Source organism: Pontibacter sp. 13R65, assembly GCF_047525655.1.
In the GTDB taxonomy this organism is placed as follows: domain Bacteria; phylum Bacteroidota; class Bacteroidia; order Cytophagales; family Hymenobacteraceae; genus Pontibacter.
Window position 1 is genome coordinate 57,672 of the sequence record NZ_JBLIQL010000010.1, and the last position, 57,671, is coordinate 115,342.

General features: G+C 45.9%; 43 protein-coding genes (1 of these 43 only partly in view). 9 read left to right on the plus strand and 34 right to left on the minus strand.

Annotation, left to right across the window (positions count from 1 at the left end; all coding sequences use genetic code 11):
- On the minus strand, positions 1 to 1,333 hold the 5' portion of the coding sequence (locus ACMA1I_RS13395) for an ABC transporter ATP-binding protein (protein ID WP_337068880.1). 497 nt of this gene lie to the left of the window's left edge; 1,333 of the gene's 1,830 nt are visible here — the first part of the coding sequence; its start codon is at positions 1,331 to 1,333; its stop codon lies off the left edge, out of view.
- 278 nt (positions 1,334 to 1,611) lie between these two features.
- On the opposite strand from ACMA1I_RS13395, the gene ACMA1I_RS13400 reads away from it, so the two are divergent.
- Positions 1,612 to 2,220, plus strand: coding sequence for an HAD family phosphatase (locus ACMA1I_RS13400; RefSeq protein WP_337068881.1), 609 nt, complete (start codon positions 1,612 to 1,614; stop codon positions 2,218 to 2,220).
- 135 nt (positions 2,221 to 2,355) lie between these two features.
- Here the strand turns inward: ACMA1I_RS13400 and ACMA1I_RS13405 are convergent, their stop codons facing one another.
- From ACMA1I_RS13405 to ACMA1I_RS13430, 6 genes are all read right to left on the minus strand, one after another.
- Entirely contained in the window at positions 2,356 to 2,979 is a 624-nt protein-coding gene (locus ACMA1I_RS13405; protein WP_337068882.1) for a lipoprotein signal peptidase, read from the minus strand.
- 97 nt (positions 2,980 to 3,076) lie between these two features.
- On the minus strand, positions 3,077 to 6,433 hold the full coding sequence (ileS, locus tag ACMA1I_RS13410) for an isoleucine--tRNA ligase (protein WP_337068883.1): 3,357 nt from the start codon (positions 6,431 to 6,433) through the stop codon (positions 3,077 to 3,079).
- Complete coding sequence (locus ACMA1I_RS13415; protein ID WP_337068884.1) at positions 6,420 to 8,921, minus strand: efflux RND transporter permease subunit; 2,502 nt, start codon at positions 8,919 to 8,921, stop codon at positions 6,420 to 6,422. The genes ileS and ACMA1I_RS13415 overlap by 14 nt, the downstream gene beginning before the upstream one ends.
- A gap of 404 nt (positions 8,922 to 9,325) precedes the next feature.
- Entirely contained in the window at positions 9,326 to 9,481 is a 156-nt protein-coding gene (locus ACMA1I_RS13420; protein ID WP_337068885.1) for a hypothetical protein, read from the minus strand.
- A 536-nt stretch (positions 9,482 to 10,017) separates the two neighbouring features.
- Positions 10,018 to 12,030 (minus strand): cation:proton antiporter, encoded by a 2,013-nt coding sequence (locus tag ACMA1I_RS13425; RefSeq protein ID WP_337068886.1) that lies wholly within the window; start codon positions 12,028 to 12,030, stop codon positions 10,018 to 10,020.
- Between the two features lie 347 nt (positions 12,031 to 12,377).
- Entirely contained in the window at positions 12,378 to 12,938 is a 561-nt protein-coding gene (locus ACMA1I_RS13430; RefSeq protein ID WP_337068887.1) for a hypothetical protein, read from the minus strand.
- A gap of 38 nt (positions 12,939 to 12,976) precedes the next feature.
- Between ACMA1I_RS13430 and ACMA1I_RS13435 the strand changes: the two genes are divergently transcribed.
- On the plus strand, positions 12,977 to 14,122 hold the full coding sequence (locus tag ACMA1I_RS13435; protein WP_337068888.1) for a cation:proton antiporter: 1,146 nt from the start codon (positions 12,977 to 12,979) through the stop codon (positions 14,120 to 14,122).
- Here the strand turns inward: ACMA1I_RS13435 and ACMA1I_RS13440 are convergent.
- Together ACMA1I_RS13440 and ACMA1I_RS13445 are read right to left on the minus strand one after the other, a co-directional pair.
- The gene (locus ACMA1I_RS13440; protein WP_337068889.1) at positions 14,073 to 14,444 is read right to left on the minus strand and encodes a cation:proton antiporter; all 372 of its coding nucleotides are present in this window, start codon (positions 14,442 to 14,444) and stop codon (positions 14,073 to 14,075) included. The two genes, ACMA1I_RS13435 and ACMA1I_RS13440, sit on opposite strands and share 50 nt — an antisense overlap.
- 156 nt (positions 14,445 to 14,600) lie before the next feature.
- On the minus strand, positions 14,601 to 16,106 hold the full coding sequence (locus tag ACMA1I_RS13445) for a glycine--tRNA ligase (protein WP_337068890.1): 1,506 nt from the start codon (positions 16,104 to 16,106) through the stop codon (positions 14,601 to 14,603).
- A 327-nt stretch (positions 16,107 to 16,433) separates the two neighbouring features.
- Between ACMA1I_RS13445 and ACMA1I_RS13450 the strand changes: the two genes are divergently transcribed.
- Together ACMA1I_RS13450 and ACMA1I_RS13455 are read left to right on the plus strand one after the other, a co-directional pair.
- Positions 16,434 to 17,573: a hypothetical protein gene (locus tag ACMA1I_RS13450; protein ID WP_337068891.1), complete on the plus strand. Its 1,140-nt coding sequence runs from the start codon at positions 16,434 to 16,436 to the stop codon at positions 17,571 to 17,573.
- Positions 17,574 to 17,907: 334 nt separating this feature from the next.
- Entirely contained in the window at positions 17,908 to 19,461 is a 1,554-nt protein-coding gene (locus ACMA1I_RS13455; RefSeq protein ID WP_337068892.1) for an IS1182 family transposase, read from the plus strand.
- Between the two features lie 360 nt (positions 19,462 to 19,821).
- On the opposite strand, the gene ACMA1I_RS13460 is transcribed toward ACMA1I_RS13455, so the two are convergent.
- From ACMA1I_RS13460 to ACMA1I_RS13510, 11 genes are all read right to left on the minus strand, one after another.
- Positions 19,822 to 20,280 (minus strand): hypothetical protein, encoded by a 459-nt coding sequence (locus ACMA1I_RS13460; RefSeq protein WP_337068893.1) that lies wholly within the window; start codon positions 20,278 to 20,280, stop codon positions 19,822 to 19,824.
- Between the two features lie 194 nt (positions 20,281 to 20,474).
- Positions 20,475 to 22,556, minus strand: a complete 2,082-nt coding sequence (locus ACMA1I_RS13465; protein ID WP_337068894.1) for a cation:proton antiporter — start codon at positions 22,554 to 22,556, stop codon at positions 20,475 to 20,477.
- Positions 22,557 to 24,596: 2,040 nt separating this feature from the next.
- Positions 24,597 to 26,210: an Ig-like domain-containing domain gene (locus tag ACMA1I_RS13470; protein WP_337068895.1), complete on the minus strand. Its 1,614-nt coding sequence runs from the start codon at positions 26,208 to 26,210 to the stop codon at positions 24,597 to 24,599.
- A gap of 87 nt (positions 26,211 to 26,297) precedes the next feature.
- Positions 26,298 to 27,185, minus strand: coding sequence for a class I SAM-dependent methyltransferase (locus tag ACMA1I_RS13475; RefSeq protein ID WP_337068896.1), 888 nt, complete (start codon positions 27,183 to 27,185; stop codon positions 26,298 to 26,300).
- Between the two features lie 4 nt (positions 27,186 to 27,189).
- Positions 27,190 to 29,052: a tRNA uridine-5-carboxymethylaminomethyl(34) synthesis enzyme MnmG gene (gene mnmG, locus ACMA1I_RS13480; protein WP_337068897.1), complete on the minus strand. Its 1,863-nt coding sequence runs from the start codon at positions 29,050 to 29,052 to the stop codon at positions 27,190 to 27,192.
- A gap of 66 nt (positions 29,053 to 29,118) precedes the next feature.
- Complete coding sequence (gene ybeY / locus ACMA1I_RS13485; RefSeq protein WP_337068898.1) at positions 29,119 to 29,547, minus strand: rRNA maturation RNase YbeY; 429 nt, start codon at positions 29,545 to 29,547, stop codon at positions 29,119 to 29,121.
- Positions 29,531 to 29,956 (minus strand): ATP-binding protein, encoded by a 426-nt coding sequence (locus tag ACMA1I_RS13490; protein ID WP_337068899.1) that lies wholly within the window; start codon positions 29,954 to 29,956, stop codon positions 29,531 to 29,533. The genes ybeY and ACMA1I_RS13490 overlap by 17 nt, the downstream gene beginning before the upstream one ends.
- 24 nt (positions 29,957 to 29,980) lie before the next feature.
- Positions 29,981 to 33,187 carry a DUF4175 family protein gene (locus tag ACMA1I_RS13495; RefSeq protein ID WP_337068900.1) on the minus strand — a complete coding sequence of 1,069 codons (3,207 nt, stop codon included), beginning with the start codon at positions 33,185 to 33,187 and terminating at the stop codon, positions 29,981 to 29,983.
- A gap of 247 nt (positions 33,188 to 33,434) precedes the next feature.
- The gene (locus tag ACMA1I_RS13500; protein WP_337068901.1) at positions 33,435 to 34,199 is read right to left on the minus strand and encodes an exodeoxyribonuclease III; all 765 of its coding nucleotides are present in this window, start codon (positions 34,197 to 34,199) and stop codon (positions 33,435 to 33,437) included.
- A gap of 293 nt (positions 34,200 to 34,492) precedes the next feature.
- Positions 34,493 to 34,843 (minus strand): hypothetical protein, encoded by a 351-nt coding sequence (locus tag ACMA1I_RS13505; protein ID WP_337068902.1) that lies wholly within the window; start codon positions 34,841 to 34,843, stop codon positions 34,493 to 34,495.
- Positions 34,844 to 34,912: 69 nt separating this feature from the next.
- Positions 34,913 to 35,257 (minus strand): carboxymuconolactone decarboxylase family protein, encoded by a 345-nt coding sequence (locus ACMA1I_RS13510; protein WP_337068903.1) that lies wholly within the window; start codon positions 35,255 to 35,257, stop codon positions 34,913 to 34,915.
- Between the two features lie 244 nt (positions 35,258 to 35,501).
- Here ACMA1I_RS13510 and ACMA1I_RS13515 point away from each other — a divergent pair, with 244 nt between their 5' ends.
- Positions 35,502 to 36,188: a ComF family protein gene (locus ACMA1I_RS13515; protein WP_337068904.1), complete on the plus strand. Its 687-nt coding sequence runs from the start codon at positions 35,502 to 35,504 to the stop codon at positions 36,186 to 36,188.
- 124 nt (positions 36,189 to 36,312) lie between these two features.
- Here the strand turns inward: ACMA1I_RS13515 and ACMA1I_RS13520 are convergent, their stop codons facing one another.
- From ACMA1I_RS13520 to ACMA1I_RS13530, 3 genes are all read right to left on the minus strand, one after another.
- Complete coding sequence (locus tag ACMA1I_RS13520) at positions 36,313 to 36,789, minus strand: DUF4265 domain-containing protein (protein ID WP_337068905.1); 477 nt, start codon at positions 36,787 to 36,789, stop codon at positions 36,313 to 36,315.
- A 75-nt stretch (positions 36,790 to 36,864) separates the two neighbouring features.
- The gene (gene gldJ / locus ACMA1I_RS13525) at positions 36,865 to 38,124 is read right to left on the minus strand and encodes a gliding motility lipoprotein GldJ (RefSeq protein WP_337068906.1); all 1,260 of its coding nucleotides are present in this window, start codon (positions 38,122 to 38,124) and stop codon (positions 36,865 to 36,867) included.
- Between the two features lie 63 nt (positions 38,125 to 38,187).
- Positions 38,188 to 39,201, minus strand: coding sequence for a PorP/SprF family type IX secretion system membrane protein (locus tag ACMA1I_RS13530; protein WP_337068907.1), 1,014 nt, complete (start codon positions 39,199 to 39,201; stop codon positions 38,188 to 38,190).
- 259 nt (positions 39,202 to 39,460) lie between these two features.
- On the opposite strand from ACMA1I_RS13530, the gene ACMA1I_RS13535 reads away from it, so the two are divergent.
- Positions 39,461 to 42,457 carry an AsmA-like C-terminal region-containing protein gene (locus ACMA1I_RS13535; RefSeq protein ID WP_337068908.1) on the plus strand — a complete coding sequence of 999 codons (2,997 nt, stop codon included), beginning with the start codon at positions 39,461 to 39,463 and terminating at the stop codon, positions 42,455 to 42,457.
- Positions 42,458 to 42,786: 329 nt separating this feature from the next.
- Positions 42,787 to 43,575 (plus strand): DUF4382 domain-containing protein, encoded by a 789-nt coding sequence (locus tag ACMA1I_RS13540; protein ID WP_337068909.1) that lies wholly within the window; start codon positions 42,787 to 42,789, stop codon positions 43,573 to 43,575.
- Positions 43,576 to 43,685: 110 nt separating this feature from the next.
- On the opposite strand, the gene ACMA1I_RS13545 is transcribed toward ACMA1I_RS13540, so the two are convergent.
- The 10 genes from ACMA1I_RS13545 to ACMA1I_RS13590 all read right to left on the minus strand — a co-directional run bounded on the left by ACMA1I_RS13545 (position 43,686) and on the right by ACMA1I_RS13590 (position 51,280).
- The gene (locus tag ACMA1I_RS13545) at positions 43,686 to 44,162 is read right to left on the minus strand and encodes a DinB family protein (protein WP_337068910.1); all 477 of its coding nucleotides are present in this window, start codon (positions 44,160 to 44,162) and stop codon (positions 43,686 to 43,688) included.
- 275 nt (positions 44,163 to 44,437) lie between these two features.
- Positions 44,438 to 45,004, minus strand: a complete 567-nt coding sequence (locus tag ACMA1I_RS13550; RefSeq protein WP_337068911.1) for a DUF1572 family protein — start codon at positions 45,002 to 45,004, stop codon at positions 44,438 to 44,440.
- 15 nt (positions 45,005 to 45,019) lie between these two features.
- Positions 45,020 to 45,400, minus strand: coding sequence for a diacylglycerol kinase family protein (locus ACMA1I_RS13555; protein WP_337068912.1), 381 nt, complete (start codon positions 45,398 to 45,400; stop codon positions 45,020 to 45,022).
- Positions 45,401 to 45,520: 120 nt separating this feature from the next.
- Positions 45,521 to 46,069: a peptide-methionine (S)-S-oxide reductase MsrA gene (msrA, locus tag ACMA1I_RS13560; RefSeq protein ID WP_337068913.1), complete on the minus strand. Its 549-nt coding sequence runs from the start codon at positions 46,067 to 46,069 to the stop codon at positions 45,521 to 45,523.
- A gap of 89 nt (positions 46,070 to 46,158) precedes the next feature.
- Complete coding sequence (locus tag ACMA1I_RS13565; RefSeq protein WP_337068914.1) at positions 46,159 to 46,473, minus strand: peptide-methionine (R)-S-oxide reductase; 315 nt, start codon at positions 46,471 to 46,473, stop codon at positions 46,159 to 46,161.
- A 23-nt stretch (positions 46,474 to 46,496) separates the two neighbouring features.
- Positions 46,497 to 46,895 (minus strand): methionine-R-sulfoxide reductase, encoded by a 399-nt coding sequence (locus ACMA1I_RS13570; RefSeq protein WP_337068915.1) that lies wholly within the window; start codon positions 46,893 to 46,895, stop codon positions 46,497 to 46,499.
- A gap of 768 nt (positions 46,896 to 47,663) precedes the next feature.
- Positions 47,664 to 48,155: a YdeI/OmpD-associated family protein gene (locus ACMA1I_RS13575; RefSeq protein ID WP_337068917.1), complete on the minus strand. Its 492-nt coding sequence runs from the start codon at positions 48,153 to 48,155 to the stop codon at positions 47,664 to 47,666.
- 148 nt (positions 48,156 to 48,303) lie between these two features.
- Entirely contained in the window at positions 48,304 to 48,786 is a 483-nt protein-coding gene (locus ACMA1I_RS13580; RefSeq protein ID WP_337068918.1) for a GNAT family N-acetyltransferase, read from the minus strand.
- A gap of 92 nt (positions 48,787 to 48,878) precedes the next feature.
- Positions 48,879 to 50,273, minus strand: coding sequence for a class II fumarate hydratase (gene fumC, locus ACMA1I_RS13585; protein WP_337068919.1), 1,395 nt, complete (start codon positions 50,271 to 50,273; stop codon positions 48,879 to 48,881).
- 287 nt (positions 50,274 to 50,560) lie between these two features.
- On the minus strand, positions 50,561 to 51,280 hold the full coding sequence (locus ACMA1I_RS13590; protein ID WP_337068920.1) for a hypothetical protein: 720 nt from the start codon (positions 51,278 to 51,280) through the stop codon (positions 50,561 to 50,563).
- Positions 51,281 to 51,782: 502 nt separating this feature from the next.
- On the opposite strand from ACMA1I_RS13590, the gene ACMA1I_RS13595 reads away from it, so the two are divergent.
- On the plus strand, positions 51,783 to 54,710 hold the full coding sequence (locus tag ACMA1I_RS13595) for a CHASE domain-containing protein (RefSeq protein WP_337068921.1): 2,928 nt from the start codon (positions 51,783 to 51,785) through the stop codon (positions 54,708 to 54,710).
- A gap of 80 nt (positions 54,711 to 54,790) precedes the next feature.
- On the opposite strand, the gene ACMA1I_RS13600 is transcribed toward ACMA1I_RS13595, so the two are convergent.
- Positions 54,791 to 55,978 (minus strand): outer membrane beta-barrel protein, encoded by a 1,188-nt coding sequence (locus ACMA1I_RS13600; protein WP_337068922.1) that lies wholly within the window; start codon positions 55,976 to 55,978, stop codon positions 54,791 to 54,793.
- A 313-nt stretch (positions 55,979 to 56,291) separates the two neighbouring features.
- Between ACMA1I_RS13600 and radA the strand changes: the two genes are divergently transcribed.
- Positions 56,292 to 57,671, plus strand: a complete 1,380-nt coding sequence (gene radA / locus ACMA1I_RS13605) for a DNA repair protein RadA (protein WP_337068923.1) — start codon at positions 56,292 to 56,294, stop codon at positions 57,669 to 57,671.

A 57,671-nucleotide genomic window follows, 5' to 3' on the forward strand; every position in this document is an offset into this window, starting at 1 on the left:
GCTCCATAATGGCATCGCCTACGGTATGCATCGGGTTCAGCGAAGCATAAGGGTCCTGAAAAATCATCTGGAAGTTACGACGACTCTTGCGCAACTCCTCCGGGCTAAGTTGCGCTATATCAACGCCATCAAACAGAATGCGACCTGCCGTTGGCTCCACCAGCCTCAGCAGTGCCCTACCTAAAGTTGTTTTGCCACAACCTGATTCTCCTACTAAACCAATTGTCTCGCCCGGGTTAATACTAAAGCTCACACCATCCACGGCTTTTACGTAATCGGTGGTGCGGGAGAAGAAGCCTTTTTTTATAGGGAAGTACACTTTCAGGTTCTCCACCTGCAAGAGTGGTGGCTTCTCCTGGTTCTCACGCTTTTGCTTAATGTCTGTTACAGTGCCTACATAATTGTTGACCACATCTGCTAATGACGGCTCCAGCACCTGCGGCTTTTTCTCCAGCAGGTTGCCTTGTTCATCTTCGTACATAAAGTCCGTCACTGTGGGCAATATACTCTGTGCTTTAGCCGATAATTTAGGCCGGCAGGCTAACAGGCCTTTGGTGTACGGGTGCTGTGGGTTCGTAAAAATATCGAGCACCTTGCCCTGCTCCACTAGTTTGCCTTTGTACATCACGAGTATTCGGTCGGCTATCTCGGCTACTACGCCTAAGTCATGGGTAATAAACAGCACGGCAGTGTTTTCCTTCACGCGCAGCTCGTCTATCAGTTCCAGCATTCGCGCCTGCACCGTAACATCCAGGGCCGTGGTAGGTTCATCCGCAATGAGTATGGCAGGTTCGCAGGCCATGGCCATGGCAATCATTACCCGCTGCTTCTGCCCGCCCGAAATCTCATGTGGATAAGCATCGAAAATTTTCTCCGGCCTTGGCAGCTTTGCCTTCTCAAAAAGCTGAATAGTACGAATTCTGGCCTCTTTTTCAGAGATATTAGTGTGAAGTAGCAGCACTTCGGCTACCTGCTTTCCACAGGTGTAAACCGGGTTCAGCGACGACATCGGCTCCTGAAAAATCATGGAGATTTCGTTGCCCCTTATCTCCTGCATCTTCTTTTCGGGCAACTTAAACAGATCGACCTGCCCAAATCGCTCCGACTGAAAAATAGCTTCCCCTCCTGCTATACGCCCAGGTGGCGTGTTAATCAGCCGCATTACCGAGAGCGACGTAACCGATTTCCCCGACCCCGACTCTCCTACTATGGCCACTGTCTCGCCCGGGTATACCTCAAACGACACCTTGTCTACCGCTTTGGTGGAGCCACGGTGTGTGGAGAAAACAGTTTCTAAAGCGCTGACTTTAAGAATAGGAATGAGTGTAGCCAAGAGTATCGGGATTTATGCTTTTGGTAAAAATAAGGTTTTTCGGGAGAACTGTGCCTCTCTTTCAGGAAAATTTACAGGAATACAGGTCATGCACCCTTGGCATGTTTTAAGTAAAAAAGCTTTTGGAAGGCCCTTTTCATTGGAATAATTTAGCTGTGGTTTAGAGGTCACTGCAACAGCTTATTTCAACTGGCTATATTACTCCTGCAACTAACGTACTTTTTGTTTGTAGCCACAACAGTCTTAACTTTATTGCATTCAATTAATTTACTAAACATATGACTACTACCACCATTATATTTGATCTCGGTGCTGTACTTATCGATTGGAATCCGCATTACCTGTACCGTAAGGTTTTTCAGGAAGAAGCTCAAATGCTGCACTTCCTGGAGAATGTCTGCACCTCCGATTGGAACGAGGAACAGGACGGCGGACGTACTTTACAGGAAGCAACAGACCTGCTGGTGGCACAGTACCCGGAGCATGAAGAGTACATCAGGGCCTTTTATGGCCGGTGGGAAGAAATGCTGGGCGGTGCCATAGAAGGTACGGTAAAGATTTTTGAAGAGCTGAAGGCGCAGAACAAATTTAAGTTTTATGCTCTCACCAACTGGTCGTCTGAAACATTTCCGATAGCCCAGGAACGTTTCGAGTTTCTCACCTGGTTTGATGGCATTGTGGTTTCAGGCGATGAGAAGGACCGCAAACCATTTCCTTCGTTTTACCAAACACTGCTCGACCGTTACCAGGTGAAGCCAGAAGAAGCCATTTTTATAGATGACAACCTGCGCAATATCCATGCTGCCGAAAAAATTGGCCTCGACTCTATTCATTTTCAGTCGCCGGAGCAACTGCGTGAGGAATTAAAAAAGAGAGGAGTTTTATAGATTTATTGTCTACATAGGAAACAAGACGCTGGCAGGAGCTGCGCACGCTGCAAGGTCTGTAAGATAAACTAAAAAGGAGCTGCTCCGCATGTGGAACAGCTCCTTTCTGTTAAATATTTTTAACTGCTACAGCTCCTACTGCTGCCCTTTCTCTACTATAATGGCATTGTGCTTTGGCTCTTCGTGCTCTGCGAAAAAGCGCTTCTGGTTAAATAAAATCAGTAAAACACCAACAAATATTGCAGAGTCGGCTACGTTAAAGATAGGCCACAACGACATGGGTCTGCCACCCATTATAGGTACCCAATGCGGAATGATGCCTTCCCATATATCTACATAAAACATATCAATTACCTGCCCATGAAACCAGGGAGTAGACGAGCCATAGGGTGCATTATCGAACCAGACGCCATAAAAGGTACTGTCGATGAGGTTACCGATGGCACCACCCAGAATAAGTGCGATGCACCAGACCAAGCCTTTCGGCGCTTTGTTATTAATGAGGTAGTACAGGTAATAGCCAATACCAAACATCGCCACCAGGCGGAATAATGTCAGGATGAGTTTGCCGTACTCGGAACCAAGTTCCACACCAAAGGCCATGCCCGGGTTGAGCGTGTAGTGCAGCTTCAGCCAATCCCCGATCAGCCTGATTTCGCCCGGCATGCCCATTTCCATGTTATAATGCACGATCAGTTTTACAGCCTGATCGACAATGATAACTAGTAAGCTGGCCAGGTAATATTTCCAGTATTTCATATAGAGCAGTTAAACAGCTAGTGCCAGATGTTGCATAGCTGTTAAAATTAGTAAAATAAAAGCAGCAGCGAGGTGTACACGCTGCTGCTTTTGCTATTTAAAGTATAACGCTAGACTCGGTACGGATTTTCAGGTAAACCTGGTAATCATCGATATCTAAAAGCGTGCCATCTGCCAGATCATCTACAAAATCGAGGCTCAAAGCCTGCGTTTCAGCGCAAATATAGTCGCTGTAGTTCTGTAGTGCGGCATTTACATCTGGTTCTCCCTGCTGCACAGTTACATGTATCTTGTCCTGCACCTCCAGGTTAGAGTCTTTGCGCAGGTTCTGGATACGGTTCACCAGGTCGCGGGCAATCCCTTCCTGCTTCAGCTCTTCCGTAATTGTGATATCCAAGGCCACAGTCAGTTTTCCTTCGTTGGCCACTAACCAGCCTGGTATGTCTTCAGAGGAGATTTCTACGTCTTCTGGTGTCAGCACAGCCGTTTCTTCGTTGTTCAGCGTTACCTGAAAACCTCCTTCGCGTTCGAGTTGTGCAATGTCCTGCTGGTTCATTTGTTGAACAGCGGCAGCCACCAGTTTCATCTTCGGTCCGAATACCTGACCAAGCTTTTTGAAGTTCGGTTTGATCTTTTTCACGAGGATGCCGGAGGTGTCGTCTATGTACTCCACTGCTTTCACGTTTACCTCGCTCATAATCAGGTCTTCTACGCCCTGTATCTGCTGCTTGATGTGGTCGTTCAGAACCGGCACCAGGATGCGCTGTAGCGGCTGACGCACTTTTATCATCTGCTTTTTACGCAGCGAGTGCACCAGCGACGAAACAGTTTGGGCCAGCTGCATACGCTCTTCCAGGTCTTTGTCTACGGCACCTGCTGCTACCTCCGGGAAATCGGCGATATGCACAGACTCTACGTTGTTGCGGCCACTCACGCTATTCAGGTCGCGGAACAGCTGCTCAGTGTAGAACGGTGCGATAGGCGAAGCCAGTTTAGCGATGGTTTCCAGGCAAGTGTACAGTGTCTGGTAAGCTGCTATTTTGTCTTCGTTGTACTCACCTTTCCAGAAGCGCTTGCGGTTCAGGCGCACGTACCAGTTGCTCAGGTCGTCTACCACAAAATCTTGTATGGCACGGGCTGCTTTCGTTGGGTCGTAATCTGCCAGGTAGATATCTACCTCCTGCACCAGCGTGTTCAGCTTTGATATAACCCAGCGGTCGCTCTCGGTTCTTTTCTCCAGCGGCACGTCAGCCTCGGCATACGTAAAGTTGTCGAGGTTGGCGTAGAGGGCGAAGAAGGAGTAGGTGTTCTGCAGCGTGCCGAAGAAACGGCGCTGTGTTTCTACTACCCCGTCAGCGTTAAACTTCAGGTTATCCCAAGGTGGCGCATTGGCGATCATGTACCAGCGCACGGCATCCGGACCATATTTGCCGATCATCTCAAACGGGTCGATGGCGTTGCCGAGGCGCTTGCTCATCTTGTTGCCGTTCTTGTCGAGTACCAGTCCGTTAGCGATTACATTTTTGTAAGCCACGCTGTCTTCCAGCATCACGGCCAAGGCGTGCAGCGTAAAGAACCAGCCACGTGTCTGGTCCACTCCTTCTGCTATGTAATCGGCCGGGAAGTTCTGCTCAAACACTTCCTTGTTCTCAAGCGGGTAATGCCACTGTGCATAAGGCATGGCACCAGAGTCGAACCAAACGTCTATAAGATCTGTCTCTCTGTGCATTACCTTTCCGGACTTGCTCACCAGCACAATGTTGTCCACATACGGGCGGTGCAGGTCTGTCAGCTCTATTGGGGCTTCCATCACACCAGCTTCCACAGCTTTATCCATCTCGGCTCTAAGCTGCTCCAGTGATCCGATACAAAGCTCTTCATCACCATCTTCGGTGCGCCAGATTGGTAGTGGTGTGCCCCAGTAGCGGGAACGGGAAAGATTCCAGTCCACTAAATTCTCGAGCCAGTTACCAAAACGACCGGTTCCGGTAGATTCCGGTTTCCAGTTGATGGTTTTATTCAGCTCGATTAGGCGATCTTTTACGGCAGTAGTTTTGATGAACCAGCTATCCAGCGGGTAGTAGAGCACCGGTTTATCGGTACGCCAGCAGTGCGGGTAGGTGTGCTCGTATTTTTCAACCTTAAAGGCTTTGCCCTCTTCTTTTAACTTGATGGCTATCTTAACATCGGTTGGTTTGTAGTCTGCACCTGTCTCGTCTTCGCCAGTGTAGTTTTTCACGTACATGCCTGCAAAGTCAGTCACTTCATTTACGAAGCGGCCTTGCTTGTCTACCAGCGGCATCGGTTTACCGTTCTCATCGGTTACCAGCAGTGCCGGTATATCGTTCTGAGCGGCAACTCTAAAGTCGTCTGCACCAAAGGTTGGCGCAATGTGTACGATACCCGTACCGTCTTCTGTCGTTACGAAATCGCCTACTACTACTCTGAAAGCTGGCTTGTCTGGTTGCACGTATGGCATGAGCTGGTGAAACTCTGTTCCGGCCAGGTCAGCACCTGTAAACTCCTCTACTATTTTAAAAGGTATCAGCTTGTCGCCGGAGCTGTAATCGGTCAGGGCCAGGTCTGCTGCTTTCGGATTGAAGAAACGGCTTACCAGGTCTTTGGCCAGGATAACAGAGATCGGCTCGAACGTGTAAGGGTTATAGGTTCTTACCTTCACGTACCTGATGCCTTTGCCTACTGCCAGAGCCGTGTTAGATGGCAGAGTCCAGGGGGTGGTGGTCCAGGCAAGGAAGTATACTCTTTCCTCCTCCTGCTCAAACAGGAACATGTTGCGGGTGATTCGCTTCACCTCGAACTGCGCTACCACGGTGGTATCTTTTACCATTTTGTAGCAGCCCGGCTGGTTCAGCTCATGCGAGCTTAGACCAGTACCTGCGCCTGGTGAATAAGGCTGGATCGTGTAGCCTTTATAAAGATAGCCTTTGTCGTAAAGGCGCTTCAACAGTGCCCAGCAAGATTCGATATACTCGCTCTCGAAAGTGATGTACGGGTTGTCAAGGTCTACCCAATAACCCATCTTCTCGGTCAGGTCGTCCCACTGGTTTTTGAAGCGCATAACCGTTTCGCGGCAGCGCTGGTTGTATTCTTCAACAGTAATTTTCTTACCGATGTCTTCTTTGGTGATGCCCAACTCCTTCTCTACCTGCAGCTCTACCGGCAGACCATGAGTATCCCAGCCGCCTTTGCGGTTTACCTGAAAACCTTTAAGAGTTTTGTAACGGCAGAAAATATCTTTAACGGCACGGGCCATTACGTGGTGGATACCCGGAGTACCGTTGGCTGAGGGTGGTCCCTCGTAAAATACGAATGGCTTGTTACCCTCGCGTGTCGCTACTGATTTTTCGAAGATACTGTTCGTCTTCCAGAAATCGAGTACTTCTTCGCCTAGTTTGGCGTAGTTCAGATTTTTGTATTCGTTATACTTTCCCATTATCAGGATTCTCTTGTTCTAACTCTTTGCGCAATTCGTCTATGTCTTTTTCTTCGTCTTCTTCGCTACCCGCCTCTTCGTAATATTCCTCATAATCATCTATCAGGGCATCGGGCTCGTGCACGTACTTACCGCTGTCAAAACTCATGAGCAACGTAGGCAATATAATCAGGTTTGTTAACATTGCAATCAGCAAGGTGAGTGACATCAGCAAACCTAATGCTTTTGTACCTCCAAACTCTGAAAAGGCAAAGATAACAAAGCCAAAGAACAGAATCATAGAAGTATAGATCATACTTGTGCCTGCCTCGTTAATTGTAGTCGTAATGGCTCTGCTCACCTGGAAGCCGTTGTTGATAAGTTCGTGCCGGTACTTTGCCAGAAAGTGTACCGAATCGTCTACGGCAATACCCAAGGCTATACTAAATATCAACGCCGTACTCGGCTTTAGCGGTATGTTGAAAAGTCCCATTAAACCGCCCGCTATAACAAGGGGAACAAGGTTTGGTATCAGGGATATCAACACCACTCGCACCGACTTAAACAACAGCGCAATGGTAACAGACACTAAGGCAAAGGCTAGCAGCAAACTTGTTTTCAGGTTGCTGATCAGGTACTCATTTCCTTTTATAAAGAGTAGAGTCGTACCTGTTAAGCTCACTGATTGTTTGTTGTCGCTGTCTTCGCGGCTGAAGGTCGTTGTGTTTCCTTCCTCGCTTACCTGCACGTCCTCGCCTCCCCATATCTTCAGTATCTCCGGCTTCACCTTACTTAAAATGAGCGTGTCGAGCTGGCGCGAACCTACATCTGCTACTTTTAAGGAGATGCGGGCGCTTTGGCCGGTGCTGTCTACAAACGACCGGATCAGGCGCTGGTTCTCTTCTCCGCTTTGCTTAGCCAGGTAACTGAAGATAAAGTTTCGCTCTGTATTGTCGGGCAACCTAAAGGAATTCGGATCGCCTTCGTAAAAGGCCTGCGTTGCCGTCTTCACCAGGCCAGCTACCGATATGGGAGCCGACAGGATAGGCTGTGTCCGCAGGAAATCTTCCAGCTGGGTAATCTTCTTCAGGTTTGGCAGGCGCATAACGCCTTGTTTTACGCCTGTATCTATAATTACCTCCAGTGGCATTACGCCGTTAAAGTGCTGCTCAAAAAAAGCAAGGTCGGCATTCACACTGCTTTCTGCAGGTAAATCGTCCACCATATAAGACACTGTCTTTACCTTATAAATTCCCCAACACGACAAGGCCAGCACAATGGTCATAAAAAAGTAAACCAAGTGGCGCTTGCGGTGCACAACGTAGTCGAAGAACTCGAGCAGCTTATGAAGCGGCTTAGCATCGAGGTGGCGCAGCTGCCGCTCAGTAGGTGGTGGCAGGTACGAGAAAACAGCCGGAATCAGGATGATGCTGATGAGGAAGGTGACAAAGATATTGATGCCTGCCACTACACCGAACTCATACAAAATGGCGATGTGTGTAAACATGAACACTATAAAGCCGATGGCGGTGGTGGTATTGTTGATCAGCGTCACCACCCCGATCTTACTGATAACACGTGCCAGCGCCAGAATTTTGTTACCATGCTTGCGATAATCAAAATGGTAGCGCGCCAACATGTAGGTAGAGTTGGGTATTCCGATCACTACAATAATAGATGGAATAAGGCCTGTGAGAAGCGAGATTTTGTAACCTAACAGCGAAATGGACCCAAGTGTCCAAATCACAACAGTGCTAATGACCAGGATTGGAAAGAGCACGGCGTAGAAAGAGCGGAAGAAGAGAAAAAGGCTGACAGCTGTAACTACGAGTGCCAGCACCAGGAACAGCTTCATTTCGCCAGCCACTTTCGTCGTCATCACGGCACGCACAAACGGAAGGCCGGCGTAGTGCAGCTTGATACTTGTATTCTTAGAGAAAGCTTCTGCCTTTTCGGTAATGTTATCCATTACCTCCACGCGGCGGGACGAGTTAAGAAACTTGGGATCAACGGTAACGGCTAAGAGTGTGGCGCCGGTCTTGTCGTTGATGATCTGCCCATCGTAGAAGTGCTGTTCTTTTACACGCTGCAGTTGTGCATCGAGTTGTGGCTGCGTTTGAGGAAAGGCTTCAAAAATTCTGTCGGCAACAAACTTGCGGTCTGCTGTGTCTTTTTTAATGGTGATGAGGTTAGGCAGCGAGATAACGGCCTTTACTCCCTCCACAGTTAAGAGCTCGTCCGAAAGCACCTTCAGTTCCCGGAAATTCTGTAGCTGGTAAATCCGGTCGTCCTGCATACCAATTACCAGTACGTTACCGTCTTCGCCGAAGGTCTGCTTAAAGCGCTGGAAGTACACCATGTCGGGGTCGTCCTGCGATACCACGTTGGCAAAGTCGTAAGACATTTCCACGTTTTTGGCGTGGTAGGCCATGAAGGCTGTCAGAATGGCTAAAAGGATGATCAGCCGCAGCCTGTTCTTAATTATAAATAGTGCAATTCTATTCCACATAATCCGCTACAATTCGGCAAAGGTAGCGAATAAGATTGTTTTATGTTCTGTTGAATCTAAGAGCATTCCGGTAAGTTTTGTCCAGTGGAAGCGAAATTATTCTAATGAAAACGGGCTTCCGGAGAAATTGGAGCAAATTTCAGCTAAGGGGATGCCCAACAGATTAAGCTTCTAAGTAAAAAGACACAAATATTATGATTCAAGACTTCATAGTTACTCATGCAGACCCATTCGGCTTACTACCTCAGCAGTTCCTCCTTTTTTGGTTGTAAATTAGATACGGCCTTCTACTTAACTATTTAATTTATAGTTGCTTTAGCGTCTCTTTTGTTTACGGGTTGCTATAAAGAAAACAGCCTCGGCTTCTGCCAAGGCTGCATCTTCTCTTCCTATTCTATATTGTACTAGCTCTTCTTTTTAGAAGACGATTTGGTGGAGTTCTCATTGGGTACGCAGTTTGGTACTTCTTTCCCGTCTTTCTCCTTCATTCCTACTGGCTCATAACCTTTCCAACAGGGGTTATTATCTTTTAAGTTGTTTTTATCTTTTGATGCTGCCATAGTTCTAACTTATAAATATTACTTGCTTTTACGGATAGCAAGCTAAAACGGCTACTGCAGCATTTCATGTAATTAGGATTAGTTTGATACAAGCCTCTGCTTCTCCTGTTTTTCAGTTTGTGCATAAAAAATCTAAATATAGCCTCCTGTTTATTTGGAGTATTTATAGTACCCCTTTTCTAACACTACAATACAGTATTTGCCCAACTTGCTTATATAACTTTTAAAAGGAGGATTAGTTAATAATTTTATATATCTAATAAAATGAACATACTCCCAGTCACCCTTGGAGCTATGCGAATAGTAATACCTCCTGAAGGCCTTTTTAATTAGAATAATTTAGGAGAGAGCAAACGTAAATAAATTGGCCGTATCTAACTCACTTTCCATCCTGGAGCTATTTTTCCAATAATTATATACATCAGGTTTAACTTTCTCCTACTTCTGCCCCCACAAAACAAATTTTAGATGCAACATATAGTTTAACATAATAATTAAACTACATGTCATACTATTAGTTTTCTCCACTCCAAATATCAAAATACATTTGCAGGAGTTTCCATAGGATCGGCAGTGGCAGTATCTACGGAGTGCTGCTCCGGGTAGATCATGACAAAGCTGTTTTGCAGGAAGTGCTTCGACAAAAGCTTGGGGATGTTGTGCAGCATGGTGTTAAAAGAAACGCTGCCCGATCGGGCACTGATCACTATAAACAATTCGTCTTTCTCTATTTCCCGGCCTAATATCAGAAACTCTTCCAGGTCTTCGAACAGTATGTATTTAACATTTACATTGGCCTTTACTTCTTTAAAAACAGTGGAGATGCGCTTGTTGGTAAATTCTGTGCCGTAAAAAACAAGGGGCGTTCCCAGCTGGCGAGCGATGGTGAGTAACGTGTTAATCCAGTGCACAAAGCCGGGTTCGAACTCGGCTTTGTCCGGCACCAGCACCTTAATTCTTTTAATAGTATTGATGGGCTGAACGAATTTGGCGACCAGCACCATCTCCCCTGTCTTGCGCAGGAGCTTATCTAGCAGTCCTCCAAAAATACGATCTTTTGTGGATACCTTTTCGGACCAGCCAATCACAACCTCTGTGATCATCAGGTCTTTTATAGCGCGCACAATACCGTTTGTAATGCTGATATCCACACGGGTAAGTACAGCTACTTCGGTGTCGGTGGCGGCGGCGTAATTCTTGGCCTTTTTAAGGAGCTTGTTACTTTCCAGCAAATTCTCCTTGGTTTGCTCATCGTCTTTTATCAGCGCCAATGGGTAAATAGGCTCGATTGATTTCGGGTTTTTCATGAGCACGGCAAAGTCGATGAGGCGCTCCATGGTTTGAGCATTGGCAATGGGCACCAATATACGCTCCGGTATTTCGGAAAGGTCGGGGGCTTGGTTACTTTCTATTACAGCCTGCCTAACGGCTGCTTTTTCAGTGGCAAAGGAGCTGATGATGCAGGTGACCAGAATCATGAGAATAGTACCGTTGAGCACATTTTCGTTGAGCAGCCCCAACCGGAAACCTACCAGCACGGCAGCCAGGGTAGCAGCAGCCTGCGAATTGCTCAGGCCAAACATCAGCATGCCTTCGGTGCTGGAGAAGCGGAAGATTTTCTGACTCAGCCATGCCGCCAGCCATTTTGCCGAAACTGCTACTGCTATCATGGCTCCCGCTACTATCAGTGCCTCCGGACCTCTTACCAACACCCGCAGATCTACGAGCATGCCCACGCCAATCAGAAAGAACGGAATAAAAAGGGCACTGCCTACAAATTCGATGCGGTTCATGAGCGGAGATGAATGCGGGATGAGCCTGTTGAGTGCCAGACCCGCCAGGAAGGCCCCAATGATAGGTTCTACACCCGCTATCTCGGCTAAGAAAGCTGCCAGAAACACCATTGCCAGCACAAAAATATACTGCGACACGCCATCAGTTTCGTAGTTTTTGAAAAACCAGCGGGTAAACCGAGGGAAGAGAAACCACACAATAGCCGAGAAAATGAGGAGCGAAATAGTGAGCCTGACCCAGAATTGGGTGTTGAGTTCTCCGGCCGTTGCCCCTGCTATCACTGCCAGCACTAAAAGGGCCGCTGTATCGGTAATAATGGTTCCACCAACGGTAATGTTAATCGCTCTGTTTTTGGTAATGCCCAGCCGGCTCACAATAGGGTACGTGAGGAGCGTGTGCGAAGCAAACATACTAGCCAGCAACACAGATGAGAGCCAATTAAAGTGCAGCACGTACAAAGAGACCAGCGTGCCCACTATCATTGGGATAAAGAATGTAAGACTCCCAAATATTAGGCTTTTCCCCCTGTTCTTCCTGAAATCATTCATATCGATTTCGAGGCCAGCCAGGAACATGATGTACAGCAGCCCCACTGTGCCGAACAGCACAATGCCTTGGTCGCGCAGTAGTATATTGAAGCCGTTTGGCCCTATAGCCACTCCTGCCAGAATCATTCCGATTAGGCTGGGTACTTGCAGCCGTTTTAGAATGACAGGTGCCAGCAAAATAATAAACAGCACTAACGAAAAGATCAATACAGGATCTTTAATAGGAAAGTAATCAGGAAAGTAATTTTCTAGATTCAAGGTCATCGAATTTCCAAAGAGGCTGTTAGAGTCCAAGCAACAAGTTACGCAATTTTGTAATTGCTGCTACTCGTCTGAGCCTCGCAATATAGCTGATAAACTATTTACCAGATACTGCCTTCATTCTTCTTCCTACATACCATTCTACGAGTTACTTGCCCGGGAGGTCACCCTTGTGGATAATAGGGTCCAATTATGCTTTATAGCCTCTGGAAGGGCATTTTAATTAGAATAATTCACAAGAAACTATGCCTGGACCTGGCGATGCATGACTTTACTAGACTATGGAAGCGAGCTTAGTAAGCTGGTACAGCCGAGGTTCTTGGATCCTGTGCAAGCCGTATACCATGCTGCTCTGGGTAAATGATTACAAAATTATTTTCCTTAAAATACCTGGACAGTTGCTTAGGTATATTTGGCAGGTAAGAGTTGTAGGAAACACTGCCTTCGCGGGCACTCACCACCAGCAACAGGTCGTCTGGCAGAATGTAGCGTCCCAGAATCAGGAAGTCCTGCCAATCCTCAAAGATTTCGTACTTAGCCGATACACTAACTTTAGTATCAACAAAAACCCGCTCTATTCGCTTATTGGTAAAACTGGTAGCAAAAAAGGTAAGCGGAGCACTGGTTTGTTTAGAAATGGTACGGACAGTATTTACCCAGTGCGCAAAACCCGGCTCATACTCTGCTCTTGGTGGTACAATTACTTTTATACTTTTGGTTGTGCTAAGTGGCTGCATAAACTTTGCTACCAGTATCATCTCGCCCGTGCGCTTGAGCAGGTTGTCCAATACGCCACCAAAGATTTTATGTTTAGTAGTTATTTTGGCATTCCACCCTGGGAACAGCTGTTTCACATTACCTGTTAGGCTTTAGCGTTATTTCCTCTATACTATTGGCCAGTATGTTTGCTTCGCACACGCTGTTGGCATACCCCATTGCCAGCCGCCTGGGCATTACAAAAAATAAGGCTGTTAACATAACAGTAGGCTGTACCATTATTACCGATACGGCCGCGCTCTTAGTACTGGCCGTTATTACAGGAGCCAACTCCGGCGAGCTCAATAACCAGTTCTGGATACGGTTAGGAGTATCACTGGCTGTTTTCTCATTCATTGTACTATGGCTATTTCCACGCATTGCCCGCTGGTTCTTTAAAAACTATGAAACCGACGGCATAGCTCACTTTATTTTTGTGCTGGCAATGGTATTTCTTGCCGCTTTTATAGCAGAGTTAGCAGGAGTAGAGCCCATTATCGGTGCCTTTTTGGCGGGGCTGTCGCTTAACCCACTCATTCCGCACACCTCACCACTTATGAACCGGATCGAGTTTGTGGGGAATGCTTTATTTATTCCGTTCTTCCTAATTGGAGTAGGCATGCTGGTAGACCTGCGGGTCCTGTTTATGGGGCCAGAAGCACTGATAGTAGCAGGTTCTATGATAGTGGTAGCCACCGTTGCCAAATGGTCGGCGGCATTTCTGAGTCAGAAAATTTTTAAGTTCACCAAAACCGAGGGGCAGCTAATGTTTGGCCTGAGCAATGCCCAGGCTGCCGCTACCTTGGCTGCGGTTCTGGTTGGCTTCCGGATTGGCCTGCTAAACGAGAACGTTCTAAACGGTACCATCCTCATGATTCTGGTTACCTGTATTATTAGCTCAGTAGTAACAGAAAAGGCCGCGGTAAAGCAGGCTATCATAGATAATGAGCAAACAGCTGACCAGTCGGAGATACCCGAACGAATACTGGTACCTATTGCCAACGCCGATACCATGGAGCAACTAATAGATCTGGCAGTGCTTGTTAAAAATCCGAAATCAGTAGAGCCTATTTACCCGCTTATGGTCATTAAGGATGATGTGCAGAGCAAGGAAAAGCTGCTGGAAAGCGATAAACTGATGCAAAAGGCAAAGCACTATGCTGCTGCCACTGCTACCGATGTAGATGTACTTACCCGCGTAGACCTTAGCGTAACAAACGGTATTGTACGAGCTATAAAAGACCGTATGATAACAGAGGTAGTTCCAGCACCATGGGAATAGAGAAGGTAAGGAAACCAAAGATCATGCTTTTGTTCCTGTTCTTCTTAAAGTCGTTCATATCAATCTCAAGCCCCGCCAGGAACATGATGTAGAGCAGCCCTACTGTGCCGAACAGCACGATGCCCTGGTCGCGCAGCAGTATATTAAACCCATTCGGACCGATAGCTACTCCTGCCAGAATCATTCCTATAATGCTTGGAATCTTAAACTTGTTCAGCACAATGGGAGCTAACAAGATGATGAAAAGTACAAGCGAAAATATTAGGACAGGATCTTGAATAGGAAAGTATTCCGGGAAATATTGTTCAAGGTTTAGATTCATACAGGTTGTTTTATGTCTGAACAAACTGCTTCAATGACTTTAGCAGTAGTTGGTAATTAACTACTCTTGATGGAGAATGTTTCGAGTAAAAAAACAGAGCCCGTGGCGATTTGCCACGGGCTCTGTTTTTTCTAATCTATTACGGCTATGCCTGTATTACTTCTCGAGGGTCTCGAAAATACTTTTGAAGCTAACGGCTTTTTCAATGTAAGCTTTCAGTTCGCTGATCGGTAATCGCACCTGCTCGCGGGAGTCGCGGTCGCGAACGGTGATGGTGTTATCTTCCAGCGTCTGGTGATCTACCGCAATACAGAACGGGGTACCGATCAGGTCCTGGCGTGTATAGCGCTTGCCTATGCTGTCTCGCTCTTCATAAATCAAATTGAAGTCGTATTTCAAGTCATTATAAAGCTCAGTGGCTTTCTCTGGCAGGCCATCTTTTTTAGTAAGCGGAAGAATGGCGGCTTTAACGGGTGCCAGGGCCGGGTGCAGTTTCAGGAAGGTTCGTGTTTTAGTGGCGTCTCCTTCTGTTATCTCTTCTTCCTGGTAAGCGTTGCAGAGCGTCATCAGGAAAAGTCGGTCGGCTCCGGCTGATGTCTCAATCACATAAGGTATGTAGTTGCCGAAAGGTTTGCCGTCTTCGTTCAGGTCGTTGTCGAAGTACTGCATTTTCTTTTTGCTCAGCTCCTGGTGCTGGCTCAGGTCAAAGTCGGTGCGGGAATGTATACCTTCAATCTCTTTGAAGCCGAACGGGAACTGGAACTCGATATCCACAGCGGCGTTGGCGTAATGCGCCAGCTTATCGTGGTCGTGGAAACGTAGCTTATCAGATGGGATTCCGATAGCCTCGTGCCACTTTTTGCGGGTGTTTTTCCACTGCTCGTACCATTCCATTTCGGTGCCAGGGCGCACAAAAAACTGCATTTCCATTTGCTCAAACTCACGCATCCTGAAGATGAATTGGCGTGCCACGATTTCGTTTCGGAAGGCTTTACCGATTTGCGCAATACCAAAAGGTATTTTCATGCGGCCGGTCTTCTGCACATTCAAGAAGTTCACGAAAATGCCCTGAGCTGTTTCGGGGCGCAGGTAGATGGTGCTCGACTCCTCTGCCACAGAACCAACCTGTGTGGAGAACATCAGGTTAAACTGGCGTACTTCAGTCCAGTTAGTAGTGCCGGAAATAGGGCATTTTATGTCTTCTCTGATAATTAATTCGCGTACGCCATCCAGGTTTTCCACTTCCAGTAGCTTGCCCATTTCGGCCGTTAAAGCCCTGGCTCTTTCCACATCGCCGGCATTCTCATACTGGGCAGCTTTCTCTTCTATCAACACATCGGCACGGTAGCGTTTCTTAGAGTCTTTGTTATCGATCATCGGATCGTTAAAGCTGTCTACGTGGCCCGATGCCTTCCAGGTAAGTGGGTGCATGAAGATAGCTGCATCCAGGCCTACCACATTCTGGTTTAGCTGCGTCATGCATTTCCACCACAGAGTCTTGATGTTGTTCTTCAACTCCACTCCCATCTGACCATAATCGTAAACGGCCTGCAGGCCATCGTATACCTCGCTCGATGGGAATACAAACCCATACTCTTTCGCGTGCGAGATAATATCTTTTAATTGTGCGTTTTCTACTGGTGTTTTCTCTTGTGTCGCCATGTCGCAAAGATAGTTTATTCCATTCTGAATATGCCAAGTACGCTATACGTGCTTGATTATAATTTTTTGCCTGCCAAAAAGATTGATTGGTGAACCATTTTTTCCTTTTTACAGAAATTAAAGTTAGGCAAGCTTTTACTGTTTTCGGTGCTAATCTACGTATTTCCTTTATTTTAAATTTCAAATATGTTAATTTCCAGTATTCTTAGCTCCGGCTAAGCTACTATTGTAATTTGTGTTAACAATTTCTTAACAATGCGTGTCTCGTTGGCAGTACATTTTATTCTAACTTGCACGGTTTTATAAATCGACCAATTTAACTTAAGAATGGCCAAGCGTAAAAAAGGAAGAAGAAAACCTGTAGTCCCTACCCAACCTTATAAGTTCAGAAAACGCTTCGGCCTGATCGATGTAGTTTTCAATAAAGAAAAAAAATTCCTTTACTTTATTGCCTTCTCTCTTATTCTGGCAGGAATTGTTTACCCATTTGCCTCTATTGCCATGTGGGTAGGCTTTGCGTTTGCAGGTTACTCAGCTATTGCCAACGACAGCATCCAGACCATCGGTACCTTTATCGTTTCTAACGAAGACAAAAAATGGTATTGGCAGTGGCTTTACATGGGCCTGATTTTTGTAGGTACCGTTGGCTTTAGCTGGTACGCCTTTGATGGTGACGTAACTTACCAGCGCCTTGCCTCTAAAGGCTTCGACCAAAACCCTGATAATTTCGTTTTCCTGCAGCTGGCGGCTCCTATTATTCTGCTTCTGCTGACCCGCTTCCGCATTCCGGTTTCTACCACATTCATGCTCTTAAGTGTGTTTACGGTTAGTTCCGGAGCCATCATCAGCATGATCAATAAAAGTTTGATGGGTTACGTGGCGGCCTTTATTGCAGCACTTATTATTTACCTAGCGCTGTCTGGCGTTATTAAAAAGCTGGTAAAGGGCGAGGCACATAGAGCCTGGACCTGGGCCCAGTGGATTATCAGTGGTTTCTTGTGGCACACTTGGTTGGCGCAAGATTTGGCCAACGTAGCTGTTTACCTGCCGCGTAGTTTAAATGTAATGGAGTTCTCAGCCTTTGCCGGTTTTATTTTCCTTGGCCTGGGTGTGCTATTCTATATGAAGGGCGATAAAATACAGGGGATCATTAATGAAAAAACGGAGGTGCGCGATGTGCGGGCTGCTACTATAATAGACCTTGTCTACGCAATCATCCTCTTCTACTTCAAAGAGCTTAATAATATTCCGATGAGTACGACTTGGGTGTTTGTAGGCCTGCTGGCAGGCCGGGAACTGGGCATGCGCATCAGGGCACAAGATAAATCTGCTAAGTTTGCCAAAACGTTCAGCCTCATTAGCCGCGATATTGTGTCGGTTGCCATTGGCCTTATTATATCTGTAATTCTGGCTGTGGCTATTAACCCAGTTATTCAGGAAGAGATTAAAGCATTCTTGTTTAAGTAAGCGTGTTTTACAACAGCAAAAAGGCCGGTTTATCCGGCCTTTTTTGTTTTTATGGGCGCTATTAACCATGTGTAAAAATTTAAGCAGTTACGTTATAAAAGCTTGAATAAGGAGCCCTAACCTTATTTTTTAGGTATTTTTCAACAACTAGTGCTTATCAGGTTTTCACGTTTTTCAACAACGTTTAGGAAAGAATATTATAGTGAAGCGGGTATAACACTTCAGTCTCTGCCCCTACTCCTTCTGTATCCATCGTCTAAACTTATTAACTAGGGTGGCTGTTGCACATCTGCCCGAATAGAACCGTAAACCTATAAGTTAAACTTTTGGTGTTATGCTGGGCAGAAAAACTTTCAAGGATGAGAAGGAGCTGCACTTCTCGCTCTCGGCACACGTGCCAGAGCATAATTTTTACCGCCGACTCAAACAGCAGCTTGACCTCACGTTTCTCTATGAGCTGACGCGGGGATACTACGGGCGCTGCGGTCAACACAGTATTGATCCGGTAGTGTTTTTCAAGCTCTGCCTGGTGGGCTACCTGGAGAATATTACCAGCGACCGACGCCTTATAGAGCACTGCAGCCTGAGGCTGGACCTCTTGTATTTTCTGGATTACCAGCTCGATGAGCCGCTGCCCTGGCATTCTACCCTCTCCCGCACTCGTCAGCTTTACCCGGAGGCCCTATTTGAGTCGCTGTTTGACAGGGTTTTCAGTTTATGCGTGGAGAAAGGCATGGTAACAGGAGACATGCAAGCTATAGACTCAGCTCCCATCAAAGCCAATGCCTCCATGGAGAGCCTGCTGCTAAAGCAGCCAAAAGAGCTCGTACAGTTGCCGGAGGCAGACAAACAACGGACGCTTCAGAAGAACAGCAAGCCGGCACAACCGATCACTGCTCCCGATCACCAGCTCAGAAAGCTGGAGAAGCATCAGGAGAATCTCAGGGGCACCTTCACCTCATTGGGGTCAACTCATGAGAAGGCACAGCTAGTGAGCAATAAAACGCACTACTCCCCGCACGATCCTGATGCCCGCATCTCCATCAAGCCGGGGAAAGCCCGCAAGCTCAATTACCACTGCAGCCTGGCTGTTGATACGGCTAAAGGCGTGATCAGCCATGTGCAGGCGGACTTCGCCGACGGTCGGGACAGCCAATGCCTGCCCTCCCTTGTGAGGCAGGTGCAAAGCAGGCTCAAAGCCAATGGCCTGCTCCTGCAGGACCTGCTGGCCGATACCGGCTACTCCAATGGCTCCAACTATTACCTGCTCGAGCAGCAGGGCATCACCGGCTGGATACCGGTGTTTGGGATGTACAAGCCCGAGATAGCAGGCTTTCCCTATGACCAGGAGAAGGACCAATATAGTTGCCCCATGGGCAAGCCGCTGCCCTTCAAGGGCTTTGACCATACACCAGACGGCAGGCTGCTGAAAAACTACTGGGCCGCGCCCAGTGGCTGCCGGCAGTGCCCGAACAAAATTACCTGTGCCCCCAGGACCCGGTCCAAAAAGATCGCCCGAACGGCCTATGACGAGCAGTACCTGCGGGCCTACGCCCGCCAGCACAGCAGACAGGGCAAGCAGATGAAGAAGCTTCGCCAGAGCACGGTGGAGCCGGTCTTTGGCAGCTTGGTGCAGCACTATGGCCTGCGAAGAATTAATGTACTGGGTAAGTCGGGGGCGCATAAAGTCATGCTCCTGGCGGCCGTTGCCTTCAACCTCAAAAAGTATATGAAGTTCAAGCCAAAAGTGACTGTAAGCATGGTGATGGTGTTGGAAAAGGAGCAGCACCAGCCTTTTACAGCAGTTTTTTTAGCGTTATTCTACCATCACTTCTTTAGCTGGAAAATCAAGGCGAAGATAGCAGACCAACAGCACGTAAATCGATAGCTGAGTTGTGCAACAGCCACTAGGGCTAATAGAAACCATCTGCTCCACAAGCAAATTCTGCTAATTAAAAAGGCCTTCCAGAGGCTTTTTATAGATTTTAGATGCTAGGCTTTAAATATTGGTTTCCCTAGGATACTCTCCATTCTTTCTGCTTCACTTAAATGCTTGTATTTGCTGTGAATGCAGCAAATATTTAACTGCTTCTTCTCATACTCACTGCCAATCAGCAACTAAATCCTGCTAATGAAAAAGGTCTTCCGGAGCTTTTTTTAGCTTCCTATTCGCTAGGGTGAATTCATAAAAAAAACCGGTTCTGGCTTTTGCCAGAACCGGTTTTGTATAAATGAGTATAGGTGGTAGCTATTTTGCTGGCCACATTACTTCCAGGTTATCGTCTATAAATACACCGAAGTTAACAGCAATCAGCTGCTCATCGTCAAAGTACAGGTCTATCATTTCTTTTTCGTAAGAAACGCGTGTTTCACCTGTTTCCATTTCCTCCTCTTCAATGTCGTGGATATCATTATCAAGAAAGAGCTGTTTGATCTGCTCCGGGCTCATTTCAAAAATACGGTCTCCCCACAGTTGCACCTCGCGGTTGGCTACTTCGATGCAGCTCAGTCTGTAGTCGTCTTCTTTGTCGAAGTACAGCGAGTAGCCCTCTTCCCAGTAATTCCAGGCTTCATGCTCGAACTCATCCTCTTCCTCCGACTCCTCAATTTCTTCAGGTTCGCCTATCAGTTCCTTAACTTCTTCCATTGTCAGGCCGAACTTGATCTTACCAAGTCCTTTACCTAACCTGATGTCTTTATTAATCATTTTATTTTGTTGAATATCTTAATGGTGCAAAGATAAATGAAATACTTAATCTGTAGATTTTCAGTTCATTTGTTTTTCAAAAATCTTAAAAATTTGTTTTACTACCCTCATCAGAACAAATTTTTATTTCTGTTACAGTTCCATCTTCTTTTCAGTCACCGGTCCTTCTGTTAACTTTTTTAATTTTAACTCTCTTACCTGTTTTTTCTATCCATTCTTTTTTCTTCGGAGCGATGAGTACTTTGGATCTGGTTGTCCTGGTACATCACCGGGTGTTGCTCCGGATAAATAATGATGAAGCTATTTTCTTTGTAATTGCGCGACAATACCCGTGGAATATAATCTAGCTTGTTGTCGTAAGAGATGGTGCGGTTTCTGGCCGATACCACTACAATTAAATCGTCCGGGGCAATATTGGCTTTCATATTTTCAACTTCGCCTAAGTCTGCCATCACCTCAAATTTGGCCTCCACTGCTGGCTTAGAAGTTTGCAACGTCAGTTTCAGTTTGTTGAGCGTACGGCGCCTCCCTCTGAACACTAACTTGGCACCTAGCTGTGCAGATAACAGGCGAAGTGTGCGCAACCACCGCAGGTACCCCACTTCTATATCGGAGTTAAGGGGCACGAACACCACAATGTTTTTAATCGTGTTAAGCGGTTGAATGACTTTGCAAACCAAAATCATTTGTTCTGTATTTTCGAGCAGACTATCTAGCACTGTACCAAACACTCTGTCTCTGGTCGTAATTTTTGCGTTCCAACCCAGAATCACCTCAGTGATCATCATTTCTTTGATGGCCCGCAAAATACCACTGGCCACGTTAATGTCTATTTTAGACACCAGTTGCACATCGCTGTCTGTGGCTGAGGCATGTTTAATGGCCTCCTGTAACATCTTGTTCTTTTTGTAAATTTCTTCTTCTGCATGCTCATTATCTATAACCACGGCCAGCGGATATATGGGCTCCTGGTATTCGGGATTTTTGAGCATAATGGCCAGGTCGATAAGGCGCTCTATGTTAGCTGGGTTTGCTATAGGCACTAAAATCCTGTCTGGCTTTTCGCTAAGGTTAGGTTTTTTACGACTCTCCACAATGGCCAGGCTTCTTCCTGCTTTCTCTGTAATAAAGGAGCTGACGAGGCAGGTAACCAGAATCAGGACGATTGTTCCGTTAAGCGCGTTCTCGTCGAGTATCCCCAGGTTAAAGCCAACCAGCACTACTGCCAGGGTAGCTGCCGCATGGGCACTACTTAAGCCGAAAATTAAATTCCGCTGCATAATGCTGTAGCCGAAAATCTTCTGAGTAACAAATGCAGCCATGTATTTTGTTACAATGGCCACTACCACAATAGATCCTGCTATGATTAACGCCTCTGGTCCGCGGAACAGCACCGTAAGGTCTACCAGCATGCCTACGCTGATCAGGAAGAAAGGGATGAACAAATTGTTGCCTACAAACTCGATCCTGTTCATGAGAGCAGAAGTATGAGGTATGAGCTGGTTTAAAGCTAAACCTGCCAGGAACGCTCCTATAATGGCCTCCACGCCTGCTAGCTCAGCTATAAAGGCAGCTCCAAATACCATAGAGAGTACGAATATGTATTGGGCTCCTTTTTCACTTTCAATTTGTTTAAAGAACCACCTCGCTATCATCGGGAACACGTACATCACAATGGCCACAAAAATGGCCAGTGAGCCTCCAAGCTTTAGCCAATACATCGCGTCTAATTCTCCTTGCGAGGAGCCTGAGATTACCGCCAGCACCAGCAGCACAGCAGTGTCCGTTACTATTGTTCCTCCTATGGTTATTGTAACTGCTTCATTCTTGCTCAGGCCTAGTCTGCTTGCTATTGGGTAAGCGATCAGGGTATGCGAGGAGAACATGCTAGATAGCATTACAGCAGAAAGCCACTCAAAATTTAAGACGTAGTAAAATATGATCGTGCCAATACTTATTGGAATCAGGAAAGTGAGTGCGCCAAATATCAGACTCTTATTTCTGTTCTTTTTAAAATCGATCATATCGATTTCAAGTCCGGCCAGAAACATAATGTATAAAAGTCCTACTGTGCCAAATAATACGATACTGGCGTCGCGCTGTAGCAGGTTCAGTCCGTTTGGCCCCACCAGCACACCTGCCAATATTAAACCGACTATGCCGGGTATTTTTATTTTATTGAGGAAGATGGGCGCAATCAATATGATGAGCAGGACTAACGTAAATATTAGTACCGGATCTTCGAACGGAAGTGTCAATTTGAGCAGATATATCATTCGATCTTTTGTTCTTTTTCCTTAAATATAGGCATTTTCTTGTTTATGAGTTTTTTCTCTGATTTGCTTCGTATTCCGACTTTTCAACCTTTCCACACACATTAACTTTTAATTATTTTAAAAAGATTAAATTTTAAATCTATTCTTCTTTCATTATTTAGGCTGTTAACAAGTTGATAACTCTCCTCCTTTTACTGCCTTGCTCATAACTTGTTTATTTAGTTTTAGTTCTTCACCATTCTTCCCACACCTGTTCTTTACTTATTTTTTTGTTTCTCATTTAGTTAGGTGCTTTGTCCACTTTTTGTGCATATGTGTTGATTTCTTTTTGCACATCACAATTATGAGTGGATAAGTAGAATTACTGCTCATATTTGTGCACCACTATCCACTTTCTGCATATAAACTGGGGTGTTTTGATGTTTCTGTGCTGTGCATCGGATTTAGTTGCTCACTTTTATTAACCCTTATCCACAGTTATACCCACTTATGTGTTGATTTCTTTGGCGTATTTCCACGGTGTAAACCAAAAGGATAGTTTGAGCACAATTCTGGCCGTTGTAGCAGGTTTATTTGCTCATAAAGTGCTGCTAAAAAGCCTCTAATGCACTTTACATCTACAATTCTGCCTGCTCCTGCTGCTGAAGTCGTGAAAATGTAGCTGTGAGGAAATATTCTAAGGAAGAAGCAAGAGGTGAATGCTTCTGTTCTCCTAGTCGGAGCATGTTCCACCTGTACTGTATAGTATCAGAAGCCTAATGCCCTCCTGATCAGAAAGCGCTCCGGAAGACTGATTTCATTAGAAGAATTGGGAAACCTATAATAGGTGAATAAAATAAAAATCGGAAGGTGAGCTTAATCCGGAGTAGCTACTAGCTTATCAGATGCAGCTCTCTTATCAGAATAAAAACTTGCAGAAGGAACTGCATTATAATCAGCCCTACTTTTCGACTAGTCAAATTATTGTAATCAATCTGGCCTTCCAGAGCAAATTTTCTGGTTTTATAGATAAAGACTTATTGCCCTGTTATACCCGGAAAGTTCTTTAGGTAGCTGTAAAAAGTGGGTTGCTTTCTCTGGACCTCCATCTCTTTCTCTTCTGGCGGCCATACCGCGCGCTTACGAACTTGCCTTAGGAGATGGCAAAGATACTTCTCTTCTAACGGCGCCCCCATGATAGGCTGTTATTACGACTGGTGGAACTTTGTATAATGATTTGCTAACAAAGAGGCTGTTGCTTCATCCAGAACACTGGCTTAAAGGGCTCGTAATTTTATGTCGAACTAAACAACTTCTTTTAATTACCAGGGAGAGCTGGGGCTGCTATAGATACGATTTAGTAGCAGATAAATTTGCCAAGCGTTCTATTTGATTCTACAATTTCGCGGAGATAGCGCACCAACAAAATGAACTTAACTGGTGGAGGTATCATAGCTTCTAGAGTCCACAATTTTTATTCGAAATTCTTTTGCCTCTTGTCGAACAGGATACTGCAGGCCCGTAGGCTGTAGTTATAAAGCAAAAAGGATTAAGGCAAAATTAGTGGAACAAGAGCAGGTGGTAAACACTATTATAAAATTTGAATTATTGTTCTCAACTCCTTCTCAACTCTCTTCCAGAAGATGCTTCTCTTTTGTATACCAGAAATTTTAAAAAGATGGAGAGATTCATTAGCAAGTATGATCAAGTATGGGTGGTGCAGGCTTTTTGATTGTGGCCTATGCTCCAGTTTCCTTGGTATGAGTTTGTATTCTCAGGATTGGTGCGCAGTAACTTTTCCTCTTTTTGAGTAGCGCTTAACACCTCTTGCTTTTCTTTCCTCCATCCTCTTTCCTTGTACTTAGCCTCAACTTAAAGGTAACTCCTTTACGTTTCATTTCAATAGTAAAGCATCCTGTATAGCTGTGGAAAGATAATTCTAAATATTGCTTCTAATAACTTAATAAGGTTCTTTATGTTCTTTTTTCCACAGGCCTAACAACTCTTAAGGCATAAAAAAAGAGGCTATAATTAGCCTCTTTTTTTATATTATCTCTGGTTTCAGAATTCAAGTACAATGGCTTCCAGTTCCCAATTTGCTCTGATCTCAATAGGCTTTGGATAGATGTAAACCTTCTCAGGCAGACGTTCGAACTTAGGATCTCCGGTAAACCATTTTGTATCGTTATCCTCGTCTATCAGTACCCGAATTATATATGAGCCTGGTTCCATGTTTTTGAAATCAAAGTTTCTGACATTCTTTACCTCTCGTACAAACTTGAAATCTTTGGTGAGAATTTGTATAAAATAAGATGTGTAGTTGCTCTTAACAGATCCTTTGAAACTGCCTGTTCCTCTATCATCTGCTTTAGGCAGAGGGATTGGTTGGAATTGTAAAGGTCCTCCTTTCAATGGAACAATGGCTGTGCTGTCCAGAGTTACCGTCAGCTGGTTTATTCTTTTATCTGAGGGCGGCATGGTAAAGCTTAGTTCAGTTGCTGTTTTATCTAGCGTTAGCTGCTCCGCCCTTATGGCCTGAAGCTCTACTGTGTCGGCTAATAATCTAACAGGGGTGCCAGTTAGCTTCACCTGCGTTTCCAGTTCAAGTGTAATCTGCTGTCCTGTTCTAAAAGCCTTGTCCGATCCTCCTCCCACTGATCCTGCTTTTAGTTGTGCCCCTTTTATCCGCTGCGATCTTTTACCTTCAAACTTAACTGCAACAGTATCTATCCTTTGGTTTCCTGCAGAGTCTGTCGCCGCAAATATGGCTCTTCCTCCCGTAAACCCGGTTCCTTCAAAGATATCGATCACCTTCCCCTGCGGGCCAATCTTGTAAAGAAGGGTATCGTTTTGACTAGCTTCTGGTCGTGCTGTAAAAGTGCTTATGCCTTCGTTGTAGTTAAGCACAAACCGGTCGAGGTAGTTTTCGCGGCTTGGCGTTTGTGGTTTTTTGGTATCGATGCGGATGGTTTGTAGCCTTACTGAATCAGTAGTTGGAGTTATGTTGAGTGGCTCCGGCAGGTAGGCTATCCGCTCATTTTCGTTGTCGTATATGTTGTTGTTGTTTTTGTCTAAAACAGCAAAAATCCTGTAAGCTCCTTCTTTTATATTTTCAAATGTAAACTCGCCGTTCGCGTTTGTCTGCGTCTGGTAATATGGTCTGTTTTTGCGAATGTTAAGTGAGTCTGTTAAAGGGTACAGCGCCACAATTATTTCTTTCTCGGTTATCTGCGATAGCAGTTCCACTACAGTGCCACTTACCTTGCTCGAGTCTATAAAGGTGCCGGTACTAAAGGTTAGCTTCAGACCTTTGGCCACATTCTTTTCGGTTATATCCTGCACACCGTTTCTAAAGTTCAGGGTATAGGTAGAGTTCGGCTCAAATGGTTCTTCAAAACTAATTTCCATCTGATTCTTCTTCGTTTTTACCGTGTATTTATTTTCGGTATTTGGTGTAATCAGGAGTTCGGTCGTGAGCTTGTTCGGTTGAACTTCTTCATCAAATTCGAGCGTAATAGTGTTTGTTCTTACGTTCAGTTCACCATCCTTAGGATTACTATATGTTAAGGTTGGCGCTACTTCGTCTTTTGGCCCCCCTTCCGGATTTCCTACGGTGGCACATGCTGTGAGAATACTTGCGGCTGACGCCACTAATAGTAAGTTGAATAGCTTCATTAAGGCTTGTATTATTCATTATAAAGCAAAATAGGCAAACTTGCGCCTGCCTTTTACTTTAAACATTATTTAGTATGCTAAATTGTTTTATTTTCTCTTTGCTACAAAAATTAAGCTGGAATAATCGTTTCCATTTTTTTCGGCGTAACTATTCGATTTAAATCCACTTAAGACACTAGTAAGCATTTTGGTTTTGCCGTCCTTCTGTTTTTCGCTTAACATGCTTACATAGTAGGCATCAAACTTCATTGGTAGTACTTCTTCCAACTTCATTTTATGCTTCTTTAAAAAGCGCTTCATGGTTTGCTGGGTAAAGTGGTACAGGTGCCGTGGCACATCGTAGGCAGCCCAGTTCTCTTTATACTGTTGTGCATCGTGGGAATCGGCGTTAGGTACGGCAATAATAAGGGTGCCATCTTCCTGCAGCAACGACAGCATTTGCTCTACTGTCTCGTTAAGGTTATGGATGTGTTCCAGAACGTGCCAGAGCGTTATTACCTCATATTTCTCACCCTCAATTTCAGCGAGTGCAGGTGCTACTATGGAGGCAGTAGTCTGCGATGCAATTTCGCGCGCCTTCTCGTTTGGCTCCACGCCTCTTATTTCCCAGCCATCTTTTTTGCACGCACTCAGAAAAACACCGGTGCCGCAACCGTAGTCTAAAATGCTTCCTTTAGAGGAGGCATATTTATTTATTAGTTCTACTTTTTGCCGGGTAGTAATAGAGCGTACCACATGGTACGCCCTGTTAATAATTCCGGTCTTAATGTTGCTGTGAGATATGTATTCTTCAGATTCGTAATACTTATCAATACTTACTTCTGAAGGTCTGGGGTTGGTAAACTTGAACGTACAGTTCTCGCATTCCACAATCACGAAGCTCTCTTTAGAGACAGCATTATCGGTTACTACCAAAAAATTTTTAAATTCTTGTTTGCCGCAGACAGGGCAATGTTCCAGTCGCTCGTAGCTCATTTATTTATTTTCCCAGGTACACCATAAGTACAGAAATATCGGCTGGCGATACACCACTAATGCGAGAAGCTTGTCCTATTGTTTCAGGGTTAATTTTCAATAGCTTTTCGCGCGCCTCTAACGATAGTGCCGGTATGTTACGGTAATCTATTCTTTCTTTTATAATGTAGTTTTCCAGCTCCCCCATTTTTGAAGCCATTACGTGCTCTTTCTCAATATAGCTTTCATACTTCACAGCAATCTCAGCTTGTTCTACACTATCTGGCTTAAACTTGCTTAAGTATTCAGCTACTGCAGGTATGGCTGTTGCAATATGGCTGATCTCGATATTAGGTCGCTTAATCAACTGGCCGGCTCGTTGCTTTTCAGCTATCGGAGCAGAGCCTAAACTTACCAGCATGTTGTTGATATCTCCAGGTTCAATCGGCTTGTTATTTAAGTAAGCAATAATTTCGGCTGTCTCCTCTATCTTCTTATCCACAGCTTTTAGACGCTCTTCATCGGCGAGCCCTAGTTCATAACCAAGTCTTGTGAGGCGGATATCTGCATTGTCCTGGCGCAGGAGGATGCGGTGCTCTGCACGTGAGGTAAACATGCGGTAAGGCTCTTCAGTACCTTTATTTACCAGGTCGTCTATCAATACACCAATGTAAGCTTCTGAACGCTTCAACACAAATGGTGCTTTTTCGTTGATTTTGTTATGTGCATTTATACCGGCCATCAATCCCTGGCAAGCTGCTTCTTCATAACCAGTGGTACCATTAATTTGGCCAGCAAAATATAGGTTCTCTACCAGCTTTGTTTCCAGCGTCAGGTTTAGTTGAGTTGGCGGGAAGAAGTCGTACTCGATGGCATAGCCAGGACGGAACATCTTCGCCTTTTCAAACCCTACAATTTTACGCAGTGCCTTTTGCTGCACATCTTCTGGTAAGGAACTGGAGAAGCCATTTACATATACTTCTACTGTGCTCCATCCTTCCGGCTCCACAAAAATCTGGTGACGGTCGCGGTCAGCAAATCGGTTTATCTTATCTTCTATAGACGGGCAGTAGCGTGGACCTAAACCTTGAATGCGACCCTGAAACATGGGCGACTTTTCGAAGCCTGTTTTCAGAATCTCATGTACCTCGGAGTTGGTGTAGGTAATGTAGCAGCTTCGTTGCTTGGTTAAAGGCTCAGTGTCTTTGTAAGAAAACTTAGAAGGATTTTCGTCGCCGAACTGTTCTTCCATGCGGCTATAATCAAGGGAGCGCCCATCTACGCGAGGTGGTGTCCCTGTCTTCATGCGGCCTGCTTCAAAGCCTAATTCTTTTAGTTGTTCGGTCAGGCCTTTGGCAGATTTCTCAGCGGCTCTACCACCACCTAATTGTTTTTCACCGATGTGGATAATACCGTTTAAAAAAGTGCCATTTGTTAAGACTACGGCCTTTGCCCGTATAGTTATCCCCAAGCTGGTCCGAACACCAACAGCCTTCCCTCCTTCTACTTCTATACCCACAACCATCTCCTGCCAGAAGTCTACGTTCTCGGTTTGCTCTAAAGACAGGCGCCAAGCTTCTGCAAACCGCATGCGATCACTCTGTGCTCTGGGGCTCCACATAGCCGGCCCTTTCGATTTGTTAAGCATCCTGAACTGGATCATGGTCTGGTCGGTAATAATACCGCTCATTCCACCAAGCGCATCTACTTCGCGCACTATCTGACCTTTTGCCACACCACCCATAGCCGGGTTGCACGACATTTGGGCAATAGTATTCATATTCATGGTAGCCAAGAGCACCTTCGAGCCCATTTTTGCGGCTGCGGCTGCAGCTTCGCATCCTGCGTGCCCGGCCCCTACTACTATTACATCGTATTCTGCAAACATGTATTTCTGATTTAAGAGATGTTTCACGTGAAACATCATCAATAGAAATGATAATTCCCTTTGAGACTAAAATTTACGCAAAGATAAACAAGAATCTTCTTGTTGGCGCATAAGAGCGGCCTGCTTATCGGTTTTATCTTTAAAACCTAGCAGGTGTAGTACCCCATGTATAATTACACGGTGCAACTCATCTTCAAAAGTTGTGCCTAAGGTTGCAGCATTGTCGCGTACCCTATCTATGCTAACAAAAACATCACCTTCAATAGTGCCTTCTTCGTCGGCATTATTAAAGGTGATGATGTCTGTAAGCGTGTCGTGATCGAGGTACTCCAGGTTAATTTGGTGGAGGTAATCGTCGGAGCAAAAAATGTACGTAAGGCTTTCTAGCTCTTGTTCGTTTTGTTCGATTACTGTGGCAATCCAATCTGAAACTTTATCTGGGTTGGCCAGCGAAAAATCAATGTCCTCGCTAACAAACTCAATTGGATGATCCATTCTGAGAATTTACAATGTTAAAGATCAACTGCACTTTTTTGCCATTGTCGAGGAAGTTAACTTCATCACATAGGTTGCGCATCAGAAAAATGCCGCGGCCGCCAGGGCTCTCAAGGTTTTCGGGAGCGGTTGGGTCTGGTAAGCTTTCGTAATCAAATCCAGGACCTTCGTCTTCCACCTCAAATCTTAGTTGGTTATCTTCTATCTCCAACGAGAGGTACACAAGTTTGTCCTTGTCGAATTTATTACCATGGCGAATAGCATTGTTAACTGTTTCCGTAACTGCTACCATTATGTTGCCATAAATATCATCTTCAAACTCGAATTCTTCCTTGGAGTTATCAATAAAGCTTTCTATAACCCGGATATTCTCGATAATGGAAGGAATCTGAATTTTTACCTGATTCATATAAGTTAAATGTGGGTGCGTAAATTAATTAATGCTGTTCTGAAAATACTCGTTCACTTTTTGCTTGTAATATGGCGATAAAGAAGGAGGTACTGTTTTTAATACTTCCGTCTGTTTCTCTTTTGCTTTCAAATATTTCTCAAAGGAAGCAGGCAGCTTTCTTGGTATTTCCTGAGCTGTTTTCGCTTCTCTTTTGTTGTCCAGTTCACGCTCCTTCATGGAGTTCTCCGCCTGCAGCAACCGGGTTAATATTTCGCGTTGCCGCATGATGGTTTGTTCAGTCAGACGTTTATTAACGAGATCAGCTTCGGTTTGTTCCATCATCTTGCTAATATTTCCCATATCGCCGTCTTTCCCACTTTCTCCGGGCTTTTTGCCCATTTGCTCCATTTCTTTTAGCGCATTTCGGAGGGCCTCCTGCTCTGCAGCCAATTTAGCTAATTCTTCAGAAAGAGCCTTGCCTGATTTGCCTCCTTTTTTCAAATCTTCGATTTTTTTATTCAGTTGGTCCTGCATTTGACCTATATCGCCTGGTTTTGGCTTGTTCCCCTTTTGTTTTCCGGCCTGGTTACCGGGCATCTGTTGTTGCATTTGTTGCTGCATCTGTGTCAGGGCGTCGTTGAGCATGAGAGCCAGGTTGTTCATCGAAGTCATGGCTAGCTGTTGCTGGGCAGTAGCTTTACCTACATTGCGGTCGCGCAGTTCTTTCATGGTGTTGTCCATTCCCTGGTTCATTTGCGCTACCTCTCTGGTTACGAACGACTGCAGCTGAAATACCTTCTTGGCCAACGAGTGCAGGCTATCTTCTATTACCTTGGCATTGTCTCGCAGGTTGAGCTGTTGTTGCGACAGAGAGATAAACCGTGGGTCGCGTTGGTTGACACCTCTGAAAGATTTCATTACTTCTTCCTGATCGAATGAAAGCTTGATCAGGTTCTCCAGAATATCGCGCAGGTTATCGAGGTTCTCAGACATGCTCTCCATACTCATGCTCTCCTGCATCTCCTCCATCTTCTGAGCCATTTGCTGCATCTTCTCCCCTGCCTTTTGCTGCGACTCACTAGCTTTTTTGTTTTGCTGTTTCTGAAGCTGCTCCTTGCTTTGTTGCATCTCCTGCTCTATCTGTTGCTCATCCTGCTTCAGGTCTTCCATTTGGTTGGGGTGCTCCAGTTCTTTGTTCAGATCATTCAGTTCTTCGAGTTGCTTTTTTAGGTCCTCAAAATTCTGAGCTATTTCCTGCTGCTCTTTTTGCAGTTGCTCATTGTCGGCTTTTTTATCTTCGGTTTCTTTGGCAAGCTCCTGTTGCTCTTTTCCCAGCTCATCAAGCTGATTGGCTATGTTGTCGAGTTTCTGTTCGAACTGCAGTTGCTTAAAGAGTTCCAGTGCCCGCTCCAGCTCCTTCTCCAGGTTGCGCTCACGATTATCAAGCTTGCTGAGCAGTTTCTGTAGTTCCGGGTCATTTGGCTTTTGCTGCTGAAGAAGCTTCTCCAGCTCTTCATACAGTTTTTTCGTTTCCTCGTCGAGGAGGTCGTTCATCAGCTTCTTTAGTTCCTCGGCTTTTTCGGCTAGGCGCTTGTTTTGCTCCGAGTGCATATTTTGCTTCTGGTTGAGCTGGTCATAAAGATCCTTCATAGAAGATATATCCTGCTCCAGCTGCTTCTTTTTGGATACCAGGTCTTCGAGCAGCTTTTTGTCCTGCCAGCTCATATCGCGCTTGGTCTTTAGCTTTTCTTCGGTCTTGTTAAGCTCCTGGTTTAGCTGCGTAGATTTTTCAAGCGACTTGCTGATCTGGCTCTGTACCGACTGGGCATTATTAGCCAGCTCCTTCTCCAGTTCTTTTTTAGAAGGAACTTTCATTTCGAAGGTGCGGGTACGAGCGCTCTTGCGACCGTGAATGCCATCGTTATCCCATACCTGCACAAAGTACTCTACCCTATCGCCTGGCTGCAGGTTCAGGTTAGCGGTATTCCACTGGTAGTAGTAGGTTTGGCTGAGTTGGTTTTTGTTTAATGGCAGCGCCTGGCTTTTGTATTTGGCGTCTGGAGCAGAGTTTTCTTTATTGATGCGGTAGTTCAGGCTAAGTGCTGTCAGGCCATAGTCGTCTGACACATCGCCACCAACTACTAGAAAGTTATACAGCGCCGTGTCCTGAAATTGCTCAATACTAATCTGGGGATATTTGTCCGGGATGGTGTTGATCTGGTAACTGATGTCTTCTTTGTTGCTGCTATGCACATTCTGCAACTTTACACTATAGGCCTGGCTCCGGTCAAACTTTTTGCTAGCCTTAAAAGCACTTCCTTCTTCTTTGGCGGCTATGGTTTGTTCGGGCTCCTGAAAGTAGAGGTTAATGCTTTCTGTTTCGGTAGCAGTAAAATTCCAGGTGAGAGTACTGCCTTCGGGAATAGTGGCGTTACCAGTGTTTTTGATGATCTCTGGCTTACGGTACAGGTAAGCTGGATAAGCCACCTCCATTTCAAAATCTTTGAGGTTCGGACGTGAGAGCAGCTGCAGGTTGTACTCGTCGGAGTAAAAGCCGGAACCCTCCATACGAAAGTCCAGAGGCTTTTGCAGTTGCTTAAAGGTATAGGTGTAGAGGCCGCTGCTATTTTTAGTCAGTTTCTGGCGGCGACCGTTATAATGTAAGAAAACTTCGTTTGGTACAGTTTTGCCGTTTACAGCCAACTTCAACTCAAAGTCTTCGCCTCTGTAAGTTTGTAGCGCATCGTTTTGAACATCAAAGGTAAAAGGTGCTTCGGGCGCATACAGTTTCTTATAATGTATGATTCGCTCTGTGCCTTGAACAAATATAGTGGGGTAAATAAAGGCAATGAGTAAGGCAATACCTGCCGGCAGCGCCGCATACTTCAGCAGCGATTTGTTCTCCTTAAATTTTACAGCCTCCGTAAATTTAAAGACCAGCAACTGGCCGGATCGTTGGTTTATACTGGCGGCTATCAGGTCGTTGGTTCTGTCGAGGTTCTGCAGCTGTATAGCATTCAGGAGCTTGTCTTTTATTTCGGGATAATAAGAGCCAACACGTAAGGCCGCCTGCTCATCAGTAAGTACTTTTCGGAGATTAGCCAGCGCAGAAACAGGCAGGGCAATCCATCGAAAAAACACGTAGAGCACGAGCCCGATAAACGAGAAGAGCAGAAAAGCCCGCACGTACTGCGGAAAGTAAAACATATACTCCAGTAGGCTATAAACTACGTAAATTGATATAAGCATGCCAATAGCGAAGATGCTACCTCTTAAAAGCATATTAAGGTAAAACTTCTTCTTATACTCCTGGAGCTGATGCATTAACTGATCTAGAGCATCATATTTGTTCATTTGTTTACTCCTTTACTTTTTAAATAGTGCGTATGCTGCTTCTGAGGCTGGTATTAGCAGGTAAGCTACTGATGCGCAACTTATTAAGCATTTAATGGTTAGTTAACCTATAAACTATAAATTAGGCAATTTTAGTATAATTTCAATGCTCCACTTCTAATAAAACAGGGCAATGGTCGGAATGTATAGCATCTTTTAAAATAGCGGCCCTTTTGAGGCGGTGCTGCAGGTTTTCGGTAACCATATTATAATCAATACGCCAGCCCAGGTTTTTGTTGCGTGCCCCTGCCCTGTAGCTCCACCAGGTATAATTGTGTGGCTCCTGGTTAAAATACCGGAAAGAATCTACAAACCCACTTTCAATAAACTTAGTCATCCAGCTTCGCTCCTCGGGCAAAAAACCAGAGCTGTTGGCATTCGATTTTGGGTTATGAATATCAATAGACTGGTGGCAGATGTTGTAATCACCGCTAATGATCAGGCCCGGTAGTGAGTGCTTTAGTTGCGCTATATAGGTGTAAAAATCGTCGAGCCACTTAAACTTAAATCCTTGCCGCTCCTCCCCGCTCGACCCTGAAGGCATATATACGCTCATTACTGAAAAGTTATCGTAATCAGCCCTGATCACGCGGCCTTCCTGATCGTAGCAGTCTATGCCGCAGCCAATCTCTACATGCTTAGGTTCAAGCTTGGAAAGAATAGCCACGCCGCTATAACCTTTTTTTACAGCCGGGTGCAGGTACACGTGGTAACCCATGCTTTCAAAAATGGCTCGATCAAACTTGCTGTCGTCCGCCTTTATTTCCTGTAGGCAAAGTACATCGGGGTTTGCAGCATGCAACCACTCCTGAAACCCTTTTGTAATAGCGGCTCTAATGCCGTTTACGTTATATGTAATTATCCTCATTAATTAATATTTGGTGCTGGAATTTTAGATAGTAATTCTTTTTTGGTTAAATAAAATATAGGTGTTTAGCGCGATGAAAAGAAAGTCGCGGTTACACGCCAGACTTAAACAGTAGGCAAAAGTCTTTGATTAAATTCTGCTAATGATTTTGTCCTTCCGTAGGCTTTTTTAAAGATTTTTGATAAAGGGGAATGAGGGCAATGCTTTTAAGTAAGCAGTATAGCATCCACTCAATAATTTAATCAAAATTTCTCTTCAATAAAAAAACAGTAGCCTATCAATGGATTGGCAGATTATAACTCGTCGTACTGGTCAAAGTACTCCAGAATGTGCCACTTCAGCATCCGCTCCTGCTCCTTCAGGTTGGTGAAGGGAATTGGTTTCAGGGAGCGGTAGTGAGGCCAGCCATCGTCGTCTACGCCCGTAAGTTCGTAGTAACCCGAGAGGCTAAACACTTTGCAGGTGGCAATGTGCATCAGGTCCTGCTTCTGCTCTTTAGTAAAATCGCTGATGCCCTGGCCCAGCTCCTGAATTCCGATGAGAAACAGGATGGCATTCAGGTCTGGTTTCTTGCCAAATTGCTTCATGAGCATAGCGCGCAGGTTAATCCATCGGTGGTCCAGGTTAGAAGATTCTTCCAGCATGTACTTTATAATAACTATTGGTGTAAGTCTTGTTTTCTGTAATTGGTGCTTTTGCTAAACGGGCAACAATTATTTGCTTGCTTTTAATTCCTCCCAGTATTCTACAGCTCTTCTAAAGTGAGGAATCACAATGGAGCCTCCTACTAAATTGGCAATCGAGAAAACTTCCATTATCTCTTCATCGGTCAGGCCCTGCTCATGGCATTTGCCCACGTGGTATTTTATGCAGTCGTCGCACCGAAGCACCATAGACGCTACCAGGCCCAGCATCTCTTTTGTCTTTACATCTAGAGCGCCTTCCATGTAAGTATTGGTGTCGAGGTTAAAAAAGCGTTTTATTACTTTATTATCATAAGACATAATACGCTCATTCATGCGCTCCCTGTAGTCGTTAAATTCCTGAACTAAGCTCATATCTGTTTTTTGTTTAAGTTTTGTAGGTAACAAATTTTATTTCACAAAGTTAATAAGAATAGGGCTTGTTTAAGTTTCGTTTTTGGAGGCTGAAGGGTTTAATGAGGCTTTCTGGTAAAACTGCTTCAAAACTTAACCTGGTCAAGCTCTTTAAATTTTGTTAATAGGGCAGTTGCGGGCTCTCTAGCGCCGCAAGGAGCCTCAACTAGACCCGCGAACTCTTTTACTTTTCTTGCTATACCATATGTGGCACGACCTGCTGTCTTTGCTGTTTCCTAGAATTTGCCATGCTTGCAAAGGCGTGCTAACGCGGGGCGAAAAATTTATCTGCACCGACTGTAACGTACGATTGCCTTATACTGCTTATCATTTGTACGGTGGTACAGCCGAAAATGCCTTGTTGAAACGGTTTTGGGGTAAAGTGCCGGTTAGGTTTGCTTTTGCTTACCTGCATTTTATGGCAAAGGGGCGGGTACAGCGCCTGCTGCATGAGCTCAAGTACCGCGGTGCGCAGGAGTTAGGCGACCACTTGGGCTATCGGTATGGCTCCCTCCTCTCCGACCACCAATACCGCGAGCAGCTCGATCTGGTGCTGCCGGTGCCTTTGCACCACAGCAAACTTTGTAAGCGCGGCTATAACCAATCCGATAGTTTTGCCCAAGGCCTGGCACGAGCCATGCAACTGCCGTGGAGCCAACAAGTGCTGGAGCGGACGGTTCATACGGCAACTCAGACCAAAAAAGGCCGGCTGGAGCGATGGCAGAACGTAGAAAATATATTTATGGTACGAGAACCAGCATTGGTGCAAGGCAAGCGCATTTTACTTGTAGACGATGTCATGACGACTGGTGCTACCTTAGAAGCTTGTGCCCTTGCCTTGCTTGCCGCAGGATGCGAAGAGGTGAGCGTGGCGACTATTGCCGCGGCTTAAACAAGGAAGTTTGATTTCAACTTAAAATTTAAGAAGGATCCCCTAAGCATTAACTAGCTTAAAATCTCTCTGGAAGGGCAAAATCATTAGCAGAATTAGTTATGCGCTTCAGCTTCTGTTAAGCTTAAAAAGAGGTTTGGTCGCGGTGCATTTCCGACAGGCTTGGCTCAGCATATTCTATTATTTCCTGCTCTTCCAGTTCATCGAGCAGGTCTTTTATCGGACTGTAATCGGCTGTGGCCGGAATTTCCATGGCAAAGTAATGCTCATTCAGTTTTTCTGTAACGCAGCCATAGGGAGCAAATTTATTTCGGATATCCTCTATTGGAGTATTATCGTCTGTAACCACCACGTGCAGAGTGGAGTTGCCCGAGGGAGAAACTGTTTCTTTATACACCAGGTGCTTCTCATCTGCATGGTACACTGCTCTTACAATATCATTTGTAGCAATTAGCGGCACATAAAACGGAAGGCTATCTATCTTATATAAGTCTTCGGCATGATCTACTTCTATAGCCCAAAGCACTTCCTCTATTTCCTGGTCAAAGATCTCGCTATGAAACCTGAAAATAATTTCTTTGTGTTGTACTGCCTCTTCCATAGTTCAATAAACGATTTAAAATAGAAAAAGCCCGGATTGCGCCGGGCTTTTTCTGCTATGCATTCTGATTTTTTATTACTTGTTAGATCCAGTGCTGATCATAGCACAACGGAAACCGATGGTTGCGGTAGAGGAATCTTGCTTCATGAATCTTCTGGTGCCAGGTGATAACCAGTAAGCTACATCTTTCCAGGACCCACCTTTGTAAACGCGGACCTCATCATTGATAAGAGAATGGTAACCTTGGTTCGTGTCATAATTCTCAGAAGGGTCTTGGTAGCCATCTCTACGGAATGGATTAAGATCTTCTACATCTTCGAAAGACAATGGACGATACACATCTTGCACCCACTCATTTACGTTGCCGGCCATGTTGTAAAGACCGAAATCGTTTGGAGGGTAGTTGTAGATGTAATCGGTAATCATGGCGCCATCGTTCAGCGATCCGGCAATACCGGCATAGTCACCGCGGCCACGCTTAAAGTTAGCCATAAACTGACCCATTTGCTTACCGTGTGGGTTACGCAGTTGGTGACCATCCCAAGGGTAGAGGCGTCTGTTGTTCTGGTTTTCGTCTTCTGTATATTGCGTTCCGATCATGGCCTGTGCAGCATATTCCCACTCAGCCTCTGTTGGGAGACGGTAGTTTGGTAGCACAAAGCCGGACTCGATAGAAAGAGCACCTGCTTCTTCAGTAGGCTCTTCAGCACTTCTTCTGCCGAACAAACCTCTGCGGCGACCACCGCCGCCATTTATTTCGTTATGCTCTTTTGCCAGGTTCTCGTTTACCTTAGCAGTTCGCCACGCGCAATAATTAGTGGCCTGTAACCAGCTTACACCTACTACCGGGAAGAACCGGAAGCCAGGGTAACGCAGGTAATACGTTACGTAAGGGTCGTTAAAGGAAAGCTGACGAGACCAAACAGTTGTGTCTGGTAAAGCTGCTTCATAAACTTCAGGAAGTGAGTCTCTTTTTAAGTAGTGCAGGTACTCCAGCCAGTGAATGTTCGCTACCTCGGCTTCGTCCATGTAAAAAGAAGCTACTGTTACAGTACGCTCCACGTTGTCGCGGGTCATGGCCACATCTTCTTCCATAGAACCAAGTGTGGTGCGGCCACCTTCAATGAAAACAAGACCAGGGCCTTGTGGTGGCTCATAGTAATCAGCTACGTTGAATCCGCCTTCTTCTCCCTCTTCGCCTTCTTCTCCGTACACGGTACCGGTTGCAGTACTTTCCCAACCCGGATCATTAGCAGTAGGTCGGCGGTCTCTTGAGCAGGAAGCAAGCACAAGTGCTCCCATAACCAACACAGATAAATACTTATTAATATTCATAAAATAGCACCCTATTAATATTAGGTTCTTGTAAGGTAATTTAACACGCAATTATAATTAAATTCAGAACGCTGGCCAAGGATTGTTCTGATTTAATTTATTTTTATTACTACTTTTCAGCATTTTACCAAAGTCTAATTGAGTAAAACGCAACGTAACTTCTGTGGCTCCTCCTACCTGGGTGCTAAACCCTTTTAGGCCAATGGAGTGGCTAAGCCCTATGTTAAACTGCTCCAGTTGCAGCCCTACAAGCATAGCCAGTGTCTGATCCTGGTTTGTACCAGCTATCACTGGCACTCCTTGGTATATTAAACCCAACGTTAGCGGGGTATAAATAGTATATATCCCGAGGTCTGCTCTGCTAAAATTCTGGTCTCTGACAAACGCGGCTGTTGGTATAAAGCTTAGTTCAAAAAGTCTGCCTTGTTGCTGGTAAGAACGGGCAAAAAATTTATAACCTGCTGTAGCTGCAAACCGCAGTGGCAGTGTTGTTTTCTGGCCAAAGCCATAAGAGGGCCGATTCAAGTTTGCTGCTGTAATACCAAGCCAGAATTGATTGGTGTAAAGCATACCTCCAGTTGCAAAGCTCAGGTAGTTACCGGGTTCAAAATTACTCACTTCTGCCGATGTTACAGCTACCATTCCATTGTCTGAAAGCTGGTCGCCAAAAACCAGGTTGTCGTAGTTAAGGCGAAGAGATGCGATACTGGCTTGCAGGCCAGCCGAAAATGCCCATTTTCCTGTTAAGGCTGTATGATAACCATAAGAGGCTGAGACTTGTAATTTTTGTAATCCGCCTACTCCTGCCCTATCTTGCTGCAGGAACATGCCAATACCGCTTTTTGTTCCCGGTAGTCTATAGTCGGCGGAGGCCTGGTTGGTTATGAAAGAACCATTGAGCGCTGGCCACTGCCTGCGGTGCACCACCGAAGCGCTCCAGGCGTGGCCCAGGCCGGTAAAAGCCGGATTTAAGTACTGCCTGCTGGCATAAGGTTGGCTAAATGCAACTTCTTGAGCTTTAGCTGCTAAGCTCCATACAAATACCAGACAGCACAAAAATACTTTTTTTCGGTACATACTTATGCTAAAACTCACTGAAGGAGCGGTTTATTGTCGAAAAGAGTACTTGGGTTTAACAAGGTTTGGGTATAATCTAATGTTAAAACACATATTGGCATGACTTTGGCCTTTAACTAGCAGAACTGTAAGCACTTTTACATCAATTTTAGATACTTTTGAGCCTTAGCTAAAGGTGCTGGTACTGTACCTGGCTTAAACTTGGGCAGCATTTAACAAATTTAGACTAAATTAGCAAACACCTGATCACATACCTAATATGAAAAAAATTGTTATTGGCTTCGCTATCTTCTTTATAGTGCTGGTGGCAGCAGCCATACTAGTCCCCATTCTGTTCAAAGATAAAATTAAACAAGCCGTAGACAAACAAATTGCTCAAAACGTACATGCTACCGTTATTTACGAAACCGACGACATTAGCCTGTCGCTGTTCCGCGATTTTCCGGATGTATCGCTTGGTATAGATAATTTGACGGTTGTAGGGCAAGATTCTTTCCAGACAGATACCCTGGCTATTATCCCGTCCTTCAGGTTAGGCCTTAACCTAATGAGCGTGATCAGTGGCGATGAACTGAAAGTAAATAAGGTAGTGCTGCAAGAACCTAAAATAAGGCTGGTAGTGCTGGAGAGCGGAAAAGCCAACTGGGATATCTTTATTTCCGATACCACAGCCGCCCCTGCCGATACTGCCACCAGCGATTTCAAAATGGCGATCAAAGGCTGGAACATCAACAACGGAACCCTATATTACGACGACCTGAGCATTCCGTTTGGCCTGGCTATGTACGGCATAAACCACTCCGGCAGCGGCGACTTTGAGCAGAGTGTGTTCGACATGGATTCTAAAACCACGGCCGAACGCTTTACCATGACCTACGATGGTGTAAACTATATCCAGAATGCCAAACTCGATGCTGATGTAACGCTGGCAATGGACCTGGAAAAAGCGCTTTATACATTTAAAAATAACAACATCCGTGTTAACGAATTTCCGTTTCAGTTTGCCGGCTCTATCTTAATGCCAGCCGAAGATATTGACCTGGACCTGACTTTTAAAGCCACCGAAACTGATTTTAGAAATGTGCTGTCGGTGGTGCCGGGTATGTACACCGAGGATTTCAAGAACATCAAAACCGAAGGAAAGCTCAGCTTCGACGGGTACCTGAAAGGCCGCCTGAACGACTCGCTGATGCCAGGCTTTGGTACCGACCTTAAAATTGCGGAAGGCTATTTTAAATACCCAGACCTGCCACAGGCTGCCCGCAACATTAACGTAGACATGAGCATCGACAACAAAGATGGTAATGTAGACAACACCAATATTATGGTGCGCCAGTTCCACCTCGATCTGGGCAAAAACCCTGTAGATGCCAAAGTATCGGTACAGGGGCTGGAGACGATGCTCGTAGACGGTAACGTAAAAGCTAGCATCGACCTGGACGAGATAACGAAAGTTTTCCCGATAGATGGTATGACCCTGCGTGGCCTGCTGAAAGTAGATGCTAACGCTAAAGGCACCTACAGCAAAACGAAAATGCCTGTTGTAAATGCCGATATGCGCCTGACAAACGGGTTCGTGAAATCAAAGGATTTCCCGGCGCCGATCCAGAACCTGAATGTAGTTGCCAATATTCTGAACACCACCGGCAACACCGATGATACCCGCATCAACATCCAGAACTTTAACATGAGCCTTGATGGAGAGCCTCTGGAAGGGCGGGTGCTGGTGCAGGGAATCGATAAACCAGCCTTCGATGCCAACATAAAAGGTATACTCGATCTCACCAAACTCACCAAAATCTTTCCGCTGGAAGATATGACTGTGTCAGGGCGTATTAATGCCAATGTAGCCGCTAAAGGAAAAATGAGCGACATAGAGGCTGAGAAATACAACAACGTAACGGCCAATGGCAGCATGGCTATCAACAACCTGGAGTTTGTGAGCAAAGACATGCCTCAGGGAATCAAAATAAACAATGCCAATGCCGTTTTCAACAACGAGCGTATAGACCTGCAGAACATGAGTGGCTACCTGGGCAAGAGCGATATTCAGGCCAGCGGTTCCATTTCGAACTACCTGGGCTATGCCTTGGCCGACGATCAGTCGCTGCGTGGTACGTTTAACCTGGCCAGCAACAAGTTTAATGTAAATGAGTGGATGGTAGATGAAAACACTGGTCAGCCGGTGCCGGAGAGCGAGGCAGGTGTAGTAGAAGTACCAGCTAACCTCGATATTACGCTGAATATAGATGCCAAGCAGGTGGTGTACGATAACCTGAATCTGAGCAATATGAGCGGCAAAGTGCTGGTAAAAGACAAAGTGGCGCGCCTGCAGCAGGTAAGCTTTAACACCCTGGGCGGCAGCTTTGTGACCAGCGGTAGCTACAACACACAAAATCTGCAGAAGCCGCTCTTCGACTTTAACCTTGATATTAAAAACCTGAAATTCAAAGAAGCCTTCAATGCCTTTAACACAATCAAAGCCGTTGCGCCAATAGCCGGTTTGTTGGAAGGTACCTTCTCCACCAAGTTTAACTTTGCCGGTGAGTTGGGGCAAGACATGATGCCGGTTTTGAGTACCCTTGATGGAGCTGGTGTAATAGAAGTAATAAAAGCAGCTGTACGCGATGTGAAGATCGTAGACAAAATCAGCAGCCTAACCAACTTCGAGGAACTGAAGAACTTTGTAGTGGAGAATAAAAGAATAGATGCCCAAATCGTAGACGGCAGCCTGGTGGTGAAACCCTTCGACCTGAAAGTGGGCAATGTAGACATGACAGTGGGTGGCTCTAATAACGTGAATGGCAAAATAGACTATGTTACAGCCCTGAATCTGCCAACCGGTAGAGTGGGCCAGGAACTAAACACACGCCTTAGCAGCCTTATCGGCAGCGATGTAAAAACAGCAGAGCGTGTTACCCTGAACCTAAACATAGGCGGTACGCTCACAGATCCACGCGTATCCTTGGCAGGCGGTAGTGCCAAAGGCCAGGCGAAAGAAGCGGTGCAGAACCTCGTGCAGAACAAGCTCGACGATGCTAAAGCACAGGTAGAGCAGCGCAAGCAACAGGCACAGGACAGCCTTACCAACGAGCTAAACCGCAAAAAACTGGAGGCAGAGCAAAAGGCACGCGAAGAGTTGGAGAAGAAGCGGCTTGAGGCAGAGCAGAAAGCGAAAGATCAGATTTCAAACAAAATCAACAGTCTTTTTAAGCCGAAAACAACCGCTCCAGCCGACACTGCTAAAAAGGAGTAAGCCTTAGAGCAGCGTAGGCTCGATCCTTCGGAAAAAGACCACATGAATTATTATTTAGTAGCGGGTTAAACAGCAAGGTACCTGGCTTTATAAATTCTATAAAAGCCTCTGGAAGGCCATTTTCATTAGAATAATTTGCGCCCCAGCCTTGTTATTATTTACTTGCTTAAGAGAACCTGAACAGCAGGTATTTACCTAGAAACCCCATAAAAGCAAAGCCTTTATGGGGTTTTGCTTTTAACGCTGAAATAATTTTGTACAACTTATTTTCGTTTAATCGTATATTAATTGCCCTATATAGAGGTATTTGAATTAAATAATGCAATTTTATGAAAACAAAATTCTTTTTCCCCTTCCTGCTATGCAGTCTTGTTTGGTTTAGCTCCTGCAACAACGAAAAAGATGGAACAGGCACAGCCAGAATGGAAGTACGCATGACAGACTCTCCGGGAGATTATGCCCAGGTAAATGTTGACATCCGGTCGGTGCAGATACACAAAGAATCTGCCGACGATGGCTCCGGCTGGATAACGTTGGATGAGGTACACCCCGGCATTTATAACTTGCTCGACTTTGCCAATGGACGCGACACCCTTCTCGCAAGCGCCAACCTTCCGGCCGGCAGAATTTCACAGATACGCTTGCTTTTAGGCGATGATAATTCCCTGATATTGAAAGATGGCCGTAAAATGCCTTTAAAAACGCCAAGCGGGCAATCATCTGGCATTAAGCTGAAAATAGATGCTGACCTGGTAGAAGATGTAACTTATATGGTACTACTTGATTTTGATGCTGCTAAATCGGTAGTGGCCAGAGGCAATGGGCAGTACAACCTAAAGCCAGTGGTGCGCACTCTTACACAAGCCATAGCAGGCGGCATAAAAGGAAAAGTTACACCAGCTGAATACCAGCCAGGTATTTATATTATTTCACCTGCAAACGACACCATTGGAGGCTTTGCCACCAGCACCGGCGACTTTCTGATTAAAGGAGTACCCGCCGGTACCTACAGAGTTAACTTCTACACCCAAAACCACGAGCACGACAAAACCCTGGAAAACATAACAGTTACTCAAAATCAAATCAAAGACCTGGGCACAGTAGAGCTTTCGCATTAAGCACAGGCTGCATAGGCTTGTAACCTGCTGCCATACAAAAAAGAGGAGCTTACCATTATAGTAAGCTCCTCTTTTTTTATGATGTATAAATTATACTAGATATTATCAGTCTAGAAAACCTGGCCCATTAATTCACGCACATAGGTTACATAATCTGTGTTAGGTGGAGTATGGCCGTTTTTGCGAAGATCCGTAGCTGTTTGGGCACGGTGATAGGTGGCATGGTTAAAGGCATGCGTTAAAATATCAAGCACACGGGTGCTGTATTTCTGGCCAAGGCTGTTGGTATAGTCGATGAGGCGGTTAAACTCGGCTTCATCGGCGTTGGCTACCAGCTCGGCAATTTTGTAAGAGGCGGACTCATGCAGTTTTTTCAGTTCGTCGAGGTTGTGCTCCTGCCATACTTTTACAGGGCTTTCGGTGCCGGTGATGCGGGCAATCCAGATAGCCTGTGCGTTAAGCGCGTGGCTGAACAGGCGGGCAGCGTTTGCTGGTACTTCTGGCAGGCTGCTAAATACATCGAGCATGGTTTTGTTTGCCCAGATGTTGTATTCCGACAGGTTTTTCAGTACGTCGTTTCCAGTCATATTAAATTACGTTTATCTTCTGTTGCTTTTTCTGTTTTACCTGCATCTGCCTCCGCTAGCGAATATAAACAGGCAGCTGAGGTTTATAAAGCCTAAGGCCAAAAACTTGTATTCGTCCTCCGGAAGGCCATTTTCATTAGCATAATTTCCGGGAAGCGTCAATATTGAGGGCAAATGTAAGAAGTATAACACAAACCTCCTCCTAAACATCAGAAAAACACCTGCTAACCGGTCTAATACAGGAGGTGAGCAAGGTGAAGTTTTACCAGCATCTGCTATTCTTTATTGAAGTAATCGTCAGTAAAATATTCTGTCCTTTTTGGCTTCGAAAACTTTTCTTGATTAAATTTTCTAGACCCTCCACGAGGGATTGATAAGGAGCTCCACTGCTCGTTTCGCGCCATTTTACTAATAAACACAATCTGCCCAACATAGTACGGATAATGAGCAAGCTGCCTGTTTATAGCTTCCATAACCGTATGGCCTTGATTGCGGATGTAAATTGTTGAATTAAAGTTGCTTTCGTTTAAAGAGTCTAGCACTTTAAATAAACAGGTCCAGCCTTCGTTCCATTTAAGTACTAATGCTGTTCTGTCTTTAATATCATTTTCAAATTCTGCTTCTCTATTGCGCCATTCTTTCTCTCCATCTGTAGCTAAAAAATCAGTCCACCGCGACAGCATATTTCCCCACAGATGCTTTACTATTATTCCTATACTGTTACTCTCTTCATTAAACTGCCAGAATAATTGCTCATCAGTGAGTTGGTCAAATGTTTTTTCACCAAGCAATTTATAGTACTCAAACTGCTTTCTAGCACTGTATAAATAATCTGCTGTCATGGTAGCTATGCCTGGTTAAAATAAGTTGCTTATGAGAGAAAATACATACGGCAGAAAAATAATAAGCCCAATAACTGCCGACATGATGGCAACAGCCAGTACAGCGCCTGCCGCCAGATCTTTGGCTTTGCCTGCTAGCGGGTGGAAGTCAGGAGAGACGAGATTTACCACCGTTTCGATGGCGGTATTAAAAATTTCAGCCATAAACACTACTCCGATGCAGCCAACCAGCAGGCACCATTCGGTAGCCGTAACACCAAAGAAATAGCCCGCTAGCACTACACCTGCCGCCGATAGTATATGCAGGCGCATGTGCGGCTCCGAACGTAAGGCGGAGTTAAGCCCGTTAAAGGCAAATTTAAAACTGTTGTAGCGCTTTTTGAAGTAGGTTTCCAAGGTGGTGGAGCAGCTTAGATTTGTGAAGGTGAGGGTGCTGGCAAGGTTATGGTTGCAGCTGTAGTAGCCAACTCAGAGGCCCGCACGAGCTGCACCCGCTGTGAGCCTCTGAGAAGGGTTTTACTCTTTGTTGCTGTAGGCTGGTTTTAGCTTGTGCCCGAACACCTTCCGGAACTTCTCTACCTTGGGCCGCACCACAAAGCTGCAGTAAGGCTGAAATCCGTTTTGCAGAAAGTAGTTCTGGTGGTAATCTTCGGCCGGGTAATAGTTAGAAAGTGGCTCTATGGCTGTAACAATTGGATCGTTAAAGGCACCTGATGCCTCCAGTTCCTGCTTGTATTTTTCAGCCAGCTGCCTTTGCTCCTCATTGTGATAAAAAATAACGGAGCGGTACTGTGGCCCCACATCATTGCCCTGGCGGTTGAGGGTGGTGGGGTCATGGGTTTCCCAGAAAACTTCCAGCAGTTCCTCAAAGCTAATTTTTTGTGGGTCGTAGGTTATCTGCAGTACTTCGGCGTGGCCGGTAGTGGCAGTGCAAACCTGCTTGTAAGTTGGGTTTTCTACGTGCCCGCCTGCGTACCCCGATTCTACTTTCTCTACGCCTTCTAACTGCTGAAAAACAGCTTCTGTGCACCAGAAGCAGCCATTTCCAAATGTTGCTATTTCCATGTGTTGTGTCAAAATAAAAGATACGAACCTGCTGTATGAGGTACTTATGCACCTGATTACGTGCAGGAGGCATCGTGTTTAAAGGTAATTTACAAATTTTTAGGTGCCAGCGCAGCTGCGTTTATGCAGTAGCGTACCTGAGTAGGTGTACGGTTGTCGGCGAACAGGTGGCCCAGGTGTTGTCCGCAGTGCCTGCACAGAAGCTGAATGCGGTTTCTGCCATAGGTACTCAATAGCTGTTGCTGCACACTTTCTCCTAAATGCGCCCAAAAGCTGGGAAAACCAGAGCCAACACTAAATTTTGTGCCGCCATTGAATAAGCTGGTGCTACAGCGGGAGCAAGAGTAAATGCCCTGCTCCTGCCCCGCCTTGTCTGCTTCTACCCTACCCCTGTGTTTGAACATGTGCAAAGTGTAAATGCTCGTAGTTATTTGCTTTCCAGCTCCTCTACCGGCACAAATGTCATAGAGAGGGAGTTTACGCAATGGCGAAGGTTTTTAGGAGTTAAATACTCGCCTTCGAACACATGGCCCAGGTGACCTTCGCAATTGGCACAAACAATTTCTATGCGACGACCATCGGCATCCGGCACGCGCTTTACAGCGCCTGATATTTCATCGTCGAAGCTAGGCCAACCGCAATGCGACTCAAACTTTTGCTCTGAGGTGTAGAGTGGATTGTTGCAGCGTTTGCACAGGTATACGCCATCGGCCTTATTGTGCTCATATTCGCCTGTTCCGGGGTATTCGGTGCCTTTGTTTACAATGATATAGGCTTCTTCTGGTGTAAGCTTGTTATATTCTGATGGATCTTTGGCTACTTTCATAGGTTAAGTTATCTGGTAATGGTGATTTATACGTGTTGTTTGTATAAACAAATAACGCTCCTAATTAGTTTGCTGTGACAGAGTGGCGGGTTCTGTAGGAATGAGGAATTTTAAATAAGTGATGGAGAGGAGGAGAGATACAACAATTTAGGTTGTGCGGAAGCAAATAAGGTTTACTTCTCTATTATCATTCTACTTAATCTATCTTCAACTTTAGTTTTTCTTCTACTTTCTCTCCTTCTAACTTGATTCCCTTTTGTCATTCAGAAGGGATCTTGTGGGCAAGAGTCATTACCAACGGCTACTGGTTTGGGAGTCTAAGTTCGCATAGCTGCTTTCCTTGCTGCTTCAAACTGAAGCTATTGCATAGCTGGAGTCTTTGTTCTTTTTGTCTTGATACAAAAAGAACTAAAAAAATCAAGACCCGCCAAATCGAGGGCCCCTACCCCCACTCGCTGACCGCTCTTTATCGAGGGCCCCTACCTCCAACAGTGCCGGCTCAATAGGTGCACCTAGCAATGGTGTTCGCTTCGTTGTTACCTGCCGCAATAAATTGGAATGGACAGCTACCTCACAACCTGAGTTAGGATATTCATAATTTTGTCTAAAAGGCCTTGTATCAAAACTATTAAAAATGCTTAGGAAGTGCTTTTTGATTAGAATAATCTGCTACTAGACAAAAGCAGCCGTGACCTCGCAGCGTGCGCAGCTCCTGCGAGTGTCTGGAGGAAGATAGGAAAGTGTCTCTTGATATCAGGTAGGTAAATGCTAATGCTTTGTATCTGCAAGCACACAGCTTTTTGAGTACAGCAGCCTGTCTATCGTCTGCACAATGCGCGCTACTTTCATGTCATCTGATTTTGCGGCATAAATCCAGTCTACACAGGTTTGCTGCTCCACATCGGAGAGGGCAAGAAAGGCCTGGTAGGCAGTAGGCTCGTCCTGGAGGCAGAGCAGTAGTTCTTCGCGTACTTTGTTCATCGAGTTTTCAGCAAACAGCCGCACCTGTACCCAGTCGCCCTCCTGCTTCCCTATCTTCTTTCTTATCTCTGCCTTAACCGGGAAAAACATGCTGCCACTGCTCAGCGACCACAGGTTCACATCTCTTAGCTCAAAGTCATCAATGCTGCCGCTCACCTTTACCATCCCGAACCAGGCGTGCTTGTTTTTAGAAATTTCCGGAATGGCCACATAGGTCCAGCCCCCTTTGCCCGGAAACTTTTCGAGTCGATAGGCTTTGTCTACTAACAGCTCCTCCATGGGCTTCTGCTTTTTTGGTTAAAGTTTACATTCTACAAAAGGTACTAATATAGCAATTTTTGCACAGGTTAAATGCAGGAGGAAAGGATTTGTTCAGGATTAATTAGTTCATTGGCAAAGCATTAGGACCGGAAGGTGCAGCAGTTGATCACAACTTCCGGTACATGATATGGGCATCTACCAGCCCTAGCTCCTGGTGCTGAAAAGCTTCTGGCACGGTGCCTATAATTGAGAAGCCCATCTTTTGCCAGAGCTTCACCGCCTGGGTGTTGGTGCTAACCACAATATTAAACTGCATTGCTCTGAAGCCAAGCTGGCGGGCTTCCTGCAGCGAGTGCAGGCACAAAGCTTCTCCCACACCTCTTCCCCGAAAACCTGCATGCACCATATAAGATCCGTTGGCTATATGAGCGCCTAGGTCAATCTGGTTTGGCTTCAGAATATAGGTTCCAATAATGTGCCCTCCCTCCTCCGCCACATAGGTGTACATATAAGGAGCAAACCAATGTTTCTGCAGGTCTTCTTGGGGTGTAGCAGGATCAAATACATAAGTATCGCCCGCTTGTATTACTTCTCTGAAAATTTCCCAAACTCCGGCTGTGTCGGCTGCTGTAGCTTTTCTGATGATCATAACTGAACTGATTGAAAAGGAAAAAGCAGCCCTTGTCAGAGGAGCTGCTTTTTCTTATGAAAATAAAATATCTAAAATTTAATATCTTACATCTACTTTAAGCTGCCGATCATTTCCTCCGGCTTCACCCACTCGTCGTACTGTTCGCTGGTGAGCAGGCCGAGCTCTATGGCTGCCTGGCGAAGCGTAGTACCTTCTTTATGTGCTTTCTTTGCAATTTTGGCTGCATTGTCGTAGCCGATATGCGGGTTCAGAGCGGTTACCAGCATCAGCGAGTTCTCCAGGTTCTGCTTAATACGCTCTGTGTTTGGCTCTATACCCACTGCGCAATGCTTGTCGAAGGAGTCGCAGGCGTCGCCGATGAGCTGGGCACTCATGAGCAGGTTAAAAATCATAACCGGCTTGAACACGTTCAGCTCAAAATGGCCGTTCATGCCACCTACCGATATAGCCACATCGTTGCCGATTACCTGGGCGCACACCATCGTCATGGCCTCAGCCTGCGTTGGGTTTACCTTGCCTGGCATAATAGAAGAGCCCGGCTCATTTTCAGGAATCGTAATTTCGCCGATACCGCAACGTGGGCCAGAAGCAAGTAAACGGATGTCGTTGGCAATCTTCATCAGGCTTACCGCCAGCTGCTTCAGGGCACCAGAGGTTTCTACAATGGCATCGTGTGCAGCCAGCGATTCAAATTTGTTTGGAGCCGTTATAAAGTCGTGGCCCGCAAACTCCGATATTTTTTTAGCTACCAGCACATCGTATCCTTTCGGAGTGTTCAGGCCGGTACCTACAGCAGATCCGCCAAGGGCCAGCGTACTTAGGTGCTCCAGCGTGTTGCGCAGCGCCTTCATGCCATAATCCAGCTGGGCGGCGTAGCCCGACAGCTCCTGACCCAGCGTGAGCGGGGTAGCATCCATCAGGTGCGTACGACCAATTTTTACCACGCTCATGTAAGCATCTGCTTTGCTTTGCAGTGTGTCGCGCAGCTTTTGCACCATAGGCAGCGTGTGCTCTACCACTTTTTTGTAAGCGGCAATGTGCATGGCTGTCGGGAAGGTATCGTTAGAAGACTGTGATTTGTTTACGTCGTCGTTCGGATGGATTTTCTTTTTCTCATCCATCAGGTCGCCGCCCAGCAACACGTGCGCACGGTTAGCTACCACCTCATTCACGTTCATGTTCGACTGTGTGCCAGAGCCGGTCTGCCACACCACCAGCGGAAACTCATCGGCTAATTGGCCTGCCAGAATTTCATCACAAACTTTTCCGATTATTTCGGCTTTGTCCTGTGCCAGCACGCCCAGCTCTGCGTTAGCAAAAGCTGCCGACTTTTTCAGGATGGCAAATGCCTCTATCACTTCTTTGGGCATCAGCTGACCGCCAATGGTGAAATTCTCTTTTGACCGCTGCGTTTGGGCGCCCCAGTATTTGTCTGCAGGCACCTCGATCGGGCCCATGGTATCTTTCTCTACACGAACTTGCATATAGGTTTATGTTTAGTTTTTGAGGAAAATCTTCAAAAGCAAAACTAATAAAATTTTTGTAATGGGTTCTGCCTCATTGGGGAGCTGCAGGCAAAACAAGGTAAAATAAGAAGAGTGAACCAATTTTTTGAAGGGTTCTGTGGCTTTTGCGATAGCCAACTGGTCGCTGCCGGCGAACAAATGTTTTTTGGCAAAAGCAGCCTGAGGTAAATTATGCTAATGAAAATGTCCTTCCGGAGCCTTTTTATGGCCTGACAGGCATAGGCTTTTGTCCCTTGGCTGCAGCATTAGCGTAAAACGGTGCGCCCCGACTTTTGCGAGAGCAGGGCAATTATGTCAAGGTTTACAGGCTTCAGGTAGGCGGTGTTAATGTTGGTCTGGTCGTTGAGCACAATCAGGTACTCGCCTTCTTTGCCAAGGTGCCTGATAGAAACTATATCGGTCATGTTGTAAGTGCGCTCCTCGTGGAGCAGGTTGGTTAGCACCAGTTTGTCGGAGGCTATGGCTAGGTTCCAGCGCAGCGAAAAAAACGTAACCACACCTGCAATACCAAGCAACAATGCCAGCAGCAGCACATATGTTTTAAAGGAGTTCTGCCCTTCTTGTTGCTGCAAATAGGTTTGATACATATCGTACTCTTGGCCAAGGAGTGTTTTCTGCACCAGGCGCAGCGGCACAAAAGCAAGTATCAGGCCTAGCAGCAGACCAGGTGCAAACATAGCCTGGAAGTTAGGTGTGAGCAGATACAAAGAATCGCCTGAGGGCATGTTTACAATACTGGAAGCAAGCGAGAGCCCTCCTGCACAGAAAACGGCTAGCACACAAGAAAAGAAGTAGTAAAAGAACATCAGCTTTCGCTCCTGCTTTTGTATATACTTGTACTCATCGGCAGGCATGGCAGCAGCGCGGCGGCCCGGCGATATTCGCCTGAGTGCGTACCGAACCACCGGCAGTAAAACTGTAACCGTTAAAAGGCTAATTAAAAGGCTTCGTAAAATATCCAGCATGCGTCCAGTTGCTTAATTAAACTGCAAGTTACTATCCTATCCCCAATTTTCAGAACATTAACTTTTTACACAAACACTGTGCTTCTCTTTCCCTGCCCACCAAGTTCTACAGCATAGCAACAGAGGAGATTAGGAATACAGGCATTTTGAATTATTTCAATAAAAATATGCTTCCGGAGGTGATATTCCAATTTTGTGCGCCAGCCTTCGCTAATTTGTTGGTCAGGTTATGTCCCATTAACTTCGAAATATCTCTGGCTGCCCAACCGCGTATAAAAATAAGCTATCTGCCTATTTTTTAAAATAACGCCTGTTATTGGCAAAAATCTTCATCACATTTTGTTAGCAGGAATAAATTTTCAACATGGTCAAAGGCAAAAGGCTTGGGGTAAGGCCTGTTTTTGTTTATTTTTGGAATATTACAAAATAGCATGCCGATCTGCCGTTTTACTTCTATGCAGAAAATGGTTTCAGGGAAATGATCAGCATTTACAGAAAACGCATGAAAATTGCCAGATTGGCCGCCTTTGTTAAGGATTACATCATAGCAATTGCTTCGTTCCTCTTTATTTTTCTGCTAACGCTCATCATTTACAGCGAATCTAAGAGCAAAATAGAAGAAAGGAACAGAAAGCTGTTTGAGCTTAAGGCTGCGCAGGCAACTGCAGCTATTGAACTTCGCATGCGCGATTATTTACAGATTCTGGTAGGTTCAAAAGCCTTCTACATGGCCTCCGATACAGTAACCCGGGCATCGTGGAAACAATATTACAAATCGCTGAACCTGGAGAAGAATTACCCGGGCATACAGGGCCTGGGCTTTGCGGCAGTTGTTAAAGCCGCTGACCTAAAGCGGCATACCAGGAACATCAGGGCCGAAGGATTCCCCGATTACCGCATCTGGCCGGAAACTCCCCGCAACATTTACACCTCCATTATTTACCTGGAGCCTTTCGCCGACCGGAACCTCCGCGCCTTTGGATTCGATATGTACAGCGAGCCTAAGCGGATGTCGGCGATGCAAATGGCCCGCGATACCAAGCTCCCCAGCATGACGGGAAAGGTGCGCCTGGTGCAGGAAACCGGCGAGGACGAGCAGGCCGGGTTTCTTATCTACCTGCCTGTATATCAGGATAATGCAGATCCGGAATCTATTCAGAAGCGGCAGCAGCTGATCGAAGGCTATATCTACAGTCCTTTCAGAATAAACGACCTGATGCGTCCAATTCTGGCCGAAGGATACAGGGAGCTTGATGTGGAAATTTACGATGGCTCCACCCCAAGCCAGGAGAATGTGCTGTTTAGCTCAGATACCACACTCTACATCCAGCAGAAAGAAGAAAGACCTTTTTACAGGCTAAGTACCATCAGTATCGGGAACCACACCTGGCGCATCTACTGCACGGCAAACCCTAACTTCTCACAATCTACAGACAACAACCTGCCTTACTTTGTATTGTTTGGCGGGCTTATTATCGGGTTGCTGATGTTCTTTATTATTTGGTCGCTTACCATTAGCCGCCGCTCCAACCGCCTGAAACAGACTATTACCGACAACGCTACGGCTGCCCTTTTTATAATGGACGCCAATGGGTACTGCACCTTTCTGAATCCAGCTGCCGAAGAGATGCTAGGTTACACCATAGAAGATTTCAGGAGGAAGCCCATGCACGACCTCATCCATTACAAGTACCCCAACGGCAGCCCGTACCATCGCGAAAATTGCCCCCTGAACATGGTGATTCATAACAACAAGAGCATCAGGGCGCATGAAGATGTGTTTATAAGAAAAGACGGCGTTTTTGTAAACGTGATGTGCGCCTCGCGGCCTTTAACAGAAAATGGCAAACCATCATTCTCTATTGTAGAAGTCCGCGACATAACCGAAGAGAAGCGGGCACAGCAGGCTATTATAGAGAGTGAGGCCCGATTCAGAACCATGGCCGACAATGCCCCTGTTATGATCTGTGTAACCGATACCTCTGGCGACTGCAAGTATGTTAACCAACAGTGGCTCGACTTTACGGGCCAGACCTTTGAAGAGAGCATTAACTCAGGCTGGCACAAAGCCATTAACCCTCGCGATTTGCCTGCCTTTGAGCACCTGCACAAGCAGGCTGCGGCAGAGGCCACAGCCTACAGAACCGAGTTCAGAATAAGACGCTACGACGGAGAAGACCGCTGGGTCGTGAGCACAGGTACGCCGCGTTTGGGAGCCGACGGAGAGTTTCTGGGGCACATCGGCTCTATTCTGGACATTACAGAAATTAAAGAGGCACAGAAAAAGGTGAAGCAAAATGCTGAACTTATTCAGAAGCTGTTCCTGGAGGTACCGGCGCTGGTTGGCCTTGTGCGTGCCCCCGATAAGCAGTATGTGCTGGCAAACCCCTTGTACAAAAAGCTATATGGCGACCGGCTGCTGGTAGGCAAAACAGTAGAAGAAGCACACCCTGAGTCGGAAGGTGCCGAGATCGTGAGGCGCCTGAACAAAGTGTTTAAGACAGGCCAGCCTTTTATCGGCAATGAGTTAGCAGCTCTTATAGACCGCGAAAACAATGGGGAGCTCACCGAAGGATATTTTAACCTGGTGTATCAGCCGCTGGTAAATGGCAAAGGCAAGGTAGAGGCCGTACTTATATTTGCCGTTGAAGTGACAGAACTGGTGGCTGCCCGTAAAAAAATGCTGCTCACCAACGAGGAGCTAAGCGAGAAGAATACCGAACTCCTGCGCATAAACGACGACCTCGACAGCTTTGTATACACCGCCTCACATGACTTAAAATCGCCCATTGCCAACATAGAGGGGTTGGTAACGCTGCTACGCGACATTCTGCAAGGCAAAGTAAGCGAAGAAGATGAACAGATTATCGATATGGTGACATCTTCTATTTACAAACTGAAGCAAACCATAGCCGACCTGGCCGAAATCACCAAAGTGCAGAAAGACCTGCAGGCCGCTGTAGAGCCTCTCTCCTTTGAGGAAATACTGCAGGACGTAACCAGCGATATCAGCAACCTGGTGGAAGAGTCGGGGGTGCAGATCAGAACCGATTTTAAAGAGAAAGGTCTGCTGTATGCGCGCAAAAATCTGCGAAGCATTATATACAACCTCTTGTCTAATGGCATCAAGTACAGGGCACAAGAACGTACACCCGAAGTAAGCATCAGCACCTACCGCGAGGGCGATCATGTAGTGCTGCAAGTAACAGACAATGGGCTGGGCATACGTAAGGAGCAACAGCACAAGCTGTTTGCCATGTTCCGGCGCTTCCACTCGCATGTGGAGGGCACGGGCATAGGGCTTTACATTGTAAAAAGAATTATAGAGAACAACGGCGGCCGCATAGAAGTGGCCAGCGAGGTAGGGCAAGGCACCACCTTTACCATCTACTTTAAACAGGAGCCTGTTGCCGTTGCCTCCAGCGTATAAAAACTGCGCCGCCTGCAAATTCTACTAATAAAAAAGCCCTTCCAGGGGTAGCTGCTCTTGCTCCACGTAAAGGTTTTTTACTAAAGCGTAATGCCAGTAGTTAGCTGTATATCCGAAAAATAAACTGTCCGGCGCTCTTTGCCGATTGGTGAATATTCTGTTAGAGCGCTTTCCTGGCTATAACGCAGCTCTAGCAGGAGCCGGTTACGATTAGTTAGTTTATAGAATACACCGCCGCCTGCTACAAAACCTATGGTTCCGCGTTCAGTTTTTTCTACATCCTGCCTCGAACTTCTCCTGACAAACTCTTCGTAGCTAATGTCATGGTTTATGGTTGGCTTAAACAAGTAACCGAGGCTAAGACCTGCGCCAAGGTAAGGCTGTACCTTTTGTGAGGCAGGTAATTTAAATTGCAGGAGCAGGGGCACTTGTATGGCATTAGTTTTAAATTCAAAGGTGCGGGTGTAGCGTGGTTGCCGGGTAATTTGCCTGATGTTATAATTTCGGAAGAGCAGCTCTGCCTGAAGCATCAGGTTGCTTCTTTCGTCCGAAACATTCAGAAAAATGCCTCCCATCATGCTAGGAGCCTCCGCAACTTTCTCATGGAGATTTTTCTCTCCGAAGATGTCGTTTCCTTTGTACCCAATGTTCCCGAAATGGCTGCCAAGACGCACCCCAACCAGATAGCTGGTTTTTGAGGGTTTCAGTAAAACTTCTGAGATACCATCTGGATGGCGGCAGGAATTATAAGCATGTATGGTGCTGGTGAGGTACTTAGCAGAATACCTGCTTTTTGTAGTGCTTTGCTGCACTTCAGGACAATCGGAGAGCAGGTAGTTCAACTCTGTCAGGTTATGGCGTTTTTGCAGCTGAACAACCTTTTCGCCCTGACGTTGTACGTAATAGTCGCCCGCACTGCTCAGGTCTTCGGCATGGTAAAGGTTAGTATGGCCCTTCACCAATAGTTTTAGAAAAACTGTCTGTTGCTGCCCGTCTGCCATCACCTCCCGTGCCACAAACTGAATGCTGTCGCCTACGCCATATACTTTAATCTGAGAAGGTGAGTAGCTGGTAAAGTTACTTTCGCTTACTGGCTTAAACCTGATGCTGCGGAGCCTTTCCTTTTCGAGTTGCTTTTTAAGAGTACCTTTTATTGTATCGTTAGCTGTTGTTATAAGGTATGCTTCCGGACCTCTTTTTTGCGCAAAGGTGGCAGAAATAGTAAGTAGCGCCAGCAAAAGGCAGCAATACGTAAACTTGTTTTGCATTTAATAGTTAAGGGAAGAGCTGATTTTAGTATTTTTGCAGTAAGGAAATGACAAATAAAGTTGTGTTAAAGTCGCTTCGGCACAGGAAATAAAGATAATGGCATCTTCAGCTCCGGGAGTACCCTGCAAGATGTGCAGAATGGTTCAAGACTTAGGAGGTTATAGCTAAGGAATCGGGTTATGAAGACATGTTAATGTAAAATTAGTGCAATATAGTACTATAGCACAGTAAATAAAAAAGAACCACTAAAATATCATCTGGAGCAGTACTGCGGCTCTGGGTTAGTTTATCTTAGTACATGTTACAAATGCAATGGCCAAAATAAAAACTACCTATTTCTGTCAGAACTGCGGTGCCCAATCGGCTAAGTGGATTGGCAAATGCCCCGCCTGCGGCGAGTGGAACACCTATGTAGAAGAGGTAGTGAAGCGCGAAGAGCTGACACCAACCAGCGTGTGGAAAGTGGGCAGCACCTCTACGCAAGTAGCCAGCAAACCCAAACCCATTGCCGAGATCAGTTTTCAGGAGCAGCAGCGCATTCAGAGTAAAGACCAGGAGCTGAACCGGGTGCTGGGCGGAGGCATTGTACCCGGCTCTATGGTGCTGATCGGGGGAGAGCCAGGCATTGGTAAATCTACCCTGATGCTGCAGATTGCGCTGGGGCTGCAGGGGTTCCGCGTGCTCTATGTAAGCGGCGAAGAAAGCGAGCAACAAATAAAAATGCGCGCCGAAAGGCTGGAGGCCCAGCAGTCGGATTGTTATATTTTAACCGAAACCGGCACTCAGAACATATTCAAACAAATAGAGCTGCTGCGCCCGCAGGTGCTGGTGATAGACTCTATCCAGACATTGCACTCCTCTTTTATAGAGGCAGGCGCCGGTAGCGTGAGCCAGGTGCGGGAGTGCACGGCAGAGCTACTTAAATTTGCCAAAGAAAGCGGTACCCCCGTGTTCCTGATCGGGCATATAACAAAAGACGGAAACTTGGCTGGGCCAAAAATACTCGAGCATATGGTAGACACGGTGCTGCAGTTCGAAGGCGACCGCCACATGACTTACCGAATCCTCCGCACCACCAAAAACCGCTTCGGCTCCACCTCTGAACTCGGCATATACGAGATGCTGGGCTCCGGCTTGCGCGAGGTAAGCAACCCTTCCGAAATACTTATTTCGCAGCGCGAAGATGCCTTTAGCGGCATTGCCATTGGTGCTACTCTGGAGGGTAACCGGCCTTTGCTCATAGAGGTGCAGAGCCTGGTGAGTGTGGCTACGTACGGTACCCCTCAGCGTGCCAGCACCGGCTTCGATGGCAAACGGCTGAACATGCTGCTGGCGGTGCTGGAGAAGCGAGGCGGTTACAGGCTTGGTGCGCAAGACGTTTTCCTGAACATTGCCGGCGGCCTGAAGGTCGAAGACCCTGCCCTTGATCTGGCTGTTTGTGCCTCCATCCTCTCCTCTTTCGAAGACATGTCTATACCGTCTACCACCTGTTTTGCGGCAGAAGTGGGACTTGGCGGAGAGGTAAGAGCTGTAAACCGTGTAGAGAATCGCATAACCGAAGCCGAAAAACTGGGCTTTCAGGATATTTTCATCTCTAAATACAACAAAAAAGGAGTAGACCTGAGCAAGTTCAGCATCAGAATACACGCTGTAGGCCGGCTCGAAGAGGTTTTTCAGGGATTGTTTGGCTAA

Excerpts from the sequence above, each read along its gene's own strand:
- ACMA1I_RS13415 (WP_337068884.1), bottom strand. The coding sequence starts at position 8,921 with ATGTGGAATAGAATTGCACTATTTATAATTAAGAACAGGCTGCGGCTG.
- ACMA1I_RS13540 (WP_337068909.1), top strand. The coding sequence starts at position 42,787 with ATGAAAACAAAATTCTTTTTCCCCTTCCTGCTATGCAGTCTTGTTTGG.
- mnmG (WP_337068897.1), bottom strand. The coding sequence starts at position 29,052 with ATGTTTGCAGAATACGATGTAATAGTAGTAGGGGCCGGGCACGCAGGA.
- ACMA1I_RS13595 (WP_337068921.1), top strand. The coding sequence starts at position 51,783 with ATGAAAATTGCCAGATTGGCCGCCTTTGTTAAGGATTACATCATAGCA.
- ACMA1I_RS13530 (WP_337068907.1), bottom strand. The coding sequence starts at position 39,201 with ATGTACCGAAAAAAAGTATTTTTGTGCTGTCTGGTATTTGTATGGAGC.
- ACMA1I_RS13445 (WP_337068890.1), bottom strand. The coding sequence starts at position 16,106 with ATGGCGACACAAGAGAAAACACCAGTAGAAAACGCACAATTAAAAGAT.
- ACMA1I_RS13545 (WP_337068910.1), bottom strand. The coding sequence starts at position 44,162 with ATGACTGGAAACGACGTACTGAAAAACCTGTCGGAATACAACATCTGG.
- ACMA1I_RS13520 (WP_337068905.1), bottom strand. The coding sequence starts at position 36,789 with ATGGAAGAGGCAGTACAACACAAAGAAATTATTTTCAGGTTTCATAGC.
- ACMA1I_RS13505 (WP_337068902.1), bottom strand. The coding sequence starts at position 34,843 with ATGCTGGAAGAATCTTCTAACCTGGACCACCGATGGATTAACCTGCGC.
- ACMA1I_RS13590 (WP_337068920.1), bottom strand. The coding sequence starts at position 51,280 with ATGCTGGATATTTTACGAAGCCTTTTAATTAGCCTTTTAACGGTTACA.
- ACMA1I_RS13405 (WP_337068882.1), bottom strand. The coding sequence starts at position 2,979 with ATGAAATACTGGAAATATTACCTGGCCAGCTTACTAGTTATCATTGTC.
- radA (WP_337068923.1), top strand. The coding sequence starts at position 56,292 with ATGGCCAAAATAAAAACTACCTATTTCTGTCAGAACTGCGGTGCCCAA.
- ACMA1I_RS13475 (WP_337068896.1), bottom strand. The coding sequence starts at position 27,185 with ATGAGCTACGAGCGACTGGAACATTGCCCTGTCTGCGGCAAACAAGAA.
- ileS (WP_337068883.1), bottom strand. The coding sequence starts at position 6,433 with ATGGGAAAGTATAACGAATACAAAAATCTGAACTACGCCAAACTAGGC.
- ACMA1I_RS13570 (WP_337068915.1), bottom strand. The coding sequence starts at position 46,895 with ATGAAAGTAGCCAAAGATCCATCAGAATATAACAAGCTTACACCAGAA.
- ACMA1I_RS13470 (WP_337068895.1), bottom strand. The coding sequence starts at position 26,210 with ATGAAGCTATTCAACTTACTATTAGTGGCGTCAGCCGCAAGTATTCTC.
- ACMA1I_RS13580 (WP_337068918.1), bottom strand. The coding sequence starts at position 48,786 with ATGATCATCAGAAAAGCTACAGCAGCCGACACAGCCGGAGTTTGGGAA.
- gldJ (WP_337068906.1), bottom strand. The coding sequence starts at position 38,124 with ATGAATATTAATAAGTATTTATCTGTGTTGGTTATGGGAGCACTTGTG.
- ACMA1I_RS13465 (WP_337068894.1), bottom strand. The coding sequence starts at position 22,556 with ATGATATATCTGCTCAAATTGACACTTCCGTTCGAAGATCCGGTACTA.
- ACMA1I_RS13420 (WP_337068885.1), bottom strand. The coding sequence starts at position 9,481 with ATGGCAGCATCAAAAGATAAAAACAACTTAAAAGATAATAACCCCTGT.
- ACMA1I_RS13510 (WP_337068903.1), bottom strand. The coding sequence starts at position 35,257 with ATGAGCTTAGTTCAGGAATTTAACGACTACAGGGAGCGCATGAATGAG.
- ACMA1I_RS13500 (WP_337068901.1), bottom strand. The coding sequence starts at position 34,199 with ATGAGGATAATTACATATAACGTAAACGGCATTAGAGCCGCTATTACA.
- ACMA1I_RS13400 (WP_337068881.1), top strand. The coding sequence starts at position 1,612 with ATGACTACTACCACCATTATATTTGATCTCGGTGCTGTACTTATCGAT.
- ACMA1I_RS13535 (WP_337068908.1), top strand. The coding sequence starts at position 39,461 with ATGAAAAAAATTGTTATTGGCTTCGCTATCTTCTTTATAGTGCTGGTG.
- ybeY (WP_337068898.1), bottom strand. The coding sequence starts at position 29,547 with ATGGATCATCCAATTGAGTTTGTTAGCGAGGACATTGATTTTTCGCTG.
- ACMA1I_RS13575 (WP_337068917.1), bottom strand. The coding sequence starts at position 48,155 with ATGGAGGAGCTGTTAGTAGACAAAGCCTATCGACTCGAAAAGTTTCCG.
- msrA (WP_337068913.1), bottom strand. The coding sequence starts at position 46,069 with ATGGAAATAGCAACATTTGGAAATGGCTGCTTCTGGTGCACAGAAGCT.
- ACMA1I_RS13490 (WP_337068899.1), bottom strand. The coding sequence starts at position 29,956 with ATGAATCAGGTAAAAATTCAGATTCCTTCCATTATCGAGAATATCCGG.
- ACMA1I_RS13565 (WP_337068914.1), bottom strand. The coding sequence starts at position 46,473 with ATGTTCAAACACAGGGGTAGGGTAGAAGCAGACAAGGCGGGGCAGGAG.
- ACMA1I_RS13550 (WP_337068911.1), bottom strand. The coding sequence starts at position 45,004 with ATGACAGCAGATTATTTATACAGTGCTAGAAAGCAGTTTGAGTACTAT.
- ACMA1I_RS13495 (WP_337068900.1), bottom strand. The coding sequence starts at position 33,187 with ATGCTTATATCAATTTACGTAGTTTATAGCCTACTGGAGTATATGTTT.
- ACMA1I_RS13455 (WP_337068892.1), top strand. The coding sequence starts at position 17,908 with ATGCTGGGCAGAAAAACTTTCAAGGATGAGAAGGAGCTGCACTTCTCG.
- ACMA1I_RS13440 (WP_337068889.1), bottom strand. The coding sequence starts at position 14,444 with ATGAATCTAAACCTTGAACAATATTTCCCGGAATACTTTCCTATTCAA.
- fumC (WP_337068919.1), bottom strand. The coding sequence starts at position 50,273 with ATGCAAGTTCGTGTAGAGAAAGATACCATGGGCCCGATCGAGGTGCCT.
- ACMA1I_RS13450 (WP_337068891.1), top strand. The coding sequence starts at position 16,434 with ATGGCCAAGCGTAAAAAAGGAAGAAGAAAACCTGTAGTCCCTACCCAA.
- ACMA1I_RS13515 (WP_337068904.1), top strand. The coding sequence starts at position 35,502 with ATGTGGCACGACCTGCTGTCTTTGCTGTTTCCTAGAATTTGCCATGCT.
- ACMA1I_RS13460 (WP_337068893.1), bottom strand. The coding sequence starts at position 20,280 with ATGATTAATAAAGACATCAGGTTAGGTAAAGGACTTGGTAAGATCAAG.
- ACMA1I_RS13600 (WP_337068922.1), bottom strand. The coding sequence starts at position 55,978 with ATGCAAAACAAGTTTACGTATTGCTGCCTTTTGCTGGCGCTACTTACT.